Source organism: Burkholderia sp. MSMB0856 (assembly GCF_001524645.2).
GTDB classification, from domain to species: Bacteria; Pseudomonadota; Gammaproteobacteria; order Burkholderiales; family Burkholderiaceae; genus Burkholderia; species Burkholderia diffusa.
In genome coordinates this window covers 456,268-513,938 of sequence record NZ_CP013429.1, presented here as the reverse complement: position 1 = coordinate 513,938, position 57,671 = coordinate 456,268, and the positions used below count along the sequence as shown (strand labels likewise).

Annotated in this window: 44 protein-coding genes and 5 pseudogenes (2 of these 49 only partly in view); 38 read left to right on the top strand and 11 right to left on the bottom strand. The window is 60.8% G+C overall.

Annotated elements, in window-relative coordinates; translation table 11 throughout:
- The 10 genes from WS87_RS31080 to WS87_RS31035 form a co-directional block, all read left to right on the top strand.
- A protein-coding gene (locus WS87_RS31080) for a virB8 family protein (protein WP_059676217.1) crosses the window boundary here: on the top strand, positions 1-157 show its final stretch. It extends 542 nt beyond the left edge of the window; only the last 157 of its 699 coding nucleotides appear in the window; its start codon lies beyond the left edge, outside the window; it ends in the stop codon at positions 155-157.
- On the top strand, positions 154-978 hold the full coding sequence (locus WS87_RS31075) for a TrbG/VirB9 family P-type conjugative transfer protein (RefSeq protein ID WP_059815363.1): 825 nt from the start codon (positions 154-156) through the stop codon (positions 976-978). Before WS87_RS31080 ends, WS87_RS31075 begins: the two co-directional genes overlap by 4 nt.
- On the top strand, positions 971-2,206 hold the full coding sequence (gene virB10 / locus WS87_RS31070) for a type IV secretion system protein VirB10 (protein WP_059815358.1): 1,236 nt from the start codon (positions 971-973) through the stop codon (positions 2,204-2,206). Before WS87_RS31075 ends, virB10 begins: the two co-directional genes overlap by 8 nt.
- Entirely contained in the window at positions 2,203-3,321 is a 1,119-nt protein-coding gene (gene virB11, locus WS87_RS31065; RefSeq protein WP_059815354.1) for a P-type DNA transfer ATPase VirB11, read from the top strand. Before virB10 ends, virB11 begins: the two co-directional genes overlap by 4 nt.
- A gap of 8 nt (positions 3,322-3,329) precedes the next feature.
- On the top strand, positions 3,330-3,704 hold the full coding sequence (locus tag WS87_RS31060; RefSeq protein WP_059815349.1) for a hypothetical protein: 375 nt from the start codon (positions 3,330-3,332) through the stop codon (positions 3,702-3,704).
- Positions 3,701-5,416, top strand: a complete 1,716-nt coding sequence (locus tag WS87_RS31055; protein ID WP_059815346.1) for a type IV secretory system conjugative DNA transfer family protein — start codon at positions 3,701-3,703, stop codon at positions 5,414-5,416. The genes WS87_RS31060 and WS87_RS31055 overlap by 4 nt, the downstream gene beginning before the upstream one ends.
- Positions 5,413-7,269: a PriCT-2 domain-containing protein gene (locus WS87_RS31050; protein ID WP_059815344.1), complete on the top strand. Its 1,857-nt coding sequence runs from the start codon at positions 5,413-5,415 to the stop codon at positions 7,267-7,269. Before WS87_RS31055 ends, WS87_RS31050 begins: the two co-directional genes overlap by 4 nt.
- Before the next feature lie 57 nt (positions 7,270-7,326).
- Positions 7,327-8,850: an LPD7 domain-containing protein gene (locus WS87_RS31045; protein WP_082750551.1), complete on the top strand. Its 1,524-nt coding sequence runs from the start codon at positions 7,327-7,329 to the stop codon at positions 8,848-8,850.
- Between the two features lie 104 nt (positions 8,851-8,954).
- Positions 8,955-9,395: a plasmid stabilization protein gene (locus tag WS87_RS31040; protein ID WP_236873310.1), complete on the top strand. Its 441-nt coding sequence runs from the start codon at positions 8,955-8,957 to the stop codon at positions 9,393-9,395.
- A gap of 1 nt (position 9,396) precedes the next feature.
- Positions 9,397-10,407 (top strand): relaxase/mobilization nuclease domain-containing protein, encoded by a 1,011-nt coding sequence (locus WS87_RS31035; protein ID WP_082750544.1) that lies wholly within the window; start codon positions 9,397-9,399, stop codon positions 10,405-10,407.
- A 161-nt stretch (positions 10,408-10,568) separates the two neighbouring features.
- Here the strand turns inward: WS87_RS31035 and WS87_RS31030 are convergent, their stop codons facing one another.
- Positions 10,569-11,201 (bottom strand): hypothetical protein, encoded by a 633-nt coding sequence (locus tag WS87_RS31030; RefSeq protein ID WP_335671944.1) that lies wholly within the window; start codon positions 11,199-11,201, stop codon positions 10,569-10,571.
- An 860-nt stretch (positions 11,202-12,061) separates the two neighbouring features.
- Here WS87_RS31030 and WS87_RS31025 point away from each other — a divergent pair.
- On the top strand, positions 12,062-12,523 hold the full coding sequence (locus tag WS87_RS31025) for a hypothetical protein (protein WP_081070138.1): 462 nt from the start codon (positions 12,062-12,064) through the stop codon (positions 12,521-12,523).
- 10 nt (positions 12,524-12,533) lie between these two features.
- Positions 12,534-13,225 (top strand): annotated as a pseudogene (locus WS87_RS31020) (nucleotide-binding protein).
- Positions 13,226-13,390: 165 nt separating this feature from the next.
- On the opposite strand, the gene WS87_RS31010 reads toward WS87_RS31020, so the two are convergent.
- Positions 13,391-14,788: an IS30 family transposase gene (locus tag WS87_RS31010; RefSeq protein WP_082750543.1), complete on the bottom strand. Its 1,398-nt coding sequence runs from the start codon at positions 14,786-14,788 to the stop codon at positions 13,391-13,393.
- A gap of 49 nt (positions 14,789-14,837) precedes the next feature.
- Here WS87_RS31010 and WS87_RS31005 point away from each other — a divergent pair.
- Positions 14,838-15,442: pseudogene (locus WS87_RS31005) on the top strand (hypothetical protein); the annotation flags it as partial.
- On the opposite strand, the pseudogene WS87_RS31000 reads toward WS87_RS31005, so the two are convergent.
- Positions 15,437-17,657 (bottom strand): annotated as a pseudogene (locus WS87_RS31000) (ParB/RepB/Spo0J family partition protein). The pseudogenes WS87_RS31005 and WS87_RS31000 overlap by 6 nt on opposite strands.
- Positions 17,658-17,781: 124 nt before the next feature.
- Positions 17,782-18,615 (bottom strand): DUF932 domain-containing protein, encoded by an 834-nt coding sequence (locus WS87_RS30995; RefSeq protein WP_059815325.1) that lies wholly within the window; start codon positions 18,613-18,615, stop codon positions 17,782-17,784.
- Positions 18,616-19,095: 480 nt separating this feature from the next.
- On the opposite strand from WS87_RS30995, the gene WS87_RS30990 reads away from it, so the two are divergent.
- Both WS87_RS30990 and WS87_RS30985 read left to right on the top strand, forming a co-directional pair.
- Positions 19,096-20,799: an ATP-dependent nuclease gene (locus WS87_RS30990; RefSeq protein WP_059815322.1), complete on the top strand. Its 1,704-nt coding sequence runs from the start codon at positions 19,096-19,098 to the stop codon at positions 20,797-20,799.
- Positions 20,792-22,222: a UvrD-helicase domain-containing protein gene (locus tag WS87_RS30985; RefSeq protein ID WP_059815319.1), complete on the top strand. Its 1,431-nt coding sequence runs from the start codon at positions 20,792-20,794 to the stop codon at positions 22,220-22,222. Before WS87_RS30990 ends, WS87_RS30985 begins: the two co-directional genes overlap by 8 nt.
- A gap of 143 nt (positions 22,223-22,365) precedes the next feature.
- Here WS87_RS30985 and WS87_RS30980 read toward each other — a convergent pair.
- A protein-coding gene (locus WS87_RS30980) for an IS5-like element IS402 family transposase (protein WP_107938234.1) occupies positions 22,366-23,183 on the bottom strand; the annotation gives its coding sequence in 2 pieces (ribosomal slippage) (positions 22,366-22,835 and positions 22,835-23,183; 819 coding nt in all).
- A gap of 247 nt (positions 23,184-23,430) precedes the next feature.
- Here WS87_RS30980 and WS87_RS30975 point away from each other — a divergent pair.
- Positions 23,431-24,393, top strand: a pseudogene (locus tag WS87_RS30975) (UPF0182 family protein); the annotation flags it as partial.
- 12 nt (positions 24,394-24,405) lie between these two features.
- Here WS87_RS30975 and WS87_RS30970 read toward each other — a convergent pair.
- On the bottom strand, positions 24,406-25,776 hold the full coding sequence (locus WS87_RS30970; protein ID WP_059815310.1) for an MFS transporter: 1,371 nt from the start codon (positions 25,774-25,776) through the stop codon (positions 24,406-24,408).
- A 546-nt stretch (positions 25,777-26,322) separates the two neighbouring features.
- Between WS87_RS30970 and WS87_RS30965 the strand changes: the two genes are divergently transcribed.
- The 5 genes from WS87_RS30965 to WS87_RS30940 all read left to right on the top strand — a co-directional run bounded on the left by WS87_RS30965 (position 26,323) and on the right by WS87_RS30940 (position 31,505).
- On the top strand, positions 26,323-27,000 hold the full coding sequence (locus WS87_RS30965; protein ID WP_059815306.1) for a response regulator transcription factor: 678 nt from the start codon (positions 26,323-26,325) through the stop codon (positions 26,998-27,000).
- A gap of 116 nt (positions 27,001-27,116) precedes the next feature.
- Entirely contained in the window at positions 27,117-27,221 is a 105-nt protein-coding gene (locus tag WS87_RS34545; RefSeq protein ID WP_082750542.1) for a FimD/PapC N-terminal domain-containing protein, read from the top strand.
- 161 nt (positions 27,222-27,382) lie between these two features.
- Complete coding sequence (locus WS87_RS30955; protein ID WP_059815303.1) at positions 27,383-27,673, top strand: FimD/PapC N-terminal domain-containing protein; 291 nt, start codon at positions 27,383-27,385, stop codon at positions 27,671-27,673.
- Between the two features lie 143 nt (positions 27,674-27,816).
- Positions 27,817-28,479: a response regulator gene (locus WS87_RS30945; RefSeq protein ID WP_059452495.1), complete on the top strand. Its 663-nt coding sequence runs from the start codon at positions 27,817-27,819 to the stop codon at positions 28,477-28,479.
- Positions 28,480-28,520: 41 nt separating this feature from the next.
- A complete protein-coding gene (locus WS87_RS30940; RefSeq protein WP_236873309.1) occupies positions 28,521-31,505 on the top strand; it encodes a sensor histidine kinase in 2,985 nt (994 codons plus the stop codon).
- Positions 31,506-31,659: 154 nt separating this feature from the next.
- On the opposite strand, the gene WS87_RS30935 is transcribed toward WS87_RS30940, so the two are convergent.
- The 3 genes and pseudogenes from WS87_RS30935 to istA form a co-directional block, all read right to left on the bottom strand.
- Positions 31,660-33,198, bottom strand: a complete 1,539-nt coding sequence (locus WS87_RS30935) for an IS3 family transposase (RefSeq protein WP_059815295.1) — start codon at positions 33,196-33,198, stop codon at positions 31,660-31,662.
- A 104-nt stretch (positions 33,199-33,302) separates the two neighbouring features.
- Positions 33,303-33,752: pseudogene (locus WS87_RS34375) on the bottom strand (ISNCY family transposase); the annotation flags it as partial.
- A gap of 218 nt (positions 33,753-33,970) precedes the next feature.
- Complete coding sequence (gene istA, locus WS87_RS30925) at positions 33,971-35,479, bottom strand: IS21-like element ISBmu3 family transposase (RefSeq protein ID WP_059815287.1); 1,509 nt, start codon at positions 35,477-35,479, stop codon at positions 33,971-33,973.
- A gap of 48 nt (positions 35,480-35,527) precedes the next feature.
- Between istA and WS87_RS34110 the strand changes: the two genes are divergently transcribed.
- The 4 genes from WS87_RS34110 to WS87_RS30910 all read left to right on the top strand — a co-directional run bounded on the left by WS87_RS34110 (position 35,528) and on the right by WS87_RS30910 (position 38,389).
- A complete protein-coding gene (locus WS87_RS34110; RefSeq protein WP_006400880.1) occupies positions 35,528-35,665 on the top strand; it encodes a hypothetical protein in 138 nt (45 codons plus the stop codon).
- Positions 35,666-36,427: 762 nt separating this feature from the next.
- On the top strand, positions 36,428-36,706 hold the full coding sequence (locus WS87_RS30920) for an HU family DNA-binding protein (protein WP_059815284.1): 279 nt from the start codon (positions 36,428-36,430) through the stop codon (positions 36,704-36,706).
- The gene (locus tag WS87_RS30915) at positions 36,703-37,857 is read left to right on the top strand and encodes a PDDEXK nuclease domain-containing protein (RefSeq protein WP_059815280.1); all 1,155 of its coding nucleotides are present in this window, start codon (positions 36,703-36,705) and stop codon (positions 37,855-37,857) included. The genes WS87_RS30920 and WS87_RS30915 overlap by 4 nt, the downstream gene beginning before the upstream one ends.
- 103 nt (positions 37,858-37,960) lie before the next feature.
- On the top strand, positions 37,961-38,389 hold the full coding sequence (locus WS87_RS30910) for a hypothetical protein (RefSeq protein WP_082750539.1): 429 nt from the start codon (positions 37,961-37,963) through the stop codon (positions 38,387-38,389).
- A 370-nt stretch (positions 38,390-38,759) separates the two neighbouring features.
- On the opposite strand, the gene WS87_RS30905 is transcribed toward WS87_RS30910, so the two are convergent.
- Positions 38,760-39,710 (bottom strand): hypothetical protein, encoded by a 951-nt coding sequence (locus WS87_RS30905; RefSeq protein ID WP_059815277.1) that lies wholly within the window; start codon positions 39,708-39,710, stop codon positions 38,760-38,762.
- A 439-nt stretch (positions 39,711-40,149) separates the two neighbouring features.
- Positions 40,150-40,967, bottom strand: a protein-coding gene (locus tag WS87_RS30900) for an IS5 family transposase (protein WP_107938028.1) whose coding sequence is annotated in 2 segments (ribosomal slippage) — positions 40,150-40,619 and positions 40,619-40,967 — 819 coding nt in all. Because the reading frame shifts where the segments join, the coding sequence is not laid out codon by codon here.
- 774 nt (positions 40,968-41,741) lie between these two features.
- Between WS87_RS30900 and WS87_RS30895 the strand changes: the two genes are divergently transcribed.
- The 13 genes from WS87_RS30895 to tnpC all read left to right on the top strand — a co-directional run.
- On the top strand, positions 41,742-42,476 hold the full coding sequence (locus WS87_RS30895; protein WP_236873308.1) for an RNA polymerase sigma factor: 735 nt from the start codon (positions 41,742-41,744) through the stop codon (positions 42,474-42,476).
- On the top strand, positions 42,476-43,039 hold the full coding sequence (locus WS87_RS30890; protein ID WP_159085725.1) for a hypothetical protein: 564 nt from the start codon (positions 42,476-42,478) through the stop codon (positions 43,037-43,039). Before WS87_RS30895 ends, WS87_RS30890 begins: the two co-directional genes overlap by 1 nt.
- Entirely contained in the window at positions 43,040-46,414 is a 3,375-nt protein-coding gene (locus tag WS87_RS30885; protein ID WP_059544980.1) for a UvrD-helicase domain-containing protein, read from the top strand.
- 86 nt (positions 46,415-46,500) lie between these two features.
- Positions 46,501-47,256: a multiubiquitin domain-containing protein gene (locus tag WS87_RS30880; protein ID WP_059544978.1), complete on the top strand. Its 756-nt coding sequence runs from the start codon at positions 46,501-46,503 to the stop codon at positions 47,254-47,256.
- The gene (locus tag WS87_RS30875; protein WP_059820682.1) at positions 47,231-48,412 is read left to right on the top strand and encodes a ThiF family adenylyltransferase; all 1,182 of its coding nucleotides are present in this window, start codon (positions 47,231-47,233) and stop codon (positions 48,410-48,412) included. Before WS87_RS30880 ends, WS87_RS30875 begins: the two co-directional genes overlap by 26 nt.
- On the top strand, positions 48,409-48,888 hold the full coding sequence (locus WS87_RS30870; protein ID WP_059820683.1) for a DUF6527 family protein: 480 nt from the start codon (positions 48,409-48,411) through the stop codon (positions 48,886-48,888). Before WS87_RS30875 ends, WS87_RS30870 begins: the two co-directional genes overlap by 4 nt.
- An 88-nt stretch (positions 48,889-48,976) precedes the next feature.
- Positions 48,977-49,642, top strand: a complete 666-nt coding sequence (locus WS87_RS30865; RefSeq protein ID WP_059820684.1) for a GIY-YIG nuclease family protein — start codon at positions 48,977-48,979, stop codon at positions 49,640-49,642.
- Between the two features lie 171 nt (positions 49,643-49,813).
- Entirely contained in the window at positions 49,814-51,052 is a 1,239-nt protein-coding gene (locus WS87_RS30860) for a DUF6361 family protein (protein ID WP_059820685.1), read from the top strand.
- A complete protein-coding gene (locus tag WS87_RS30855) occupies positions 51,046-52,878 on the top strand; it encodes a phospholipase D family protein (RefSeq protein ID WP_059820686.1) in 1,833 nt (610 codons plus the stop codon). The genes WS87_RS30860 and WS87_RS30855 overlap by 7 nt, the downstream gene beginning before the upstream one ends.
- Complete coding sequence (locus WS87_RS30850) at positions 52,875-56,201, top strand: DEAD/DEAH box helicase (RefSeq protein ID WP_059820687.1); 3,327 nt, start codon at positions 52,875-52,877, stop codon at positions 56,199-56,201. The genes WS87_RS30855 and WS87_RS30850 overlap by 4 nt, the downstream gene beginning before the upstream one ends.
- Positions 56,202-56,498: 297 nt before the next feature.
- Positions 56,499-57,041, top strand: a complete 543-nt coding sequence (locus WS87_RS30845) for a transposase (RefSeq protein WP_059531437.1) — start codon at positions 56,499-56,501, stop codon at positions 57,039-57,041.
- Entirely contained in the window at positions 57,017-57,367 is a 351-nt protein-coding gene (tnpB, locus tag WS87_RS30840; protein ID WP_059531434.1) for an IS66 family insertion sequence element accessory protein TnpB, read from the top strand. The genes WS87_RS30845 and tnpB overlap by 25 nt, the downstream gene beginning before the upstream one ends.
- A gap of 31 nt (positions 57,368-57,398) precedes the next feature.
- Positions 57,399-57,671, top strand: the beginning of a protein-coding gene (gene tnpC / locus WS87_RS30835) for an IS66 family transposase (RefSeq protein ID WP_059820731.1). 1,293 nt of this gene lie beyond the right edge of the window; only the first 273 of its 1,566 coding nucleotides appear in the window; the start codon lies at positions 57,399-57,401; its stop codon lies off the right edge, out of view.

Here is a 57,671-nt window from a genome sequence, read left to right as displayed (position 1 = left end):
GCAGCGTTTCGTGATCACGCTGGCTTATACCTACCGACCGCCGGTGTTCACGCGCGAGAGCGTGGCGATCGCCAATCCGTTCGGCTTCAAGGTCACCGCCTATAGCCGCGATGCGGAATACACGCCGCCAGCGTCATCAGCAGGAGGCACACCATGAAAGCGCTTCCTTTGAGAGCTGTGCTGGTAAGCATGTTGTTCGCAGGTGCAGTGCAGGCTGTCAATCTCCCCGGATGGAATGAAGACTCGCGTGTCCGCCAGGTGATCTATCGAGCGGATGACGTGGTGCGCGTCGAGGCCCAGCGTGGCTTCGCGACGCACATTGCGTTGGGGCCACACGAGCATATTCAGGTGGTCGCACCCGGAGATCGGGATGGCTGGCAGGTGGTGGCGAGCAAGGGCGATCATGATGTGTACCTGAAGCCGCAGCTTGCCGCACACGACTCGAATCTCGAAATCCGCACCGATCGTCACAGCTACAGCTTCGATCTGGTCGTGCTTCCGCTCAAGTCGAAATTCGGCAATGGCCGTGTGATGTATCGCGTGACGTTCGTCTATCTTGACGAGTTGGCCAAGCAAGCACAGGGGAATTCGGATGTCGAACTGGTCGCGAAACGTCTTGCGCAGCCAGTAGTCGTGCGTAACGCACAATATTCGATGCAGGTCATGCCGAACTCCGACGATATCGCACCGACCGCGGCATGGGATGACGGACGCTTTACTTATTTGCGCATTCCGAAAAATCGACGCATGCCGGCGATTTTTCGCGTGGCAGACGACGGCACGGAGAGCGTCGTCGACAAGCACATCGACGGCGACACGATCGTCGTGCACGAGGTGGCGAAGCGTTTCGTGTTGCGGCTGGCAGGAGAGGTCGTTGGAATCTGGAACGCCGCTTACGACATGGACGGCGTACCGCCCCGTGACGGCACGACGGTCAATGGGGTGAAGCGCGTGCTGCGGAGCCATCGTGATGAATGACGATAACCCGCGCAATGCGATCGAGCCCGACGATGCCGCTGGCCCGCAGTCTGGACATGACCAGAACGAGGGGACATCAAGTATTTCCGCAGATCGCGGTATGCCGGAACTGGGGCAATACCGCGGTGCTCGTCCGCGCGCCTGGTGGCTCACGCCCGTCGGGATCGTATTGGTCGTCGGCATCGGCGCAGTGTGGACCGTGCATGGTTTCCTCGCGCGGCACGATGCCGAAGCGAAGGCGCGGCGCGATGCGATGGCGGGCACATCTTCTCAGGGACGCCTGTTCAAGGAGCTGCCCGCGTCGTCGGCTGGTGGCCCAGCTTCGGCGCCGGTACCCGCAAGCCCGATTGCCGTCCTTCCCGCGTCCACGGCGGGGGCACTCGCGCCTGCTCGTACCGTACGCGCTGCAGTACCTCGCAGCTACTACGACGCGCCGTTGCTCGAAACGGTCGGTAGACAGGGTTCAGCGGGTGGTAAGCCCGGCGTGCCTGAGTCGGATGGGGGGACGGACGCAACTTCCTCAGCTGCAGCAGGTGTCACGAGGGCCGCAGGCGCGTTCGCTCCACGGTCGGGGCAAGCTGGCGGCTCACTCGCTCAGGCGCTGACGCCGAGCGTTACACCGCGAGTTCAGGCGGGAACGCTCGGCAATCGAAGTCTGGTGCTCGCGCAAGGCGCCAAGATCGACTGCGTGGGTGACACGGCGTTCGACTCGACGGAGGCTGGCCTGTCGACCTGTACCGTGAGCAAGAACGTGTATTCCGACGATGGCAGCGTCGTGCTGATAGAACGGGGTTCGCAGATCAACAGCCAGTACCGTTCGAACCTGTCCCCGGGCCAGAAGCGGGTGTTCGTGCTGTCGGCCCGCATCAAGACGCCCTACGGCGTCACGGTCGAAATCGACTCGCCGGCGGCCGATGCGCTCGGCCGAATGGGTATTGACGGTTACGTGGACAACCACTGGCGCGAGCGCTTCGGCGCGGCGCTGCTGCTCGGCTCAGTTCAGGACGCAATCGGCTATCTGTCTACACGCGGCGGTAATACCAACGGCTCGGTGGTGTTCCAGAGCACGCAACAGCAGGGTAACGACATGGCCACGCGCGTGCTTGATAGCACGATCAATATTCCGCCGACGCTCACCCAGAACCAGGGTGCGGAGTTCACGATTGTGATTGCCCGCGATCTGGACTTCGGATCGGTGTATGCCCTGCAGCCGGAGGGGATGCGATGACGATTCGCACACACGGGCAGGATTCGTCACGTGACCCCGAACTGGTTCGACTGCCGGAGGACGCATCGGTTCGTGAACTGATGCGTCCATTTGCGCTGCTGCTCGACGATCCCGACGTGACAGAGCTGGTGATCAATCGGCCACAGCGTGCTTTGACCGAGGACTCGCTCGGCTGGCATGGCCATGATTGCGAGGATCTTGACTTTGACCGGTTGATGTCGTTCGCCGTAGCAGTGGCCACGCTGACCCACCAGGAAATATCGTCTCAGTATCCGGTCCTTTCAGCGCTGCTGCCGAATGACGCACGTATCCAGATCGTGGTGCCACCGGTCGTGCCGCAGCGAACGGTGTCGGTCACGATCCGTCGTCCGTCCTCCGACGAAAAGACGCTCGATGCGTGTCGTGACGAGGGGTTGTTCGACGAGACGGTATGGCGCCGGCCAGACAGACTCGATTCAGCGTTGTCGGCATTGCGAGCCGACGATCGCGAGCTTATCGAAACCCTGGACGCGCACGACTGGAGCGCCTTCTTCGATCACGCTGTCAGGGGCCGACTCAATATCGCTGTGGTCGGCAATACAGGGTCTGGGAAGACCAGTTTCATGAAGACCTTGTGCCGTTCGATTCCGGCCACCGAGCGGATCGTGACGATCGAGGACGTTCGCGAGTTGTTCATCCGGCATATCGAGAACTGCGTGCATTTGCAGTACAGCAAGGGTGGGCACGGACACGCACGCGTAACACCCGCAGATCTGATCGCGAGTGCAATGCGCATGCGTCCGGACCGTGTGCTGCTGGCTGAGCTACGCGGTGCCGAAGCCTACGACTTCCTGAAGCTCCTGACGACTGGGCATGCGGGTTCGATTACGAGCTATCACGCCCCCAATGCGGCCGTCGCAATCGAGCGTTTCGCGCTGATGGCGAAGGAACACCCGGAGGCTGTCGCCTGGGACGATGCCGCGCTCAAGAGGCTGCTGTTCCTGACCGTCGATGTTGTTGCGCACATGGAGTCACGCCCGATATTCAATGCGATGGGTGAACAGATCGGTAGGCGCTGGGGCATGACTGAAGTCTGGTTCGATCCGGTGCGTAAGGCGCGCACCGCATTCGTGTAGGGGCGAATATGGACCATATCGCTCCCCCTTTGCTCGAGCATACCCGGACGGCAGCCTTGACGGTGGCGGTGCTGGCTTGCCTGATGGGAGGAATCGCTGCGTCGCTCTGGCTCGCGTCGTTCTTCCTGTATGCCAGTCTGCGAATCAATCCGTTGCACGCTGGGCTGTGGGGCTGGCCCGATGCGGCGTTGGCCTGGCGAGATGGGACGATGCCGAACATCGGTCGCCAGTTGGCGGGGGCGGCGCTCCTAGGCGGGCTCCTGTCCTTTGGCGGTCCGGGATTTGCTTTGCATGCGCTATGGACGGGTGCGAGCCGACGTTGCCTCTATGGCAGCGCGCGCTTTGCGAGCGAGTCGGAGATTCGCCGGGCGGGCCTGCTATGACGACGCGATCCCACCTCAATACTCCGCCGGCTATTGTCGTGGGCGTCTGGCGTGGTCGCTACTTGCGGTTTGCGGGCCAGCAGTTCGTGCTGCTCGCGGCGCCGGCCCGCTCGGGCAAAGGCGTCGGTGTGGTGATCCCGAATTTGCTCACCTTTCCCGGTTCGGTGGTGGCGCTCGACATCAAGCAGGAAAACTATGCAGCCACAGCGGGCTTTCGCCGAGCACATGGGCAGGATGTGTACTTGTTCAACCCGTTTGCCGAGGATGGTCGGACGCATCGTTACAACCCGCTGTCGGCGATCACCAACGGCTTGTTTCGGGTGGGCGACATCCTCGCCATCGGTTATGCGTTGTATCCCGCTGGCGGCCACGACGACTTTTGGAAGGATCAAGCAAGAAATCTGTTCCTCGGCGTCGTGCTCCTGCTGTGCGAATGGCGCGACGCGCGCCGAGTCGGCAAGGGAGCGTCGATCCCCGACTTTCCCGTCACGATGGGGGAGGTGCTACGGCAATCGTCGGGCAATGGCATGCCGGTCAAGGGCTACTTGCAACGTGCGCTGGTCCGGCACCGTGGGCTGCTCTCGGGGCAATGCATCGATGCCTTGAATCGCTTCCTGTCCAACGACGACAAGGTACTGGCGAGCGTGCTGGCGACGTTCAACGCGCCACTCACGATCTGGGCCAATCCGCTCGTCGACGCGGCGACCAGTGCGAACGATTTCGATTTGCGCGACGTGCGCCGTCGTCGCATGTCGATTTATATCGGCATTACGCCCGACCATCTGTCCGAAGCGGCTTTGCTCGTCAATCTTGTGTTCTCGCAGCTCGTCAACCTGAACACGAAGCAACTACCTGAAGCCGATCCAACGCTGCAATTCCAGTGTCTTCTGCTGCTCGATGAGATGACCTCGATCGGGAAGATCCAAATCATTACACGCGCGGTCGCTTATATGGCGGGCTACAACCTGCGCTTGCTATCGATCGTCCAGTCGATCGCGCAACTCGAATCGGTGTACGGGCAGGCTGACGCTCGTACGTTCATTACGAACCATGCAATGCAGATTATCTATGCACCGCGCGAGCAGAAGGACGCGAACGACTATTCGGAAATGCTCGGTACGTTCACCGGCCAGTCGCGCAGTATGAGCCGCTCCAATGCGCTCTTTGGCCGCGGTGGCTCGAGCGAAAGCGTATCGGAACAGCGCCGACCGTTGCTGTTGCCGCAGGAACTGAAGGAACTGGGGCGTGACAAGGAAATCATCTTGCTCGAAAACACCAAGCCGATCCTGGCCGACAAGATCTGCTACTGGCGCGATCCCGAGTTTGCGTCGCGCGTCCTGACTGCGCCGTCCGTGCCGGCCCTGAACATGGCCTATTTCAGTGCGGTTGTCGAGCGCCGATTGCGCGATCTGCATCCCGCTGAGATCGATCCGGACGGTGCGGGGCTCATCAGTCTGCCGCCCGAATACCTCGAAGTATTACAGGCATGGGATCCACGTGACCTGCCGCCGAACCTAAACGACATCAGTGAGGAGGACGCCGTGGCTTACGTGGAACGGCATTTCACGCTGCTGGGCGTCCCGGCCAGCAAGGTTGTCCAGGCAAGTCGTCACCTGAGCGTGGCCGATCTGGACGTGGCTGAACTCGATTTTGTTGAGTCGGCGCGGCATGCAGCCGCGAGCGGCCCGCTCAGTATGGGAGCCCGGCAATGACGACATCTGAAGTGCATGATGCAGACCGTGCGCGTGCTGCACTTGCGGTGATTCCGGCCGACGACTACGAGACATGGGTCGATATGGCGTTCGCGCTCAAGCAGGGCTTCGGCGAACAAGGTTTTGAAATGTGGGATGCGTGGAGTCGGACGGCCGCCAACTATAACGAGCGGGCGGCTCGGACCACGTGGCGCTCGGTCAGTGCGTCGGGTGGAAAGACGCTTGCCACGTTGTTCTGGCAAGCACGCCAGCATGGCTTTGACCTGAAGCGAACGCATTATCCCGACCGCGTGACAGCCATACTCGCAGCCTCGCCCGAGGTGCTGGCGCAGCGCGCAAAGCAGGAGGAGCAGCGAGAGGCGCGTCATGCAGCAGTAGCTCGCGAGGCAGCATCAATCTGGGCGTGGGCGAGACCAGTCGGTCCGGAGCATCCCTACCTTGTGCGCAAGCATCTTGATCCGACCGTCACGCTGCGTGAGCTGGATGCGCTTGAACTGCGTGCGCTGCTTGGCTATACGCCGGCCAGCGAGGAGGAACCGCTGACGGGGCGCGTGCTGATCCTGCCAGTCTGGAACGGGCCCATCTCGACACTGGAGCTGATCGACGAGCACGGGCGGAAATCGTCGCTGGCCGGCGGTGTGAAAAAGGGTGGCTACTGGATGACGGCGCCGACGCTCGTTCTCGGACACGAATCGTCGCAGATTCTGATCGCAGAGGGCATGGCGACGGCATTGTCCGCTTCGCGTGCGACGGACTGGTTCGCAGTGGCGGCGTTGTCGAGCGGGAACCTGAGGCTGGTGGCGCAGAGCCTGCGTGAAAGATTTCCCGATGCGAACCTGATCGTGCTGGGTGAACTGGGTCGCGGTGAGACGCAGGCGCGACAGGCCGCGGCGGCAGCGCAGGCGCGCGTGGTCTGGCCGAAGTTTGCTTCTGACGCGCGCATAGACGGCAACGTGCCGAACGACTTCAGTGACATGGCAGTGTTGTCGGGTTTTGATGCCGTCGACGCATACCTGCACGCCGCGGTCCGCTTTGTTGAGAAGGCGCATGGTCAACCGGATATCTCCACCGTATCCGGTACGACAGTATTTGAGGTGGGACAGCATGAGGAGGGCGAAAAGATGGGCAACGTCAAGGAAAAGCTATTAACCGACGACGAAGGGACGCCGCGTCGCCGGTCCTCGAAGCGCAGTACGCGAAAACAGGCTGCACCAGATGTGCCGGCAACGGATGGCGCGTCCGGTTCGGCACCACCATCGACGGATTCTTCCGCTGCTGTATCGCCGGCTGTTGCCCCTCCGGTTGCCGATCCGCCGAGGTTTGCATCGTCGCGACCGCCGGTAGGCGAACCGCTGTTCGAGGTGGGCGACGTTCCGAACGAGGTCAGGGCGTTGGCTGAACACCGGTTCGGTTCGCCGCTCAGGATGGCCACGCCGCGCGAGAACGGCGGACTCTATCGCGGCGAAGTATTCAACACGGAACACTATCTGGTACAGGAGGTCGCGACGCGTAGTGTCGTGTTCCACCGCAAGGATCAGATGACATTTGTGTCCGAGCGTCTGAAATGGATGGACGAACACGCGCGGCTCAACGGGGCCGAGTTACAGGTAGGTTACGACGGCGGCCAACCGAAGGTCTATCCATGGGACCGGGCCCGCGACCTACTCGAACGCATGGTCGGTTCGCTGAAGAAATCCGCCCGCGAGCTGAATTACAGCCCCAATCTGGAGGGGATGCTCGATCAGCTGCAGGCGAGATCCTGGGCACGCATCCGGGAGGCGCGGGCCGCCGCGCTCGAAAAGTCACGAGATCAGGAGGCGTCTCGCGAAACTGGTTCGAGACCCGACCGATAAGGCTCATCAGCATAGCGCGCACGTGCAATGCCAGTGTTGAAAATGCGAGGTAGTGACATGGCACAGAGAACTTCCGCCGATGAAGCCGATCCGCTTATCAACATGATTGAGCAGGATTTGACGGGCGATAGTGTCGGTCCGGCTGCGTTGGACGAACGTCAGGAGAGGCTGAGCCAGGCCGCTAGAGAGGCAGTATCGGCTCGACGCCGACGGGACTTCGACGCTGCCCTGGCTAGATTGCGAGAGAAGGCGGCCCGCGATGATGCCACTGTCCCACAGCATGCCGAGACTCCGTCGCCGAACGGGATACCGGACGAGACGAATCGAGGCAGTGCGCCTCTCGACCAACCGCCTGAACGAGTACGCAAGCGCTACCTGCGCACCGGCAACCAGTATTTCCTGAAGGACGCGCCGTATCAGCTGGCATTTGAAGATCTGGGGCCGTATCTCGTTACCGAGCACAACCGCCCGGACGTAGTCGAGTCCATGATCGACATGGCGCATGCGAAGTCGTGGCGGCGCATTCGAGTGTCCGGGCACGAGGTATTTCGCGGCGAGGCGTGGCTGCAAGGCACGCTGCTCGGCATCGAGGTGAGCGGCTACGAGCCAAAAGCGGCTGATCTGGCGCGTCTGGCGGATGCACGGCAGGCGCGGTTGGACAATCGCATCGAGGTGGCGGCACACGTCGGGTCACCTCCTGTCGCGAACGCACCGGGACGCTTGGATGATAGACCGATGGTTTCATCTACGCCTCGCGTCGACGCAAGAATCGCCGTCAACCCATCTCCTTCATTTGCACCACGTCGTCCGTCCGCTTCTGAATCGGCTATTCCCGAGGGAAATCAGAACGCTGCAAACGACGAGATCGATGGTCCACGGCGCTACGTCGGGGAACTGCGTGAGCATGGCGGTGCGCCATATCAGCACAATCCAGCGCGTAGCGACTCGTATTACGTCATGTTTCGCGATGAGACTGGAATCGACCAGGTTGTGTGGGGTGTCGATCTCGAGCGCACGATGCGTGAAGCGAATGCGCAAATCGGCCAGCAGGTGATACTCGAGAATCTCGGCAAACGCCTCGTCACGGTTCGAGTGCCGATTTTGAATGACGAAGGACGAGTGATTGGCGAAGACGAGAAAGACGTTTACCGCAATACGTGGCAGGTGGAAGTCGTGGAGCGGGGGCGTGAAGTTTCTGTCGCGCGGCAATCAGAAAATCCGTCGGGCGAAGAAGCCCGATCTGCGGATTCACACGTTAACTCGGTTAGGGAGCCAGAGCTTCAAGGCCGTTATGACGCGCTCAATTCAGAAAATGAACGGGCACTGCAACTGGCCGTGCTGACGGCAGCTATGCGCGAGCAGGGTTTCAGCCAGCGTTCCATTGCTCGGGTACAGAAGCGTGCGGAGCGCATGCTGGTCGCGTTCCAGCGCGAGGGCATCCCGGTACCGACGCCGAAGGTGTTTGATCCGAACGCGCCATCGGACCGGAATCGTCGCAAGCATCAGACCTCCGAACGCACGCCTACCCGAGAGATCGAGCGAATGCCTGGTGAACCGTCACCGCCATCACCATCTCGCTGAGGTGAATCGTGGTCGGCCGCGAGCGTCTGTGCGTCGAACTCGGTGTACTCAGGTCAGTTTGGGACGACTGGTGTGCTCGTCGCGGTTTGACTGCAGGTGAGGGCGTGCGCCAGTTGGTTGTAACCACTGTCCGTGACGATGCGGCTGGGGAATCTGGCTCGATCTTGTTTGACTTACCTCGACCGGTCGCCGGGGAGCCGCGCACTCGTATAGAAATCCGGCTGACTATTGCAGAACGGAGAGCGGTCGAACGGCGAGCGACGGCGATGGGCCTGCACAGTAATCGATGGATCGTGTCACTGATTCGTGCGCAAATGACCGGAGAGCCGCAGTTGGGCGAACCCGAGTTGCACGCCCTCGCGGTATCAAATCAACGTCTTGCCGAGATCAGCCGGTTGTTGGGCCAACTCGCACGCGCCGACTCGGCAGAGCCGGTGGATCGGGATTTGCGGAGCGAATGGGTGGAGTTGCGCAGCCGCGTTGACGAACACTTGCGTACGACAGCTGCCATCATTCGCGCGAACCTTGATCGATGGAGCCGCTGATATGCCTTACCCGAAAATCTATATCGATGCGATGCTCGTCAACTGGGGCGACCGCCTGTTTCAGGAGCCACTACGACATGCGCGTGCAGCGCGGCTCTCACATGTGGATATTCGCAACGCCGCCGCTCTCGTGCGCGCTCGAGTCGCCCGCACGCTCGGGCGTACACCGGAGGTCATGGTCAAGATCACCAACAAGGCGGCGAGTGCGCAAGGGTTCGGAGCCGTACGTCGACATTTGCGCTATATCTCCCGTAATGGCCGGATCGAACTGGAAGATCAGAACGGCAACCGTATTGAAGGCAAGGATGCGCTGAGCGATCTCGTGACGACCTGGAAATTGGGCGGATGGGGCATCCCGGAGACCAGTTCGCGGCGTGAAACATTCAATATCCTGCTGTCGATGCCGCCCGGAACGGATCGAAAAGCCGTGCGCGATGCGGCACGTGATTTCGCGGCACTTGAGTTCGGCGACGGGCGTGCGTACGTTTTCGCCGCGCACGAAGACGAAGCGCATCCGCATGTTCATCTGAGCGTCCAGGTACGTGGCCCTAACGGGCGCCGCCTGAATCCACGGCACAAGGATCTGCAGCGATGGCGCGAGCGCTTTGCGGAGGAACTGCGGGAGTATGGAGTCGAGGCGAATGCGACGCCTCGGCGTGCGCGCGGCATAACGCAACGCTATCCGAAGCAGGCTGTCATTCATATGGTCGCACGCGGCGAAACGCCGAGGTACTGGAAACCGTTGCCGACTGATGCTCAGCGCGATGCACGATGGGCTGCCCAGGGCGGCGTATTCACCGCGTGGCGCGAGATGGCTTACGCGATGGCAAGATCGCGCGTTCGCGAGGATCGCTTGATGGCCGTTGAAATGGCGTACTTCGTGGGGGCCATGCCGGTGCAACAAGAGCGGCCAGTGGTAGCGCGCAATCCGGATAATGGACGTGAGCAGCCGACCTGGCGGGGACCGGACTTAGATCGTTTAGACGACGCGACTCGGGATGTGGAGCGTTGATGTCCGATGCGTGGCGTCTTTTGTTCAACCTGGCCGCGGTCTTCTGGAGTCGTGGAACCAAGGGATGATCCGTTGAACCTGTTCTGACGGTGATTCGACCGGTTGTGAGGATATTGCTCATGGTCAGGTGCATCGGACACTGCTGTCCTGAGGCGCTCTATTTATTCACGATCAGCGAACCATACCGGTCCGGCCTTGAATGTTGCAAAGAGCAGAAACAGCAACGCGATCGCGAGAAGCGGTACGCCGTAGAGTGCCACCGGGAAAAACAACATGAACTGCAGCACTGATCCGCAGAAGCCGTGTACCGCGCCCGTACCCCGAACGTTTTCGTAGATCAACCGGATCACTGCTGCAAGCCCTATTGCCATGAGTACGAGGCCGCTCCACGTCGGTTCATGCCGAAGCAGTGCGGCTCCCCATCCGAAATATCCCCACCACACGAGATTGATGCCGATCGCAGCGAGCCAAAAGCCACGCGCCGTGAAAAAACTGTAGCTGTACTGGCGTCGAGCGTGATGGCCGAAGAGCTGAATGCTCTTCGCAATCGCAATGATTGTGCCAAATGCGATCGCAAGTTTAAGAAATGCCACGGAATGTTCCTCCAGAGCTGGGCCCGGTGGTGCCTTGTTGTCGACATGAGGGTGCAGCGAAATGCGACGTGCTGACTGCCGCTCCTTCAAATATAGACGTCCGTTCCGTGAACGCAACAATATCGTTATCCAGAATATTGAAAATTTGCGTTCATGGTGACGACATTCAAAATTTTCGAGTGCCTGGTGCTGCGTGCTCACGCTGCAGGTGCTGGATTCGAAAGTGATGTGGTTGGTGGAAAGAGAATGTCTTGTCGCGGTGAAGTTCAATGGTGCCAAAAACCGGCGCAAGCCTATCCTGCCATTCCTTGTTTTCCGTGCATCTTTTGTGGCCCAGAGTAAACGCCGCGGGTAGAGGTTTCTGCCTTCGCGTACACTTCCGAACGAGCCTCGGAGAACCACGTGCGTTGTCCTTGCGAAGACGGTGCGACGTAGGGTTCGCATCGGAGTCAACGCATTGCGTAAAGCGATGTCTTTAGAGATGCGTAACCGCTGCGCCATGAACTGCTGACCAGTGGCGAACCGGATGTGTGGAATGTGCGTACCTCGTCGTGTTCGGTGCACGTGAAAAGTGCAAATAGTTCGCAGAGTAAATGCGCCGACCGATCCGATTCGAGGGCCGTATAAAAAGCCAAGTCTTGTGCCCGGGCTGTCAACGTATTGTGCAGAGCAGACGAAGACCTACGTGCGTCGAGATGCAGGCGACGCGCTATCGTATGAGCGTGGATTTCTCGGTTCCGCGTGGAGCACTGTGAGTAGTTCCAGCGTAGAGGGCTGGAATCCGCACGTGCACACGTGACGCGAGCGACGCCAGAATTCCGCTTCAGAGTGACGGCGTCCGGCGCCAACGGCAAACGCTACCCGGTGTTCCTTGATGCTTTGGCGAAGCGCGTCGCATGCGCACCACATACGCTAAAAAAGCGCGTTGTTCTCCTGCTTTCCCGTCAATGCCGGTGTGTTCCTGCACGAGTAAATCGTGCGGAAAACCGTATTGACGCGTGCTCAGGACGTGCGCACGATGGTGTCACAGCGATGTATAGCCGATGTTCAGGAGGGTAACGATGCCTGTTGCGAAGGTTTATACGAAGTCGCAATGGGAGGCGTTTGGTCGCGCACTCGATGCGCTGCCCGAAAAACCGGATACCGAACGTGGCGTGACGGTGCGCGATGCCATGAAGGATATGCGCGTGCGCGTGCGGACTGCGCAAGCGAAGGGCTATACGCTGGACCAGATCGCGGAGCAGGCCCAGCGGCACGGACTGGACATCACGGCTGGGACGATTCGCTACGCACTGCGCTCGACCGGGAAAGGCGGTAGCGCAGGTGGTGCTGCGCGACCGGCACCGGCTGCACGCGCGACTGATGCTGAGAAGGCATTCACGGCGCAATCGCGCGCGCAGGATGCGACGTCTCAAACAAAACATGTTCGCAAGGATGGGGGAAAGACGGAAGCCAGACCGCAATCCGCGCCGGTACAAGGTGCACTCGGATTTGCGATCCGGCCAGACACCGACGATCTGTAGAGGAGCCGAGATGGAGACGACAGTCAATCCCATCTATCTTGTGGGCGGTGGCAAGGGCGGCGTTGGCAAGAGCCTTGTTGCGCTCGCGCTGGTCGATCATCTGCAGCGGCGCGGCGTGAAACCCGTGCTGGTTGAGAACGACACGTCAAACCCCGACGTAATGAAGGCCGTGCAGGGCGAGATTGATTGCGCCGCGTTCGATCTGGACGAGGCGGACGGTTGGATCAATTTCGTGGACTACTGCGATGAGCATCGGGGGCGGTGGTGGTGGTCAGCACGGCAGCTCGTAACCAGGATGGCATCGCGCGCTACGGTGCGACCCTGTCCAGCACGCTGGGTGAGCTTGGCCGGCGGCTTGTCGTGTTCTGGGTGATCAACCGGCAGCGCGACAGTCTGGAACTGCTGCGCCAGTTCGGTGAAACCTTCCCCGACGCGATCACGCACGTGGTGCGCAATGGCCACTACGGCACACCGGACAGGTTCGTGCTGTATCAGGACTCGAAAATCCGCAAGAGTGTCGAGGCGAAGGGCAAGTCGCTCGACTTTCCGGAACTCGCGGATCGTGTGGCGGACGATCTGCGCAGTCAGCGCCTGTCGGTGCGCAAGGCGGCAGAGTCGCTGCCCATCGGGCAACGCGCGGAACTGCTGCGCTGGCGGGCGCTCTATGACGCGATGTTCGCCGGGGTGACCGGAAATGCCTGAGCGGCGGGCGCGGCGCGGACGTCCTGTTGATCCACTCGCCCGGCTCTTTTACGACGTGACCGGGGAGAAGCCGGATGACGCGAGCCTGCTGCGCATGCGCCGGGTGTCGATGGCCCTGAACCTGCGCGACAATGATGCACTCTGGTCGGTGCTGGCTGGGTGGATTCAACCGGTCGTCGCAACACTAGATTGTTGAACGGACCTGAGATACTCGTCCAGAGCTTCAGCAGGCGTTTTCCAGCCGAGTGTTTTCCGGGGCCTGGTGTTCAACGTATTAGCAACGGCTTGAATCTCTCGAGCGCTCCACCGGGACAGATCCGTGCCCTTTGGAAAGTATTGTCGTAGAAGGCCATTCGTGTTTTCGTTCGTGCCTCGTTGCCATGGGCTGTTCGGGTCGGCGAAGAAGACCTTCACACCAGACTCAATTGTGAAGCGAGCATGGTCGGACAGCTCCTTTCCCCGATCCCAAGTCAATGATCGCCACAACTGGGCAGGCATGCTCGTCACGGTTTTCTTGAGTGCATTTGCCATCGTGGCAGCCCCATAGCCGGCCAGCGCGGGACCGTTTTTCGTCCTGGGAATCAACCCGTAGCCTTCCTCGCGAGGCAGATGGATGAGCATGGTGAATCGGCTTGATCGCTCGACCAGCGTTCCGATCGCAGACCGGTTCAAGCCGATGATCAGATCGCCTTCCCAATGTCCCGGTACAGCACGGTCTTGAGCTTCCGCTGGACGTTCGGAGATCATCACGTCTTCGCTGACATGCGCCCACGCCTTGGCTTGCGCCCTGGCCCTTGGCACTCTCAGTGCTCGTCCGGTGCGCAGATAGGTCACCAGTTCGCGCTTGAGCGCACCACGCCCTTGAATGTAAAGCGCCTGATAGATGGCTTCGTGAGAGATGCGCATGGTTTCGTCATCTGGAAAGTCGACTTTTAATCGATTGGCAATCTGTTCCGGCGACCAGCCATTGACCCATTTGCGATCACTGCGTTCTGGTTTATTCCGCCCGATGAACGCCGCTTGACTAGGCCCTGCGACCTTACGTCCTTTAGCGTCGTGAACCTGGCCTTCCAGGCGCTCTTGCACATAGCGGCGCAGCCTCGGGTTTGTCGCAAGCTTTGCTGGTTTCGGTCGCCTGGCAAACAATTCCGCCTTCCACTGCGCAACTGATGCACGATAATCGAGGCGGCCACTACGAGTTGCAGCATTACGCTTGAGCTCTCGCGAGACCGTTGACGCGCTGCGGCCAATACGGCGAGCCATCTCACGTACGCCGGCGCCTTCGGCTGAGAGTAATCCTATCTCTTCACGCTCAGCAAACGATAAGTACCTGCCGGATATTGGACTTGCCATGAACAACGGCATACCGCCACGCTCGCGAAACCAGCGTGTCCCTGCCGCCTGGGACACGCCAACTGCCGCAGCAGCCTTCTCGCTTGTGATTCCGGTCGCAACCTGCTCCCAAAACTGGCGTTCAACCTCGTGCCGAAGCGATGGTCCACCTGGCGAGCGCATCGCTCCTCGCCTCGTCAACTGTTGTCTCCACTTCGATGGACGACCCATGAAACACCTCCTGGATTAAGGTGTTGCGACGACCGGTTGAATCCACCCTGTGCTCGAATACTATGCTCGGCTTTACGAGGCGATGCCGGAGCACATCCAGGAGGCAGGCAAGGGCAATCTGGACGCAGTACGGGATGAGGCACATAAGGCAACGGACGCGTTGATGGCGCAGCACCGCGACGCGCTCGCGCGCTGCAAGGCGACCATCGAACTCGCGGAACGGATGACCGTTGAACACGAGGCGAGGTATCGCGCGACGCTCGCGGCACTGAATGAAAGGCGTTGGTTGTGCAGGCGGGGCGTGCCGCTGACCGGATCGCGCGCATCGCGGGAAACAGGATGGTCGGCGCGGTAGCCGTTGCGGCGCGCGAGCACCGGCAGCAGCTCGACGCAGCGGTAGCGCTGTTTGAGCAGGAGATGAGCGAGGCAGCGGCGCGCGCCGCGAAGGTCGACCAGATGGCAACGCGACGGATGGTGAAGGCGTGCCGCGCACTGGTTGTCGGAGCGCTGATCGTGATTCTGCTCGCGGCGGCAGCGGGTGGGCTTGCAGGCCGCTACTCCAGCAGTCATATGGTGCGGGCAGAGGGTTTGCCGTCTGCCCGCACGGGTCACACGTCGTGGGCCTCACCTTTCATGAATGCGAGGGCATCATGAAGCGTGCGCGAGGCTGGCAGCGGTCGGGAAGGGCCACGGCGGCTGCGTGCCGGCTGCGGCGGGAGATCCAGTTACATCACAAGCCGTGTTGTTGATGCCACTGTGATCGCTCCCGGTCTCGGCGGCACCGTCGTCGTCCTGCGCGTCGTCGGAACCATTGCTAGTGTCTGGGCCGTGTTCGTCCTCCCCGGCGTCCCCGTTCTCGTCGTCGCGGGCTTCCCATGACGGTGTGACCGGGAGTTCCGTATCGGTGAGGATTTCCGGGAGCCACACGACCTTCGCCAGACGTAGTTCGGCTGCGGCAGCGGCGTCTGCCTTCTTCATCTTTCCGAGGTCGGCGGCAACCTTGGACGACACGGCTGCGGACACGACTTCCCCGATGCGCGCCTTGCTGACATGGTCGAAATACGTGGCGCGGGTCGGCGTCCAGTACCGGGTCATGTCGAGGGTCAGCGTGCCTGCGAGCGCGTTGATCGACTGCGGTTTTTCCTCGCCCACGATGCCATCGAGCAGGGTGCCGGTACAGAAGGCGAGCAGATCGAGCAGCGTCGTCCCTGGATCCTGCTTCACGAGCCACGGCAGCAGGTCGGCGCGTTTGCGGGCAACTGGGCGATCCATCGGGCGCGTTGTGCCTCGATAGCGTTCCATGCAGCACTGGTCGGCAGATCGTCTGCCGCGCGCAGCAGGCTGTCGTGATTGTTGTCGCCGGATAACGCCAGATAGTCATGTGCGGACGTGTGACCATAGTGCTCGGGCAGCGCTTGTGGAACGAGATGCCGCAACAGGGCGGCGAGCGCGACGAAGGGCTGCGCAACCATTTCGGCGTGGATGGCGACGGTGCGGTGCGCGGTGAGTCGCTGGCAAAGCTTCGCGCTGTGGACTGGCTTAATCTTCATTACAGGGGCATCTGCAGAGTTCGCAGCTTCCGCCTGCGGCGTGCCGGTGACAGTCGCACCCGCCGCATCGAGCGCGGCACTGTTCTCGCGTCGCACGAGACCGCGCTCGATGAGCAGTTCTCCCTGCGGATCGATGATCACGAACGAGCCTGCCTGGGCCATCTGCCGTGTATCCCACACCAGGGCGCGGCTTTCGACTGCGACGATCGCGGCGTTGACCCGTTCGATTTCGGCATCAAGGCGGTCGGCCCCTCATAGGTATTTTTATCGTCCTCGGAGAGCGCTTCCAGCTTCCTGGCCAGTTCATCCTGCTCTGCGGTAAGCGCATCCATTTCGCGCTGCTCGTCGTCCGTAAAGGGGCGCTTGATGGGGCGCAGCCTGCCGTAGCGGTTAAGCTCCAGCACGTCGCGCTCGACGCGGGTTTCCGTCCAGCCCCAACCCTCGGCGCGTACTTCTTCTGTTGCTACGTCGAGCTTCTGAGCCACGAGACGCTGCAGCAGTTCGGCATCGGTGATGTAGCCCGCGTTCCCGTCGTCACTGAAGAGGTCACGGCGTACATACCCGCCTGCGGCTTCGTAGGTGTCGAGGCCAATAAAGCGCACAAGGCGGCTGCGGCTCGCGTCGATTTCGGCCCGCGTGATGGCCTGCCGCAGATAGTTGGGCTACCGTTGCCACTCGTTCGCATCGAACCAGATGTGTTCCTGCGTTTCGTGGTCGTCCGCGAGGGCGAGTGCGGCAAGCTGGTCGAGCGTGACCGCGTCGGCCCGCAGCAGGGACAGCAGCTTTGGGGAAACGCTGGCGAGTTTCATGCGCCGTTTGACAGTGAGCGGCGAAGCGGAAAAGAGCGCAGCGATGTAGTCAACGCTTCGCCCTTCCTCGGCGAGCATCCGGTATGCGCGCAGCACGTCGAACGGATCGAGTCCTTCGCGCTCGGTATTTTCGATCAGGGAGATGGCGAGGGCTTCGCCTTCACTGACGATCCGCACGGGGACCGGGTATTCGGCGGCGATGTCTTTCTGTTCGAACAGGAGGTCGAGTGCGGCCTCGCGGCGCTGACCGGCGCATACGCCGTATTTGCGCTGCCTGCGTCTAGATCCCTTTATCTCGTGGACGACGAGATTTTGCAACAGACCCTTGGCGCGGATATTGGCGGCGAGGCCGGGAATGCCCGATAAGGGTTTCGTGCGTGCATTGAGTGGCGAGGGCCGCAGGGTGGAATACGGCACGGTCACGATGGGCTGCTCGTTGCCGAAGTGGGATTCGAGCACGGTAGCCGATTCGGCGGTGTCTTTCGTTGTGGTTTCGAATTGGGCTTGCATGACTGACTCCAGAAAGAAGAAAACAAAGTTCCGGATCGGGCACTACGGGATTCCGCCAGGACTCGACTCGTAGAGGAGTCCTGACAGAAAATAGGAAGGAGTGGCTTTCTCGCCTCTATCGGGGCTACGCCTTCATCTGACGCATAGCGTCCGCGAGCATCCAGAGGGCGCGGTTGAGCTTCACGTTCTGGTCAATGCCGGTGATGGGACGGGTGGACATCGAGCGCCCGGTGCGTGAGCGACCATGCAGCCCGCCCTTGGTGAGGTTTTCCTGAACGCGGTTAAAGACGGTCCAGAGGTCGTCGCGGCGATCCTCGAAGCGGCGCGGGGCGAGCAGCTGGCTGTCGGTGACAGGGGCCGGAGCCTCCGCGTCGGTCGGGTCGTAGCGCAGCGCGAGTGCGGAGCGGGCGAACGCGTGCTGTTCGTCGCGGTCGAGCGTGACCGAACGCATGCCTTCCTTCTGCTCGCGGATCAGGTCGAAGCCGTCGAGCACGTCGAATGCTCCGTTGATTACGTTCTGGACGATGTTGCCCTTGTGCGGGACGCGGATATCGGCGACGTTGTCGCCCGCCACCATGCCGTTCTGGCAGACGAAGCGCAACATACCCGCGAGCATCTGGTAACTGCTGGTGCCGTCGTGCGAGTTCAGCAGCACGATTTCGTTGGCTTCATCGCCCGTAATCTGGTCGGCGTGGCGAAGCCGCAGCATGTGTTTGGTGTATTCGCGGCGGTCGTCATGCCGCACGCGTGTCTGGCAAACCATGAACGGCTGGAAGCCTTCGTTGCGCAGGCCGCGCAGCACGTCGATCGTTGGAATGTAGGTGTAGCGTTCGGAGCGGCTCTCGTGCTTGCCGTCCGCGAAGATGGACGGGGCAACGCGGCGAATCTGGTCATCTGACAGGGGCGAGTCAGCGCGCAGCATCGGGGAGCCGTAACGGAAAGAAGAAGCGAGTTGCATGGCAATCTCCAGAGTCAAGGTTGAGGACCTGAACCGGGCGAAGGGATGTGACTTGCCGTTGCGGCTGAACACCTCCCGGTGGAACTCGGGATTGGCCTTGCTGCCGCCAGGTTTCCGGGTTTCCGCCCGTGCGACTTGAGGAGCCGATAACGGACAGGCGTCAAGGAAAAAGGCGAGGGAGGGGTGCGGGCAACACGGTCCCTCGCCCCTTGACGCCTGTCCGTTATCGGCTACGGTCGCGGGTCGAGGGCGGAAACCTGGGAGCCGGGTGCACGCCATGCCGCGGGTTGACCGGGCAGGGGGCGATAGTGAACCGTCTTCTGGCGAAGTAGGTCGTGACCTGCTTGTTTGCGGTGGTCAACCAATAGACGGCAAAACCGGTGATAATCGTGGTCAAGACGGAAAGAGCGCAGTTGACAACGACCGGGGGCGCGAATGGAGGAGCCGACGCGATAATGGCGCGGCACGCATGGGGATGCGATGAAGATCAGAAAACTTAAGGTCCAGAATTTTAGGGGAATCAAGCAGCTCGAATGGAAGCTTCCCGACGAGAAAACCTTCTGCCTGATAGGCAGGGGCGATTCTACGAAGACGACATTGTTGGAAGCGATTCGCTGCGCCTTCAGCCCGCAGTGGAATCATGCGTTCTACGATTCCGACTTCCATCAGTGTAATACTGACGATTCGATCCAAATTGAGGTCGTTATCGGGGACTTGTTGCCCGAGTTCTGCGCGGAGCAAAAGTACGGCGCGCATCTTCGCGGCTGGAACAAATGTGCTCTCAAGCTGAACGATGAGCCTGACGACGATGACGAGCACGTTATCAGTATTCGGCTCCTTGTCGCAAAGGATCTGGAACCAAAGTGGAAGGTTTTTACCGACCGTAATCCTGACGGCGTCGACTTCAAGGCGGCTGATCGCGCTAAGGTCGGCGCTGGCTTGATCGGCACATACAGCGAGAAACAACTGACTTGGGCTGCAGGAACGGCGCTCGCAAAGATTACTGAATCCGAAAATCTGAACGAGTCGCTCGTGGAGGCGACACGCGCAGCAAGAAGCTCGCTCGACGGCCAACGAGCACTGGTCCTGAAGAAGTTCGACGCCGCGGCGGCCAAGTCGGAGCAAGTGGCGAAGGGGCTTGGTGTTCCGGTCGGACACGAATACAAGGCACACCTTGATCTCAACGCGATCAGTATCCGAATCGGTGGGCTGACTTTGCACGACGGCGACATCCCCCTGCGGCAGTTGGGTCTCGGCTCGAAGCGCATGCTGCTGTGTGGTATTCAGCAGGAAGGCTTGGAAGACCGGCACATCACCTTGTTCGATGAGGTCGAATACGGGCTGGAGCCGCACCGGGTCGCGCGTCTGATCAAGCACATCCGCGACGACCAGAAGGGGCAGTATTTCCTCACGACACATTCTCCTACCGTGCTGCGCGAGTTAACGGTGGAGCAGTTGTATGTGTTGCGCAAGGAAGACGCTGGCGTGCGCGTGGTTGCGGCCGCAGGCAAGGCATTGGAAGGACTGAACATCCAAGGCCATATCCGCTCCAGCGCGGAAGCTTTCCTGTCCCGCAAAGTGGTCGTCTGCGAAGGAGCGACCGAAGTGGGGTTCCTGCGCGGTATGGATGATCTTTGGGTGGCTGCAGGGAAGCTACCGTTCTCGTACCAAGGGCTGGCACCAGTCGATGCGCATGGCGCGAGCAAGGTCAAGGGTCTCGCGACGGGGTTCAAGGCCCTACACTACGATGTCATGGTCCTCGCCGATGGCGACGCTCAGCACCAGTTCTCCGATAAGGATGCCGCCGAACTGAACGGGAAGGAAGTGCCGGTCGTGATGTGGGCCGATAGACTGTCGATCGAGCAACGGGCGATGGTGGACTTGCCTTGGGAACAGGTGCTGGCGAGCGTGAAGCTTGCGAAGGAGTTTGGGTTTCCAGTCTACGATCAGGTCAGGTCGAAGTTGAACGTCCAGTTCGACGAGGACATCGATAAATGGCAGGACACGGCTGAACTGCGCAAAGCGATCGGCGACGCCGCGAAATCTTCCAATTGGTTCAAGAACATCGCGTATGGAGAACAATGGGCACAGACCATTTTTCCCGCATTCGCGGATGCCGCGTTCCTGCAGAAGGAGTTCGCGACCAAGCTGGGGCAGTTCCGCGCATGGGTGGACAATGGATGACGATCTACCCAAAGTCTTGGCAGACTTTAACGGCAAGGGATATGTAATTGCCCCGGCCGGGTACGGAAAAACTCACCTGATCGCGAGGGCTGTGCAGAAGGCTGCCCGTTGCCAACTGGTGTTGACCCATACCTATGCTGGCGTGAACGCGATCAGGCGGAAGATGCAATTGCTGCGGATTCCGCCGGCGCTTTACCAGATCGACACCATCGCGAGCTGGGCGCTGCGTACCTGCCTTTACTTCCCGAAGACGTCAAAGTGGAAGAAGGACCACCCTACAGGAAAGGACTGGGGGAAACTCTACGGGGCCTGCGCCGTACTGCTGAATAGACCGTTTGTGCAACACATGATCAAGTGCTCATATGGCGGGGTCTACGTCGACGAGTATCAAGATTGCTCTGATCAGCAGCATGAGCTGGTGGAGTCCTTGGCAAAGTTGCTTCCATGCCGGCTGCTCGGCGATCCCATGCAGGCCATCTTCGACTTCGGTGAGCAGCCGATCGATTGGAACATAGCCGTCTATCCCAACTACCAATTGCTCGGGGAGCTGAAGACGCCTTGGCGGTGGAAACTGGCGGGGGCCGATGAGCTCGGGCAATGGCTGAGCCAGGCCAGGGCGCTTTTGGCGGAAGGTAAGAAAATTCCGCTCTCTGGGCAATTGCCCAATGGGGTTCGTCGTTGCTCTATCGATTTGAACGACTTTGGCAATAAAAAGCGGTTGAGCGTGTTCTACGACCACTTGAAGGACCAGGAATCTGTCATTGCCATCCACGCGGGCGACCAGAAGTCGAAAAACAAGACGCATAAGCTGGCACAAAGCATGGCCGGCAAGTTTTCCAGTCTGGAGGAGGTCGAAGGCAAGGATCTCCACCGTTTCATAAAAAAGATCGATAGCGCCAAGTCGGCGGGGGAGCGGCTCCGATCTGTGATCGATTTTTGCAAGACCTGTTGCAACGCGGTGGATGGCGTACTCACAGCGGCAACCAAGAGAGGTCAGGAGGGGAAGGCGACAAAGGCGACGAAATGCCCGGAGATTCTGAACGTGGCGAATCGTTACTTGGCGACGGAATCATTCAAGGACATGGCCATCTTGCTTGATCTTGTCCGCGGCCACCCCGAGGTTACGACCTACCGCCGTGATCTCTTTGGCCGGATGATGGGAGTGTTACGCGTGCACGAGGACAACCCAAGCCTCACGTTTACAGAGGCCGCGAAGCGATACCAGCGTGAGTTTCGCCATTCGGGCCGACCGATCCGTCACAACAAGCTAATTGGGACGACGCTGCTGGTCAAAGGCCTTGAGTACGACCATGCCATCATCCTCGAGGCGGAGTCGATGTCATGGAAACATTTGTATGTGGCGTTGACCCGTGGCGCGAAGTCAATCACCATTGTCACGACGGGTAACGATGTTCCGCGGTAGTGGTCTTTCTTCGATCGGGGAAGACTACTCGATCTCCGGTGATCGCCAAGCATCGTCGGCGTGCAACTGATGTGTACTAGCCCCGACTTGACTTGGCACTCTACGTCCGACGACCGGTATCTTCTATCTCCTTAGAGATGGTTTCATAAAGACTGGTCGGCCCGCCGAAGGGTATTCCAGCAGATCAGGCAGCAACCGAGTTTGAGGAACGCGCCGTGAATGTCTGCACGGCGCTCGAAACGAATGCGGAGACGACGGAAGTGATGCAGCCAGGCATGCGTGCGTTCAACGACCCAGCGATATTTTCCAAGGCCGCTGCCATGTTCGGTGCGGCGCTTGGCGATAACCGGCTCGATGCCGCGATCGCGCAACGCGCGTCGATGCCGCTCAGAGTCGTAACCGCGATCGGCGTAGACCACGCGCGGTCTCTGCAGTGGGTGGCCGCGCAACCCACGAATTGGCGGAATCGCATCGATCAGCGGCAGCAGCTGCGTGACATCGTGAACGTTCGCGCCGGTCAGGATCGCCGCGAGCGGCGTGCCATTGGCGTCGGTGACGATGTGGTGCTTGGAACCTGGTCGCGCGCGATCGGTGGGGTTTGGCCCAGTTTTTGGCCCGCCCCAACGGCGCGAATCGATGAGGAATCGACTGCGGCTCGCGAGAAATCGATTTGGTCTGCTGCTCGCAGCTTCGCAAGCAGCAATTCGTGCAGGCGATCCCATACGCCCGCAGCCTGCCATTCGCGTAGCCGTCGCCAGCAAGTCACGCCCGAGCCGCAGCCCATCTCGGCGGGCAGGTCGCGCCAGCGCAGTCCGGTCTTGAGAACGAACAGGATGCCGGTCAGCGCGGCGCGATTCGAAACAGGCAGGCGGCCTGGGTTCTTCTCGCGCCGCGGCTTGGGTGGCGGCAATAACGGCTCGATCAATATCCACAGTTCGTCGTCAATGATCGGCTTGGCCATCTCCTCGGTCTCGGTTGTTCCGATGCCTGAGGTTTAACAGCTCGCCGTGCAAGTTAACAGCCCCACCGGGCCTTTTTGAAACCGTCTCTTACGAACATCGGTGACAACGCGAACCGGTTCGGCACTCGCCCCTCGATCAGGATAGCCAAGCCTTATGTCAGGCTATCGGTTTTTCGGTCAAATTCTTCTATTATTTTTGAATGTTCATCTAATAGTCTTTGAGAGTGGTGATACTTAATATGTTGCCGGCGATGGCGCCAACTACATTCGCAACGCGGTCAAGGTGGTGGTCGACGCGTACAACGGCACGGTCGACTTCTACGTCAGCGATCCTTCCGATCCGCTGGTGCGGACTTACGCGCGCATCTTCCCCGGTGTGTTCAAGCCGTTCGACGCGATGCCGCAGGATCTTCAACGGCACATCCGCTACCCCGAGGATCTGTTCCTGATCCAGGCGAATCTCTACCGCGCTTATCACATGGATGCGCCGGAAGTGTTCTATAACCGCGAGGACCTCTGGCAGTTTCCTCGCGCGCTGGGCGATATCGACGGGGGCGACGCCGCGAACCGGCAGATGGCGCCGTACTACACGATCATGAGGCTGCCCGGCGACGCGCAGGCCGGCTTCGTGCTCATGCTGCCGATGGTGCCGAGCCAGCGCGAGAACATGATCGCGTGGCTGGCCGCGCGTTGCGATCCGCCCGGGTACGGCAAGCTGATCGTCTACGCGTTCCCCAAGGAGAAGCTGATCTACGGGCCATACCAGATCGAGGCGCGCATCCAGCAGAGCACGGAAATCTCGCAGCAGATCTCGCTGTGGAACCAGATGGGCTCACGCGTAATCCGCGGACATCTCGTGGTCGTTCCGATCGAGCACTCGATCCTCTACGTGTCGCCGCTCTATCCGCGCGCGGCGTCGGGCCAATTGCCCGAACTGAAACGGGTGATCGCCGCCTATGGCGATCGCGTCGTGATGGAGGAAAACCTGGGCGAGGCGCTCGCGGCGCTCTTCAAGGAGACGAGGCCGGGACCGGCGGCGGCGCCGGCGGGCGGCGCAGCGGATGTGCGCGCCCGTGACGCGCTTGCCCATTACGATCGTGCGATCGAGCGGCTGAAGGCGGGGGATTGGGCCGGCTTCGGCGCGGAACTCGATGCGCTCCGACCGTTGCTCGAAGCGCTGGGCGCCGTTCGCGCGAACAACAAGCAGTGAGGGTGACGCCGGTCAGGTCAGTGGTGGCGCGTGCCCATGATCCTCCAGACTTCGCGCGTCGTCGTATTCCCGCGAAATATCCTTGTTGGTGTAGTCTCCGAGCTTCGATGCGGCGACCAGGCTCAGCACCGCGCACGCCAGCACATACACCGCGATCGCATACCCCGAATGGTAGTAGGCAAACAGCGCCGTCGCGATCAGCGGTGCCGGACCGCCTGCAATGACCGAAGCGAGCTGATAACCCATCGACGCACCGCTATACCGCAACCGCCCGGTAAACGACTCGGCAATCAATGCCGCCTGCGGCCCATACATCATCGAATGCGGGACCAGCGACAGCACGATGGCCGCGAAGATCCATATCGGATTCCGGCTATCGACCATCGCGAAGTAGAGAAATCCGAACACGCCGACGGTGGCCGCGCCGATCATGTACATTCGCCGCCGTCCGATCAGATCCGACACGTGTCCGAACAGCGGAATGGTGAAGAATTCGACCACGGACGCCACCAGCACCGCCGTCAGCAGCAGCTCGCGCGTGGCGCCCAACGCCGTGATCCCGTAAGTGAACACGAACGCCGTAAAGATATAGAACGGCGCCTGTTCGGCCATTCGCGCAAACGCCGACAGCACGATATCCCTCGGCTGCTTGCGCAGCACTTCAAGCATCGGCGTTTTCTCGATCCGGCGCTCGGCCAGCAGTTTCGCGAAGATCGGCGTCTCGAGGATATTCAGGCGGATGTAGAGCCCGATCGCGACCAGTACGATGCTGAGGAAAAACGGAACGCGCCAGCCCCACGTGAGGAAACTGCTGCCGGAAAGCCAGCTCATGGCCAGCACGGCGAGGTTGGCGAGGAACAATCCCGCCGGCACGCCGAACTGCGGCCACGACGCGACGAAGCCGCGATGCGCATTGGTGCGCGCCCACTCCATCGACATCAGGACCGAGCCGCCCCATTCACCGCCGACGCCGACGCCCTGGATGAAGCGCAGCACCGTGAGAAAAACGGCGCCCCAGATGCCGATCGTTGCATAGGTCGGAACGAAGGCCACGGCGAACGTGGCGAGCCCCATCAGCAACAGGGTCACGATCAGCGTGGCCCTGCGTCCGATGCGGTCGCCGTAGTGGCCGAAGATCGCTGCGCCGACCGGCCGCGCGACAAAGCCGACGGCATAGATCAGGAACGCCTGCAGCGTGCCGACGAGCGGGTGGGACTGGGGGAAATACAGTTTTGCGAAGACCAGGCCGGTGACCGTGCTATAGAGGAAAAAGTCATACCATTCGATCGTGGTGCCAATCGTGCTGGCGATGACGGCGCGGCGCAACTGGCGCCGGGCTTCCTCGTCGGAGAGGGGCGTGGCCGCGGATTGCAGGGCAGCCATTTTGATATCTCCCGGAAAAGGGCGACTCAGAAAGCAACCATACGCCCGGCGATGGGTTCCGGCAAGTGCAAGTCATGAACGGATTACGGCACGTTCAATCTTTTCAATAAGAAGTCCTGATATAGCGATCGACCAACTTAAGACGCGGGCGCGCATGTCGATGAAAGCGCGGGTTCGTGAGGGAATCGTCGTAGAACGCACGGCTATCATCAATCGGATTCACGGTATCTCTTGAGCGAAGTCGGGGTGGTGCGCATGACACGGACGAAGTTCTGGACAGCGTCGCCTTCCCGGAAATCGCATCGCTTCGCCTACAAGGTGTGACAGGCAGGATGCGCACGTCGCCGCAAAGTAAAAACATGTCATCCATAGGACTTGTCTGATGTGGCGGGCCTCGGATCAGGCGTTGGTCCCATATCTCGCTTTGTAAGGATTTTATAAGATACCGATCAAGAGATTTCGCATGGCGACCTTGAGCTCGAGATGCCGGTGGGATTCCATATTTTCAATGTGTGACGACAGTTTGAGTTCAGGTCGGAATTTCAAATGAGAAAATTTGGCGTAAAAACCATCTTCGCGAACGATAGGCCGTTGACGCTTGCCGGAATGGAATATGTCGCGAGGAATACCAACGCGATCGATTTGATTGCCATATGCAGGACACCACAGAATTTGATCGAGTCGATGTCTCGCATGCATTGCGACGTCGTGGTCATCGATTTTGCGATGCGTGGCAACGGGCAAATTGAAGGACTCGCTCTGCTCGGATATCTGAGACGCACCTATCCGAAGGTCGGGATCGTCGCACTGGTCACGCATGAGAATCCCGTGATCCTCCGATCGATTCTCGATCGGGATGTCGCAAGCGTCGTCAGCAAGTTCGACGACGTCGGCCATATCGTCACCGCGATCCATTCATGCTTTGGGAGCGGCAGTTATCTGTCGCCGCTGATCAAGCGTTCGCTCGAGCTGGTCGAGTGCAGTAGTAATCAGCGTGTATCGAAGCTGTCTCCGCGTGAAATCGAGGTGATCCGATGTTACCTGTCAGGAATGACGATTACCCAGATCGCGGAATACATGAAGAAAGGCAAACAGACAATCAGCGCCCAGAAGACCAACGCGATGAAGAAGTTGGGGGTAAAGAATGACATTGAACTGGTCCGTTGCGCGACGTGTCTCGATTTGATCGACCAGGAGAGTGCGAGTCGGTTCGAAGTTCAGTGATGCCGTCGTCAAGCAAGAGGCGCTTGGCGGCTTAATGCGTGGGGACTGTCGGCCGTTGCGGGCTGGCACGCGAGCGCCAGCGGCATGCAGGTCGAATAAGCAGCGGAGGCCTCCAGATGGACTTGTCCCGGTTCGAGAATGGCAACTTCGTTCTGCCTGGACTGTACAGCGTCGATGTGTACGTCAACGAGAACCTTGCCACGAGCGTGCAGATCCGGTAACACGCGTCGGCCAGATCCACCGATGTGCATCCGTGTTTTGACGACAAACTGCTGCAGGACGTTGGCGTCGACGTGAAACGCCTAACCGCGGACGTGAACGCCCAACTCTGCGACCCGCACGCATGCATCGAGCTACCCGACGCGATTGCCGATGCCACTTCATGTTCGCGTTCGACGAACAGCGTCTGCGACTGAGCATCCCGCAAACCGCATTGCGACGCAGTCCTCGCGGGTATGTGGGCCAGGAGCGGTGCGATTCCGGCGTGACGGTCGGTATGCTGAACTACAACACGAACCTCTATACGAACCGTACCAGCGGCGGACCGCCGATCACGCAGCGGTACGTCGGCCTGAGCGCGGGTGTGAACGTGCGGAAGTGGCGGTGTGAAGCGCTTCAGCGGCACCAGCGCGCGGATCAGCTGCGCGAAATCGATCGCCAAGACGCAGACTGACGTGACGCTTGCCGCGTACCGCTATTCGACGACCGGCAATTCCAGGCCAAGCCAACTTATCGAGATATAATCCGCACGAAATGGGTTTCGAATAAGTACAACATGGCGCTAGTGCGCGCCTCATTCCAGAGCGCGGGTGCATGATGGACGAATTTTCGGTGCGAGTGATTGTCGCGGACGACCATCCGGTGTCGGGGTACGGCATCGCGCAGGGTTTGGGCAGCATGCCTACGATCGAGGTCGTCGCGGTCGTGTCGGACACGGCCGCACTGATCGACCGGCTGGACACGACCTCGTGCGACGTCCTCGTTCTCGACTACGTGATGCCGGCCGGGCAATACGGCGACGGCCAGACGCTGGTTTCATTCCTGACTCGGCGCTATCCGCAATTGCGCATCGTGACGGTGACCATGCTCAATTCCCCGGCGGTTTTTCGCGCGCTGCAGCAACTTGGCGTGCACTGCATTGCAAGCAAATCCGATGCAATCTCGCACATGGTCGCCGCCGTGCACGCGGCTTACTCGAACGGCCACTATCTGTCGCCCACGATTGCGTCGCTTCTCGCGCAGGCGGATACCGGCGTCAGCACCGCACTGTCGAAACGGGAGTCGGAGATCGTCCGGCTGTTCCGTGAAGGCTACAAGGTGACCGAAATCGCCGATCGACTGAATCGAAGCAAGAAAACCATCAGCGCGCAAAAGCTGGCCGCAATGCGCAAGCTCGGCATCACACGCGACGCCGATCTGATCAAGTATGAGGGCGAGCTCGAGCCGTCTGAAAACATCGACCTTCGGTCGAACGACTGATCCGTGCCGGCATGTACAGGTTCCGCGGATGGCTGTCCCGCTTGAATCGTCCTGCGAGCCGCAGGCAATTCGATCCGGACTGGATGCGCGCGTATCAGCGCCGGTTGCTGTACGGCGGTGGCGCGGCGCTCGGCATCTTCATACTGGTGTGCGCAGCCGCTGTCGCGCGAGGCGAGTTCGGCGACTACCAGGCTGCGTTGCGTACGCACTTCCTCACCGTGAAGTCGCAACTGCTGGTTCGCATGTCGGAAAACAGCGCGCTGCTGAAGCAACAAGTGGCGACGGTACAAGGCGGATGGAATGAGCGAGCGCGTCCGACCCGGCTGACCGAGCAGGCGTTTGTCGATCAGGATGGGTTGATGATGCACGACGCCTACGAATTGGACCGGGCATACGCGCTGAAGGCCATCATCGATTCCGCTCATCCGGCGAGCGTTTATGGGCCGCTGCTCGCATTGAGCGAGCGGGTCTTCGAGAGCAGCAGGTGGGTGAAGAGGGCGCAGCCGCTGTCGAACGCGGCCTACATGATCGGCGCCGACGGCCGTTTCGTCACGCTGTCGCTCTACGTTACGTCCCCCTCGGCATTGCCGCAGGCGCAGGCCGCACAACTGCCGTCGCTGCTGCCACAGGCGTGGCCGGATGTCGAGGCGATGGTGCGTGCCGCGGCGTCCGACCCGGAGCATGTGCCCGATGGCGTGATCTGGCTGCCGCCTCGCGCGGGTGTCATTACGGGGGAGCAGCGGGTGCGCGTTGCATCCTGGGCCTTCGATGGCCGTGACCGACCGATTGTGCTGATCGTTCAGACGATACGTCCCGAGCGCCTTTTGAACGAACTCGACGACGAATCGCGCGGTGGCGCGTTCGCGGTGGTCAATCATGCCGGGAACATCCTGCTGTCGGCGGCACGGCACGCTGATGCGGCGAACGTTGCGCACGCACTGGCCGGCGACCGTGTGAACGACATCGAACAACTGTTTCGCGACGGGCGCTTCGAGATTCGCGATGCGATTCCCGGTACCGATTGGACATTGGTCTACGTCTATTCGATACGAACCGTGATGCGCGGCGTCGCGGCTCGTATGTTGGAGATTGCCGGCGTCGCGCTATTCGGTTTGGCGTTCCTGTGGTGCGGGATCGCGCTGATCAACCGGCGCATTCTCGCGCCGTCCTACCGCAGTGCTTCGCGTCTGAAGGAAAGCGAGCAACTCAACCGCACGCTGATCCGCACGGCGCCGATCGGCCTCGCGCTGATCGGCGAAGCGAACGGCACGGTGCTGCTGAGAAACGCAGCGATGGCGCGCTACGAGACCGCCGCGGCAGGCGAACCGCTGTCGCGGCGGATCTGGCGGACGTTCGCTCAATCGCCCGATCCGCGCGCGTCGGGGCGGCGACGCGCCATCGTCGGCCGAGAGATCGCGCTCGCGGGGGCGGGCGACGGCACGGAAGACACGCATCTGCTCGTCAACATCGCACGCGTCCGATATCGCGGCGCGCAAGCGCTGCTCGCGACCGTCAACGACATCACTGCGCGCAAGCTGGCCGAGCAGTCGCTCGTCGAGGCCCGGCACGCAGCCGACCAGGCGAATCGCGCGAAGTCGGTGTTTCTTGCGACGATGAGCCACGAAATCCGCACGCCGCTCAATGCGGTGATGGGCAATCTCGAGCTAATGAAGCGCGGGCCGCTCGCCGATACGCAGCGCCGCCGGCTCGAGATTGTCGATTCGTCATCGTCCGCGCTGATGCACATCCTCAACGACGTGCTCGACCTGTCGAAGGTCGAGGCCGGGCAACTGCGGGTCGATGCCGTGCCGTTCGACTGCGCGGCGTTGTTGCGCGACGTCGTGGAGTCGTTCCGGCCGCTTGCGACGGCGAAGGGGCTGCACCTCGGTTTCGACATCGCGGCAGACATGGCGCGATACCGGGTCGGCGATCCAATCCGGATCCGCCAGGTCGTCGCGAATCTGCTCGGCAATGCAATCAAGTTTACGGAGGCGGGCAGCGTCATGCTCTTCGCGGGCGGGCACGACGACGTCGAGATACGTGTCGTCGATACGGGGATAGGCATTGCGCTGCCGGCGCAATCGACGATCTTCGAGCTGTACCAGCAGGCCGACGATTCGATCCATCGCCAGTACGGCGGCACGGGCCTGGGTCTTGCGCTATGCCGGCGGCTCGTCAATGCGATGGGGGGCGAGATCGTGGTGCGCAGCGCGCCGGGCGAGGGCAGTGCGTTTAGCGTTCGCATCCCGCTGCCGATGGCCGATGACGTGCCGGCCGGCGATCTCTACGACGATGCGGTCGGCGATTCTCCCGATGCGGTCTCGCTCGCGGGAGACGGGGACATGCCGCTGCGCGTGCTCGCCGTCGAGGATCATCCGGCGAGCCGGCTGCTGCTGGCGGACCAGTTCCGGGAGCTCGGCGCCGATGCGACGATCGTCGAAAGCGGCGGACAGGCGATGGCGGCGCTCGAGCGCGGCCGCTTCGACGTCGTGCTGACCGATCTCGGCCTGCCTGACATGGACGGCTGGACGCTTGCGGCCGCGATTTGTGAGCGCGATGTGCAAGTTCGCGTCGTTGCGATGACGGCACACGTCGGTCCGCGGGAAGAGCAGCGCTGTGCGGCTGTCGCGATTCGTGTACTGCTGTCGAAGCCCGTCTCGTTGCGTGCGCTGGCGCGGGCGCTTCGCGCGCAAGGTCGCGTCGGATTTGTGCACTCGGCGGAGGACCGCCCGGCAATGCCGAAAACCGTGATGGCCGCGATGCGCCAGGTCACGCTGGCTTCGTTCGAATCGATCGAGCGCGCGCTGGCAGGACGCGATACCGATACGGTCGTACGTGAGCTACATGCGCTGAGCGGTGGTTTCCTGTCGGTCGGGCATGGCGTGCTGGCGGAGCTGTGCGGTGGGCTGCAACAAGTCGTGCATGACGAAGGTCTCGGCGTTTTCGTTGAATTGTGGCCCGCGTTGCGCGGCGAACTGACCGACGCGCTCGATGCGCTGAGGAGCCACGACATACCGGCGCCCTGATTTCATCGCGTTTTCCCGGAGCAGGCCTGCCGAAACGCGATACCGCAGATTTCAACTTCTCCCGGATGCGGCATCTGAACTTGGGACCTACATCCATGTCAAAGCGATTCTCAAATGTCCGCCTCTGGGGGTGCGGCTAGAATCTTGGACTGGTTTATGCCGCGAGCCCGAGGCGCTCCCGGTATTCGAGCGGACTCAGTGAGCCAAGCGAGATCTTAATCCGCTTGGCGTTGTACCAGCGGATGTAAGAATCGACCGCCTCGATGAACTGCTCGATGCTTGTAGCCTGCCAGGTCCGAGGATAGAACAGTTCCGTTTTCAATCGGCCGAAGAAACCTTCGCATGCCGCATTGTCGGGCGAGCAACCTTTGCGCGACATCGAGCGAATCAGCTTCGCATCGCGCATCCGTGAGAGCCACCCTGGCCAGCGATAGTGCGCACCGCGATCGGAGCGGACCATTGGCTGGTGTTGGCTGTTGGCCACTGTCTCGATCGCTGCGTCGAGCATGGTATTCACAAGCTCGGCGTCCGGACGCGTGCTGATCGACCAACTGACAACTAGCCTATCAAAGCAGTCGATCACGGGCGATAGATACACCTTGCCGGCTGGAATCTGGAATTCCGTAATGTCGGTGAGCCACTTTTTATTCGGCGCTGCCGCCCGGAAGTCGCGATTGACGAGGTTTTCTGGCGCGGGGCCTATTTCGCCTTGATAGGAGCCGTAGCGACGCCGGCGGGCACTGCCAGCGGCCAAGCCTTCTTGCCTCATCAAACGTCGAACGACTTTCTCCGATATGAAGACCTGCTGCTTACCGAGTGCCGCGCGTATCCGGCGATAGCCGTAGCAACGGTAATTGAGTTCGAAGATGTTCGTGATGACGCGACGCACGCCAGCATACTTGTCAGCGACAAGCAATCGTGCGCGATGGTAAAAATAGGAACTGCGGGCAAGACCCAATACGGCGAGCAGTTCTGGCAGTGCATGGATTTGTCTCAGGGCATCAACCAGCGTCGTCTTCTCCCGATTGCTCAGGAGCCGCGGGTCGATGCCCAGGCCTTTTTTTAACAGTTCATTGGCCTTCTTCAGGATGTCGCGTTCAAGTTCCAGCTGCCGTATGTCGCGTCGAAGCGATTCCAGCTGCTGCTCCAGTTCTGCCGGCTCAGGGGCTGATGCCAGATTCTTATGGCGTTTCATGGATGCCGGAGCCTCTCGACCGAGTAGCTTATTTTTCCAGTTGTATAGCGTCGGCCTGCTCACGCCTATCTTTTCCGCGATCACGCGTGCACCTTCGTCTCTGGTGCACAGCTCAATGACCGCTGCCTGCCTCAACACTGGCGACGACGGCACATTCCGAGCATTGCTGACAAGACGTTTCCGAATATCGGGGCATAGCTCGTAGACCCACGCGGCCAGCACTGCGCGACACGGATACCCCAGTGCTCTCGTGGTCCCGGCAAAATTGCAGCCATGACTCAAATAATGCTCGACCGCGATCTGCTTCTGTTCGGTGGAGTAACGTGGCCTGGAGCGGCGATAGCCCGCCGGCAAATCGCCAACCTCAACGAACGCACGGTACCACCGTGCCAAGTTCTTGCGCGAAGGATATCCCAGCTCGCGAATAGTTGCCGCTGCGCTTCTGCCGTACTTGATGTAGAGCGGAACCGCTCGAACGCGGTCTTCGTATGAATACATGAACTACCTCCAAGGTAGTCCAAGATTTTGTCCGCACCCCGCTCTCGGCTAAGTTGAAATGTCCGGATTTACGGGCTTGAGGCTTGTTTCTCTTGGGTTGCAGATCACGCCGTGTCGAAGAGCTGATCCTGAACGGGCAGGGTGCTTACGCTTGCGTCACGGCCCCTTGCAGACCGACGGACAGGTTTGCGCGCGGGCTGTTGGACCTGTCTGCGTTCGGCGAGATCCACGATCACTTTCTCGACATCGGCCTGCGTGAACTCACGCTGCTTCTTTTTGTTCGGCTGAGTGGTGTTGCGATTCGTCTTGGTCGAGTCGCCTCGATGCGTTCGAGACGGTGCCTTACCGATTCGGCTGTTGTCGCGCTGCGCCTGAAGCGCTTGCGCGATCTGCAGCACGTGACTCAGACGCTTGTGTTCGACGATGGCACCTTGATCGATTTCGGCCAGCCGGTCGTACTGCCTGCACGGCAACACGCGACCCTCTGCTCGGAGTTCGATACGCTCATCCGGGTGCTCCCAAACCTCGATCGTTCGATCAATCAGTTGCCGATTTGCGGATTTCGGTGATGGTGATCAGCCGTTTCGGCGAGCGTGATCAGTTTGGAAGGTGGTGTTGCGCGGTCAATGGATTATAGCGAAGGTGAGCACGATCAGGATGCGGAGGACTGCTTGGCGTTGGTCTTTCGCATCGACTCGCCCTTCAACGGCAACATCGCGACCTCCTTGGGTCAGTGGTAATACTCGGGCCCGCGCACGTTCTCGTGATCGGGCTAATGCCATTCGGTGGGCGGAATCGGGAGCATCGGCTGTCGGTCCAGGCCGGATTCGAGGATCGACAGCACGGAGCGGCGGGTCGGTGAGCCGATCACGAGCGCCCGCTGGCAGGCGGCTTCCAGCCGTTCCTTGCCGTACTTGCGCGAGAGCGACAGCAGTCCGAGGCACGCTCGATATCCCATCTCGGGGTGAGGCCGGTTGGTCAGCAGGTGTTTGACGATCGCCTCGGCACCGGGACCGACGGACGCGCCCCAGTTCAGTAATCTCCCGGGCGTCCATTCCATGTGGGCGCGGTGCGCCGCCGGCATGTGCTCGGGCAACGTCGTATGCTTGTTCCGGAGTCGGCTGCGAGCGTGGGCGGCGACACGCTTGCCGCGATGCAGGATCTCGACGCCGTGGCGCGTCACGCGGGCGTAGACTTCTTGGCGTACGAGGCTGTGCGGGACGCTGTAATAGTGATGGTCGACTTCGACGTGGTAGTCGATGTTGACGCGGCACTTCACGAAGGTCGCGATCTCGTAGCGGCGGGCCGGCAGCGGGCGTAGCGCTGGTCGGTCGAGCCGCTCGAACCATTCGTGACGGTTGCCCTTGAGCTTTTTGAACGGACGCCGGTTCAGGTCGGCAATCAGCTTGCCGATCGCCTTGTTCAGTTCGGCCAGGCTGTAGAAGCGATGGTTGCGCAGCCGTGCGAGGATCCAGCGCTCGACGATCTGCACGCCGACCTCGACCTTCGCCTTGTCCTGCGGCTTGCGCGGACGCGCCGGCAACATGGCGGTCGCGTAGTGGTTCACGAAGTCCTGCGTGGTGTTGCCCAGCACCGGTTCGTAGCGATCCGCCTTGGCGATCAATGCCTTGGGGTTGTCGGGCACCAGCAACTCGGGAACGCCGCCGTAGAATTCCAACGCGTCGATCCGGCTGCCGATCCAGTCGGGCATGGTCTCGGAACGCGTCGCACATGCATAGGTGTAGTTCGAGGCGCCGAGAACGGCCACGAACACGTGGGCCTTGAACGCGACGCCGCCGTCGCGGCCGAGGATCGGCACGGTTTGCCCGGCGAAGTCGGCGAACAGCTTCTCGCCGGCGCGGTGTTGCTGGCGCATCGAGCGCTTCAGCGCCGCAGCCCAGTCCTTGTACCGCTGGCAGAACTGCGTATAGCGATAGGTGCGTTGGCCTGGGTGAGCCTCGACGTACTCCTCCCAGAGCAGTTGCAGCGTCACGCCCTTGCGGCGCAGGTCGCGGTGCATCGCCGCGTATTCCGGTTCGACCCGGCGGGTCGGGACCGCGGTTTCCTCCGGCAGGTCCAACCTGATCTCGAGCTCGTCGTCGGCGAGCGGTTCGACGGTAGCCCAGTCGAGGCCCGCCGCGCTCGCGCGGGCGGCGTATGCCGAGATGGCGCCGACGCTGATGCCGATCGCGCGGCTGATCTGGCGGTGCGACAGGCCGCACGCCCACTTCAGCCGCAGTACTTCCTTCAGTTTGCGCATGCTCATCCGATGTGCCGGCATCAACCTGTCCCCTAAAAAGGATCAAGGCTAACGCCCGTCGTTGATCACATGCGCAACACCACCGCCGAGCCGGAACGGCTATCCCGTTTCGGTCGCGTGATCAGCTGTTTCGGTTCGCTGATCACTCATTCCGGGAACGTGATCACCCGTTTCGGCAAGATGATCGCTCGTTTCGGAAACCGGTGATCAGCGATCACCTTCGATCGAAACGGCCGATCACCATCAATCGGAACCACTGATCACGTTCAACCGAAATCGCTGATCACGTTCCCCGAAATACGCAATAAAGGACAGTAACGGCGCGAAGATCGGGGAAAGGTCCATTTGGATGACGGACAGATCGTGCCCATACATTGTTGTGGAGCTATTATTCTAGCCTGACACAGAGGACGGGGTTGCATCAGTGCTGGGTGGCCTGAGCGGTGCCTTCTGGATATGAGCACCGGGGCGAAACTTTTGGTCGATGTCGCGACGCTGGGATTGCGCGGACTCAAGGGGAACATAGTAAGGGCTATGTTACCCTGCATTTCGGGACATCGAGCGGACGGCCCAGGCTCGTGTGGCTCACACGACTAAAGTTGAGTCGAGGCCCGGCTGCCGGTGGCGGGCAGAGGGGAGGCAGGAGACGCGGCACGAGACGATTCCGTAGTCCGCGTAGGTCGGCCGGGCAGGTTCGGCTGGAGAAACAGTCAGGTTGTGTGACACCGGAAGCCGGACCACGTAGTCAGCGCGAGTGATGACGCCCGCACCGGCCCGCTGGTTGGGTGAGCGCTGGCCGGGCGGGAGACGTTCGCGATTGCTCTGGGCGAGCGTGTCCGCGACAGGTGTAAGCCGGAGTTCATTGGCGGGCTGCCCGCCGCAGGCAGTGGTGGGGCGGAGGCCAGCGATTTGCGTTTGTGCAGCGGGATGAGGTAGGGTGCAGCTTTGACTTTGTTGCCGAGGCTGTTCATGAACAAGCAGGAACTCATTGACGCGGTCGCAGCAGGCGCGGGCGTCAGCAAAACCGACGCGAGCAAAACCGTCCAGGCGGTCCTGGACGCGATCACGGACGCGGTGAGTCGCGGCGAATCGGTACAGCTGATCGGTTTCGGCGCGTTTTCGCAGGGGCAGCGCGCTGCCCGCGCGGGACGTAATCCGACGACGGGCGCGGAGATTGCCATCCCGGCCGCGAATACTGTGAAGTTCACCGCCGGCAAGGCGTTCAAGGACGTGGTGAACGCACTGTGACGCAGCGTGATGTCGGGCAGGCCGCTTATGCGGGACTGCACCATGAAATTGCTGATGTAGTCGCGTCGGCGCGCGAAGCGACGGCTCGCACGGTGAACGCCCTGATGACGGCGACCTATTGGGAGATCGGGCGGCGAATCGTTGAGTTCGAGCAGGGCGGGGAGGGACGGGCCGCTTATGGCGAGGCGGTGATCCGCCGTTTGGGCGCCGATCTGTCAGAGCGATTCGGTCGCGGCTTCGGATGGCGCAATCTCGCACAGATGCGTGCCTTTTACTTGACGTGGCCTGCGGATCGGATTGTGCAGACACCGTCTGCACAATCCACGCCCGCCCGGATTGTCCCGACAGCGTCTGCAAAATCAACCAAGGCAGCGGTAAAGGCGTCGACGGGCGTGGCGTTTGAGCTGAATGCTATCGCTCAGGCTTTTCCGTTGCCCTGGTCCGCCTACGTTCGCCTCCTCGCGGTGAAAGCGCAAGCTGCTCGCGACTTTTACGAGGCTGAAGCGTTGCGTGAGGGCTGGTCTGTGCGGCAGCTTGACCGTCAGATCAGCAGTCAGCTCTATGAGCGGCTGGTGCTGTCACGCAACAAGGCGTCCTTGCTCGGAAAGGCGGCTGTAGCGCAACCCGGCGATCTTCTCTCGCCTGAGGAAGCGATCCGCGATCCGTTTGTCCTCGAATTTCTTGACATGAAGGACGAATATTCGGAGTCGGATCTCGAGGCGGCCTTGATCCAGCACTTGGCGGATTTCCTCCTCGAGCTCGGCGATGACTTTGCGTTCATAGGTCGGCAGCGGCGTCTACGGATCGATGACACCTGGTTTCGAGTCGATCTCGTGTTTTTTCATCGGCGCTTGCGATGCCTGCTCATTATCGATTTGAAGGTCGGGCGCTTCAGCTATGCGGACGCGGGGCAGATGCATCTCTACCTCAACTACGCGCGTGAACATTGGATGAAGTCCGGCGAAAACCCCCCGATTGGCTTGATTCTGTGTGCTGAAAAAGGCGCGGCCGAGGCGCATTATGCACTCGACAACTTACCGAACAAGATACTCGCAGCGGAGTATCAGACGGTCCTCCCGGATGAGGCCACGTTTGCGCGAGAATTGGAACGTACCAGGATCGAACTGGAGCGCCGGGGCCGCAAGGCGTGACTTCCCGTCCGAGGTTCCCAGGTGCTTAATCACGCGCGGATCGGCGAATACGATGAAGCGGCCGCCCGGTAAAATTTGATGTTGCTGGCACGGCAATCAAGCTATGCGAAAACGCTCTACCGTGCGCCGACGGCTACTGACGAAGGCGCAACTACTACCTCTTCCGGTTGACCAGGTCCGTCGTCTTTCTCTCAAACACCACCTCGCACTTGCACTGCTTTGCGGCGGTAGTGGTGATATTGAGTCGATCGCCACGCTGTCCAATATGCTCGCGCTCGCGTTCTATTTGCGTTCCGACGGCGAAGCGGAACTGTATCGCTCCGCGGACTTCGCACTCAGCCAATGCATTGCGCGGGCAGAGCGGGGTGGCAAGTGGACTTTTACAGACGCGGAACGGACTGCACTCGAAGCGTTACTTTGTGTTCATGATAAGCAACTTGCTGCGGTGCCGGTCCATCGCTATCTTGAAGCGCTGGAGCAGGTGCAGCATGTTGGCATGCCTTCCTTTAACTTGCCGATCGAATCGGACTGATGCTGAACGTTTTCTGCCTGTCGCGGCAAATTCGCCGGCGGTTGATGTGCACGGATAAATCTGCGAGTTGCCGCAGCCAATGCGTGATCCGTGTGTGGACCTTGTAGTCGACAGTTTCTACGTAGAAACTCTAGGAAGCGAGTCACGGCGTGTGTAGTTGTATCGTCAAAGGGCACCGCGAGGCTCTTTGTCGAAGTGGTTCTGTTCCATGGCGGGATCTGGCGGACTGAAGCTCGAAGTTACCAGCGGGCCGCACGGCACCGCTCGAAGTTTGTCGCTGGACGGGCTGTTGAGGACCACGACCGGCGGCAGCCGGCCAGTTTCCGACGTTCGACGTCAGCACCCAGATCGTCGACAATTTCGATCTGAGTCACCCGTAGCTATACTCGTCGATCCCGATGGGTTCTCCATGGATGCCGTGTGAAGTCAAGGTGAAAGGCTCGACCGGCGGAGCAACGACAATTTCGAGTTGAGACAAAGTCATCCCGCGAATGAACGGCGCAAACGCCACAACCCGGCTTTGGATTGCCGGAATAGGCGCAGAAAAAATCGTTGGCATACCTTTGCCCGCGTTGGACGGCGAATATGTTTGCGCGAACACCTCAGGCAGCGTGATCGCCAGGGAATATGAATTGAGATAGTTGTGTTCGACCATCGGACTTGCGGGTGCGTCAGTCATGTAGACACCGCGCCGGACGTAAGTTGTATTGATGGACCCTTCCCGCTTACCGAAGTACATCTCAAGGTAGTCCCCGATGCAGACTTCAAGCATCGCAGAATTGGCCTCAAAAATTGCCGCCATCTCCACTTCACTGAAAAGCGGAGCGGCGTCCCCGACATCTCGGTTCCTGACGTACTTTCCGGCCTCCTCTTTGTGAAAAAACGCATCGTGATTTTTTATAGACGCCTTTATGGCGAGCATTGATTCTGCTGTCTGACGTCGCTTTTTCCCGTCAATCCACTCATTGGCGATGGCATCCACGAAAATCTCAACCTTCGCTCGATCAATACCGGCCTGAATAAGCTTTTCGATGAACCAGTTGCTCCATTCAACTTGGCGGTCGCTGAAAAACTTTAACGCTCCCAGTTGCTCTTCATATGGAGCTAGTTGCTTGGTGCCAGGTGCATACAGCGCGCGCTGGACATGTGAGCCGTCACCGTGGGCAGCATCCATCAGTCTTTGAAGGACCACGGGCTCAAAGATGTTCGATTCAATGCTCGCATATTTGCTGATCGCGGTGGCATCTTCATCCAACACGTTGAGAAGCTCGTCGATTTCGTCGCGATCGATTCCGCTACTGCGTTCAGTTTCGTGGCCCACTTGCAGTTTGTCCTTGCTAATGAAAGTATCAGTCTAGCCTGACATTCCATCATCGTGTACAGAGGCCTGGCAGCACCCGTTCGTTATCGCAGCCGGTGCTCGAAACGGTGAGAATCTCTCATCGCGAGGGGCGAGTGCAATCAGCGCAAAGTGGTGTGAGACTCGGAATCCTGCCCTTTTTCGCCGCCATCCGCCGAGCCTGAGTTTAGGCCGAGCGTGATAGCGATGCGAGATGCATATGAGTGTCCGCTTCCGCTGAGATTGAGCGTCGATTGTGGGTCGCGAAGCGCCTTTCGCACTGCTCCACAACGGCCACTCGATGTCGCGCGGGGTTGTTCGCCGACATCGTCGAACGCCTGGTAACGAGATAGGCCGCGCGCAACGGGCAGGCTGCGTTGCGCGCGGTGGGGCTGCTGGCGATCGGCCCTAAGAGACGGTTTCATAAAGGCTGTTCGGCGCGCCGGAGGGTATTCCAGCAGATCAGGCAGCAACCGAGTTTGAGGAACGCGCCGTGAATGTCAGCACGGCGCTCGAAACGAATACGGAGACGACGGAAGTGATGCAGCCAGGCATGCGTGCGTTCCACGACCCAGCGATATTTGCCAAGGCCGCTGCCGTGTTCGGTACGGCGCTTGGCGATCACCGGCTCGATACCGCGATTGCGCAACGCACGTCGATGTCGCTCGGAATCGTATCCGCGATCGGCGTAGACCACACGCGGTCTGTGCAGCGGGTGGCCGCGCAAACCGCGAATCGGCGGAATCGCGTCGATCAGCGGCAGCAATTGCGTGACGTCGTTGACGTTCGCGCCGGTCAGGATCGCGGCGAGCGGCGTGCCGTTGGCGTCGGTGACGATGTGGTGCTTGGAACCGGGTCGCGCGCGATCGGTAGGGTTTGGCCCAGTTTTTGGCCTGCCCCAACGGCGCGAATCGATGATGAATCGACAGCGGCTCGAGAGAAGTCGATCTGGTCTGCTGCTCGCAGCTTCGCGAGCAGCAGCTCGTGCAAGCGGTCCCACACGCCGGCAACCTGCCAGTCGCGTAGCCGTCGCCAACATGTCACGCCCGAGCCGCAACCCATCTCGGCAGGCAGATCGCGCCAGCGCAGTCCGGTCTTGAGAACGAACAAGATGCCGGTCAGCGCGGCGCGGTTCGAAACCGGCAGGCGGCCCGGGTTCTTCTTGCGCCGTGGCTTGGATGGCGGCAGTAACGGCTCGATCAGTGTCCACAACTCGTCGTCGATGATCGGCTTGGCCATCTCCTCAGTCTCGGTTGTTTCGATGCCTGAGGTTAACAGCTCGCCGCGAAAGTTAACAGCCCCAAGGGGCCATTTTGAAACCGTCTCTAAGATCGTTTGCACAGGCGAATGGGCGCAGGTCAGCACATCTTTAGTTGAAACGGATTTTGGCGTGTCTTCATTGCGGGACAACGGGATGCGCAAATTGCCGCGTTGCAGCATGTCGATTACAACTTTAGTTGCGCGAGCCGTGGTGGCAGGGCAGGGCCTCAGCGACCCGGGCCGAATTCTCTCCGCGGTGCAGAGAGAATTGGGCCGCCCGGCAAGCTTCGTTTTTGCCGAGATTCTGGTATGACCGAACTCGTTTCCGCATCCGCATTGACCCACATCCGCCACATGATCGATTCGGCTTGGCGACTCGATCAAGGTACGCGATCATGCGTGTTGGGTGATGCTGCATCTCTATCCGGCTGGCGACATCGAATTAGCTTTTCGGGCTGCGCTGGCCCCGTCTCAACGCTTGACCATCACTGCATTCTTGGGCGACGATTTGCGGTCAAGTCTTGAATTCGGTCACTGGTACGGAATTCGACGTTGATCGCAGAACACCTTTTCTGAATGATGATCGCGTGTAGTCGAACTCTCGTAACGGTACTGAACTATCTCGAATAATGAGAAAAATCTCGACACGCTCGACGCGACTTGATGCCGAGCAGCGTTTTGTGACATGGATGAGCGATAGGGGGAGGCATGGCGCGGCCATTACGGAAGGTAACGCGAGAAGGAAACCTCTATGTGCGCCGCACTATTGTCGAGGCGGAGATCGGGGAGTTGGAAAAGCTTGAGCCGAACGAACTCGTGGCGCGCTGCCAACAGTGGCCAGAGTCTGCTCCCGGGGCTGTGAGTCCTGAGGCCCTCCTTTACTTTGTGCGAACGACCGATGCGGCGAGTCCGCATCACGAACCGTTGCTTCGTGCTTTGATGCGCAGCGTACTACACCGGCTGCCGAAACCTGACAATGTTGATGGCACAACGAGGGATCTCGCTGAACTCAGCATCCGCGATCGTGTGATGGATACGTTTGTGGATCGCCTCCTAGGCGATCAATCCGAATACGACGACAAGCTTGATTACTTCGAGATCAATTTCAATGGCGCGATGGCGAAGGATCGCTTGGACGCCGGTGCTCAGATCCGGGTCGAACAGAACCGTTCGGCAGAGTTGCTGAACGAAGATGACGAGATCACTGCTGAGGTCGAGAAGGCGGTGGAGCACTATGACCCGTTTGATCCCGATGAACTCGACAAAAAAGATTACCGGCGGCTGCTGAACGGCGCGATTGATACGTTGCCGCTTCTGCAGAAACAAATTATTGAGATGTTGCGCCGAGATATTCCCATCATGTCGAATGACCCGAGCGTTCCCACGATCAGTGAGGTGTTGGGCAAGGCGGAAAAAACTATCCGCAACCAGCGCGACCGTGCTTTCGCGACGTTGCGGCGACGCCTTGAGCGAAAGGAGGGGCTGTGATGAACCAATCGCAAGCAATGACCCGCGACGAAGTGCTCTACGCCTTTGCCGTAGAAGATGCAGGGAATAACGACGCATTGATGCGTTACCTTGCCATGTATCCGCAATACGCACACGAACTGATCGATCTATCCCGGGAGCTTTCCCGTCCTGTATCTCATGAGCCGCTGTCCGTCGCGGATACGCAGCGTGTGGATGCCGCGGTAGCCCGCTTCCGTGCCGGTGCTGGACGCCGTGAACCTGCGAGTTTCACGGCGCAAGCCTTCAATGTGGCGGCTGAACGCCTGCAACTCCCCAGACTGGTGTTGATCTCGTTTCGGGAGCGTCGGATCGATCTCGCCTCAGTGCCTGCGCGTTTCCTTGAGCGCTTGGCTGGAGCGCTGGAGAGCACGTTAGATCAACTGCGTACTTTCCTATCACAGCCCCCCCTGGTTTCTGCCGCGCGGCAGAGTAAGTCGCGCATCAAACCAGCCGCAGCGACCAAAGTGTCGTTTGAAAAAATCTTGCGTGACGCCGGCGTGGAGGCCGAGCGCGTGCAAGCGTTGATCGATCGGGGCGAATAAGTGGACGCGGTCGAGCTTGCGCGACAGCGAGCCACCGAACTGCATTTGGAAGCCGTTCGCCAGGGGCGCAATCCCGGGACGCCGTACGCCTTCGCGGTTGCCGAAGCACAATCTCGGGGACTAACGGTCGAAAAATGCGCGCCGGGCACCGATGCGCTGGATGGTGGTCGGGCGTTCTTCGATCGCGAAGCTCGGCTCATCATCCACGAGGACAGCGGGTCGCCTTTTGAGCAGGCGTTCCTCGTAGCGCATGAAATCGGTCACGTCGAGCTGGGTGACGACGAAGAGAACGAGGGTTCCTACGCGATCGACCTAGCCCGCACTAGCGAGGCGGCGCCCGTGGGGCTGGATCGAGTGGTTGACTACAGTCATCGCCAGCGCCGTGAAGTCCAAATGGACCTCTTTGCGCGCGAGTTCTTGCTGCCGCGCCCGGTAGTCAGGGAACTGCATTTGGGACAGGGAATGACGTGTAGCGCCATTGCCACCCGGCTTGGCGCACCGTTTGATGTGGTGGCGCAGCAGATGCTTGACGCATTACTGCTGCCTAGCCTGACCCTCACGCCTCCCCGTCAAACGCCGGATATCCCGATGAACGACGCGCAGCGACAAGCTGCGATGCATCGAGGAGCAGCCTACCTGCTCCAGGCCGGCCCCGGTACTGGCAAGACACGTACGCTCGTCGCGCGGGTGGAGAGCCTGCTAGACGAAGGCGTGGACCCCCGCCGTATCCTGTTGTTGACATTCTCCAATCGCGCGGCTGCCGAGATGGTCGAGAGGCTCGCGCGTACACGACCTGCTGCTGCGGCCGCGTTGTGGGTTGGTACCTTCCATCGGTTTGGTCTGGACGTGCTTCGGCGCTTTCATGACCAAGTTGAGTTGCCGTCCGATCCGCGACTCATGGATCGCACCGAGGCGGTCGAGTTGCTGGAGTCCGCATTTCCTCGGCTGGGCCTCATGCACTATCGCGATGTCTACGACCCCTCGCAAGTTATCGCTGACATGCTGAGTGCGATATCGCGCGCAAAAGACGAAGTGGTCGACGCCGCGCGGTATCGCGACCTCGCACGCTGCATGCATGACACAGCGACAAGTCCAGAGGAGATCCAGGCGGCCGAGCGTGCACTGGAGGTGGCGACGGTCTACGAAACGTACGAAGAACTGAAACGTCAGGCAGGTTGCGTGGATTTCGGGGATTTGGTTCTGCGGCCCGTGCAGTTGCTGGAGTCGAATGAAGCGCTGCGTTTGCAATTGCAGCAGACCTACGATCATGTGCTGGTTGATGAATATCAGGACGTCAACCGCTCCAGTGTTCGCTTGCTAAATGCACTCAAGCCCGATGGTACGCATCTTTGGGTTGTTGGAGACGGGAAGCAGTCTATCTATCGTTTCCGAGGTGCTTCGTCGTTCAACATTTCCCGTTTCGGTCACGAAGACTTTCCTGGTGGTGTCATCGGTTACCTGACGCAAAATTATCGTTCTGTTCGGGAGATCACTGATACCTTCTCCACGTTTGCTGCAGGTATGCGCGCTGGTGGTACGCACAGTCGGCTCGAGGCTGATCGCGCGTCATGCGGTATCTCGCCGGAATTGCGTCTTGTCGCGACAGGCGAACTCACCAGTGCGGCGTTGGCCGAGAACATCGATCAGCTGCGTCAGGCCGGCTATCAATACCGGGACCAGGCCGTGCTCTGTCGAGGCAACGACAAACTCTCAGAATTGGGGCAGGAACTAGAGCGGTTGGGGATTCCGGTACTATTTCTGGGGAGTCTTTTCGAGCGTCAGGAGGTCAAGGACCTTGTGGCCTTCCTGTCGCTACTGACCGACCGCCGCGCTATGGGGCTAGTGCGCATTGCGTGCTGGCCGGAGTTCGCGATGTCGCTTGAGGATGTGGTGCAGGCGTTTGAGCACTTGCGCACGACTGAGGCGGCGCCGGGCGACTGGACATCAGTTTTCACTCATCTCTCGCCGGCAGGGCAAACCGCGCTCGGTGCGCTCGCAACGGCTGTGGCCGGATTCGACGCATTGTCTCATCCCTGGACCGTTCTGGCCACGGTTTTACTCGATCGAACGCGTTCGGCGGCGCGCATCGCCGCGTCAAGCAGTGTGGCGGAGCAAGCCCAAGGTATTGCCGTCTGGCAGTTTATGAATTTCGTCCGTGCGCAGCCGTCTGGCCAAGGTTTGCCGATCGTGCGGCTGATGGAGCGCATTCGCCGGCTGCTTAGATTGCGTGATGATCGGGATTTGCGGCAACTCCCGGCCGCAGCGCAGGGGATCGATGCCGTCCGGCTCATGACCATTCATGGCGCCAAAGGGTTGGAATTCCCGGTGGTGCATCTGGCCGGCGCGAACCAGGACAGCATGCCGGGTGCGTATCGACCGCCCAAATGCCCGCCGCCAGAAGGGATGATTGCTGGCGCGGCGACCTCATCGGAGGGGGCGGAGCGTGACGCGCAGGCGCAGGAGCAGGAATGCCTTTTCTATGTGGCGATGTCTCGCGCGCGTGACCGGCTCTTCCTGTATGCGGCGCATGCCAAAGGAAACGGACATCGGCGACCCCTGTCCGAGTTTGTCGATCGGCTCGGCGCGCTGCAGCAGATATCGGTTACCCCCGTGCTTCGCCTGACGCCCGCGCCGGACACCGTGCCATTGCCTATTGTGTTTTCCGGGCCAGTGAGCTTTAGCGCTCAAGCTGCCGCGCTCTACGAATCCTGCCCCCGACGCTTCCTCTATACCCATTTGTTGCAGGTCGGGGGACGGCGACAGGCCACTGCCTTCATGAAGATGCATGAGGCGGTGCGTTCGGTCTGCCAGGCCGTCATCGAGACCGGCCAGACGCCCGACTGGGAGAGCCGCCTGGAAGAGGCTTTGGTGGAGCATGAGTTGCATGAACATGGCTACGCTACAGAATATCGTGCCATGGCGATGGCCATGATCCAGTTCTTCTTAGCGTCGCGCGAGGGCGCCATTGTCGAACCTATGCAAGCCTTGAGTGTGGCCTTCGGCGACCAGCAAATTGTCGTTCGCCCGGACGAGATCCTGCTCAAGGACGGAATTCGGACGCTGCGAACCGTCCGCACCGGCCATGCCCCGCGCAAGGAATCGAAAGACGTGGGCTCGGCAGCCGTGCTTTTGGCTACCCAGCGGGCATTCCCGGGCGCCACGGTCGAAGTGATCTACCTGGCTGATGGCGAGATCAGGCCGCTCAGCCTTACACCGAAGCAGTTGACCACTAGCCACGGCAAGCTCGCGGACATCTTGACCAGCATTCGAGCTGGCCAGTTTGCGGCCGAACGTTCCGAATACACCTGTCCCGGATGTCCCGCCTTCTTCGTGTGTGGCCCGACGCCGACTGGAACGCTCCACAAGACGTTCTGAAAATAATTTACCGGCGGCCTTCCGTCAGTCCGATTAAGCAACTGTAGCCAGGTGCGACCTGGCACATACCTTAAGAGGATTTGACAATGAGTACCCGTTACGACGATATCGATGACGTGGGCCAGGCGTTGCGGGAGAACCGCCCGCTGAGGGTGGCCCGCGCCTACCGGATCCACTTTGCCCTTGATGGCGTGGATTTCCGCCCTGTCATGGTGACCGATCCCGTACCGACTGGCCGCCAAATTCTGGCGGCGGCCGGGCTGGATGATCGTGACGACGTCACGTTGTGCGCCATCTTGGCTTCGGGAGACTTCGAGGACGTCTCCCTCAACGAAACGTTTGACCTGCGCGGGCAGGGCGCTGAACGCTTCATCGCGTTTCGTACGGACCGCGACTTCAAGCTCACGCTCGATGGCCGTCAAGTGATCTGGGGGCGGTCGTCGATCTCGGGTGAGGCGCTTTACGTCTTGTCGGGCATCGGTACGGATCAGGCGGTTTTCCTCGAAGTCCGCGGTGGCACGGACCGCATGATCGAGCCCGAAGACCGCATCGATCTCACCGAGCCGGGCGTGGAGCACTTCGTCACGGCGCGCCGCCCGGTGAAGGGATACGTCATCGTCGTGAACTCGCGCGAGGAGCCGGTACCGGAGAAGCGAGTCACGTTCGAGCAGGTGGTGCAGTTGGCGTTCCCCGGCTCACCGGTCGAGCCCAACGTCCGCTACTCCATGACCTATCGTCATGCGGCCTCCAAGCCGCACGCAGGTGAGCTCGCCGAAGGCGGTTCGGTCGAAGTTCAACATCACGGGACGATCTTCAATGTCACGAAAACTGTTCAGTCTTAATGCGGACCTGCGCCAGTTGCGCGAGGAGGGCTACTTCGTGCAAGCCGTGGGCGGTTTGCTGGTGATGCGCGAAGTGCCCTACGTCGATGCCCAGAAGCGGTTGCGCGCGGGAACGCTTGTGTGCCCCCTGGACTTGGCCGGGGATATGACCTGTAAGCCTTCGACTCACGTTATGCATTGGGATGGCGATTTTCCGTGCCGTGCCGATGGCACGCCGCTGCGCGAAATCGCGCACCAGTCCCAGCTCTTCAATCTGGGCCACGGTGTGACGGCCCAGCACGCCTTTTCGAGTAAGCCGGGGCCCGACGGCTATCCGAACTTCTACGAGAAGATGGCTACCTATGCGTCCATCCTCGCGGGCCCTGCGGCGGTGCTGCAACCGGGCCTCAGCCCGCGCATCTTCCGTGCGCCTGACGACACGGAGACCGACACGATGTTCAACTATATTGATACCGCCTCGGACCGCGTGGGCATCGGTAACCTGTCCGAAAAGCTGGAGGGCGAGATCATTTCGGTGATTGGCACGGGCGGCACCGGGAGCTATATAGTGGATCTCGTAGCCAAAACGCCAGTGCGCGAAATTCGCCTGTTTGATGCCGACGAGTTTCTGCAGCACAATGCCTTTCGCGCCCCAGGGGCTCCGTCGCTTGAAGAGTTGCGCGACGCGCCGAAAAAGGTCGATTACCTCAAGGGCATCTACGGCAGGATGCACCGCGGTATTGTCGCGCATCCGGTCAAGCTCGATCACACCAACGTCGAGCTGCTGAATGGCACCACCTTCGCATTTCTCTGTATGGACGCCGGGGAAGACAAACGCGTGGTGGTACAGAAGCTCGAAGCCTTTGGTGTGCCCTTCATCGATGTCGGCATGGGTCTGGAGCTGGTCGACGGTAGCCTGGGTGGGATCTTGCGCGTGACCACCAGCACGCCCGAGAAGCGCGAGCATGTTCATGCCGGACGCATCTCGTTTGTGGGGGGCGGCGAGCGCGACATCTATGCCTCGAACATTCAAGTCGCCGATCTGAACGCGTTCAACGCGGTGCTCGCCGTCATCAAGTGGAAGAAGCTCCGTGGCTTCTATCGCGATCTGGAACGCGAGCACCACTGTACGTACACCACTGATGGCAACCTATTGCTTAACGGGGATCAGGCATGACGCGCATCACCACGCTCGAGCATCGCTTCGTACGCAACGTGCCGAGGGAACTCGTCCCGGGCATCTTGTATGTGTCGATGGACTACGAGACGGTAGTGCATAGCTGTTGCTGCGGCTGCGGCGAACAGGTGGTGACGCCGTTGTCTCCGACCGACTGGAAGATGACCTACGACGGCGCATCGGTCTCCCTGTCACCCTCGATCGGCAACTGGCAACTGCCGTGCCGCTCGCATTACGTGATTCGCCAGGGCCGAGTTATCGAGGCCGGACCTTGGAGTGCGGCTCAGGTTGCGGCTGAACACCGGCGCGACCAGGCAGCCAAGGCACGCTTCTATGGGCGGCAAGACGAGCACGAGCGAGCCGAGGATGGAGACGCCGGTCGAGTGGTCTTCGAGGCTACGCCGGCGTCGCGTCGCTCTGGCAACTGGTGGTCTTCCGTCGTTGCCTGGTTCTCGGGTAGTAAGTCGGACAAGTAGTCGGCATGCGGCATCATGGTGTCTTTTACAACGGGGTTCCGGCGCGCTTGTCAGCGTGCTGGAGCATTTAGGGTGAGGAGGGCAGCCCATGGTCCCAGGGTATGTCTATGTTTTGGTCAACCCGAGTATGCCGGGCTTGATCAAGATCGGGCGAACACTACGCGACGCCCGTACGCGTGCGCGCGAACTTTCGTCCACGGGTGTGCCAACGCCGTTCCAAGTGGCCTTCGAATTGTTTGCTGAACAACATGAGGCGCTGGAAGCGAAAGTACATCTTGCGCTGACCGATTTTCGTGTCGATGCGGCGCGCGAGTTCTTTCGGTATCCGCTCGACAAAGCCATTGCATTGCTACTCGATTTGGCCGAGCCTTCCCAGAGTCCGGCAGCACAGTACGTGGCAGAAGACGTGACACAACGGCTTCGGGAAAAATATCCCGCGTACCTGCGCTCCGATATCGCTGCGGTCAGAATCGTTCAAATGCCCGGACGTGTCTGGCTGGAGATCACAACGGAGGAAGAGCGCGCCGGTTATCTTGTCGATCAGATCGTCCGGCGCACGGATCTAGCCTTCATTGCTGACACGGACGAGCCATTTTTTCGGCCGGAAGATGAAGTCCGTTTGAACTCGGAAAAGCTGGTGAGCGACTACGATACGTACTCAATCGTCATGACCACGGACCTGTTTCACGACGAGGCGTGCCGGCACATCGAGCGAGAGCATCATGCGGAGAGACGTCACCTCGCTTGCCGTTGAATGTCTGATGGCGGTGAGTCGCTTGGCCTGGTGTTGCTTTCGCGCTTCAGCTGGACGCGACTGGACAAGACTTGTCCTGAGTTTCCGATATCTTTCTGCAGGCTTGACCGAAGTAACGCGCAACTCACTTGTCCGGAGGTTCGGACGGCATGAATATTAACGGGTGACTGGATGAGTCGTATCGGATGGATCGATTTTTCTTCGACGGATCGCAAGCGCGTGCACGAAGTGCTCGCGCTGATGAAAGAACCGGGCACACTAGATGAGCTGGGCTTCGGACAACTCCGAGATGCTTACGCGGACACGCTCTTTCCCGGCTTCACTACGGTTCAGACGCGCGCACGGTATTTCCTCGCCGTGCCGAAGATCATGCTGGACTGGGCGGAGTTGCCAGACGCGAAGCGCCGCCGCCGACCGCTCGACGAATATCTGAAGATCGCGGAGAACGAATTCGCCAGGACGCTCAAGACCAACTACGATGCGGCGGATCTGGAACCTGAAGGCGTGATCGGTCACACCGTGGTGGAGCAGGGCGGTGTTGCGCGACGTCCGTCCTCGACTTACTGGAACGGCCTGCGCGTGTTTGAAATCGTACGCACGAAAAGTTCGCTCGCGGAATTCTGCCGCTACTGGCGTCGCGACGGGGATGCTCAGGAAACCGTAAGCTCCGAGGAAGGCAGCGATGACGCCGGGCAACGCTTCGAGTCCGTCGTGCGTCGGCCGCCCGGATCGCGAGGCGACTGGCCGGCCGGTCTCACCTTGAAATTGGACGAGGACGAAGCGCGTTTCCTGCGCGAGCGCTTCACTACGGCGCGTGACCTTGATGACACGGTTTGCGCCCAGTTGCTTTCCAACGACCTGACGATCAGTGCGCTGAGCGACGACCACGCCAGCTTTGCCGCGTTCAGCGCATGGGCAGCCGGACAACTTTCGCTCAGCCAGACATGCCGCAACAACATCGCGGCAGCGCAGCGCTTCAGCCTCGCAGTCGAGGGCGCGCATATCGTTTTCAACCGGCTGATTGCGGAAGGCATCGACGATGACCGACTGCACGCGGTCTGCGATGAGCTCTACGCCGATTGGCGCGTAACAGTCAAACTCGCCGGTATCTTCCATTCGGGTGCGGATCTCGAGTGGCTGAGCGTCGCCGAAGCGGGCGGCACGCGTGTGAAGCGGCGGACCATCGGATTCCTCGAACGATGGAACGTGCTGAATCAGGCTGACGCGCCGAAGCAGGCCGATCTCGATGCCCTTGTCCGTACTCAGGCCGTCGACAACAAGCCCGCGCGCTCGTTGTTGATCAAACTGCCGCGCGAGCGTGCCGACTGGTACGGCATGAGTGCGCTCGACTACCGATGGCAGACCGTGCGGCGCATGTTGAACGATATCGTCGAGGTGTTGCCTTGCTGACGCTCGAAAACGATCGTCTCGACTACGGCGGTCAATTGCGCGCGCCGCCGGGCTATGCGTTGCACTCAGCTATCGCAACCACCTTCTCGCTCGATCTCGAAACGCTCGCCGCCGCTTCGCTCGCGCTCACGCTGGATCAGACGCTGGAAGAAGAGGAGGAAGGCGAACTGTCGGCTGAGCGTGTGGCGTTGCTGGAATCCATCGATCAGCTTCAGAAGCGCCTGATGGTGTTTTATCAGCGCGGCAACATCAAGGTGCCGGGCAAATTCAATCGCCTCTTTACGTTGCTCGAGCCGCTGCTCGTGCCGGTCGTGGCGCTCGAAGGCGCAAACGGTGCGTTCGCGTCGTTCCATCCTAAGGTGTGGCTGCTGCGCTTCAGCGCGCTGGATGAGGATGGTGCGGATCGCTGGCGCTTGCTGGTGTTGTCGCGCAACCTCACGTTCGATCGTAGCTGGGATCTCGCCGTGTCGATCGACGGCGAAACGGCACGAAACGGCAACGGCGATCCGCGTCTCCTCGCGTTTCTGCGCTCGCTGGCGCAGGACGCTCGCCACATTCCGGAGATCAAAGTCTGGTGCGATGCCCTCGGACACGTCGCCTGGACGGCGCCCGATCAGTTCGACCCGGCGTTCGAGGTGCTGCCGGGCTTTCACGGCGACGAGAAGACCGCTGGCGTACCGCTGGATCTGCCGGACAAGTTCGACGATCTGCTGGTCGTGTCACCTTTCCTCGATGCCGATGGACAAAGCATGCTCGCCGAACTGGCCAGCCGCACGCGCGATGACGCGAGACGCACGCTCATCAGCCGGGGTGACACGCTCGACAAGATTGGCAGAGACGCGCTGGAAAACTGGGATTGCCTGTCGCTGTCGGAGCGCGTGGTCGACGGCGAGGAACGGCTCGAAAGCCGCGCGCCAGCGCAACAGAATCTTCACGCCAAGCTCATCGTCGCGAAGCACGGCGCGCAGGCCATCTGGCATGTTGGTTCGGCCAATATGACGAACGCCGCGTTCGGGCAGCCGGGCAAACTGGCGCCGCCCCGCAATCGCGAACTGATGCTGCGACTGACGGGCAGGAACCGCAAGATCGGTCCCGACGCCTTGCTAGAAGCATGGAAGACGTCTAACGTGTTCCATAAGCACGAGTTTCGCGAGGCTGGGCCGGCCAGCCGCGAGGAAGACAGCGCGATGCGCCGCGCCGTGCATGCACTCAGCTCCGCCGGGTGGCTGCTCCACGTGAAGGAAGATCGGAGCGAGCCGGGCCGGTTCGATCTGCGGCTCGACATGCAGCCGGACGGCGCGGCCGTACGATTGCCGGCGGGCTATGAGGCCACCGTGCGCCTGCTGTGCCGCGACGATCCGCGCGCGCTCGGCGCTCCGATGACGTGGACCGGCGTCAGCCTGACGGACATTAGCGCATTCCTGCCGGTCGAGATCGTGTCGCCGAAGGGCGTGCGCAAGCGATTCGTCGTGCAGGCGGCGTTGTCGGTCGACTTGCTCGAGCGGCGCAAGGGTGCGCTGTTCCGGGATATCGTCGGCGATGGCCGAAAGCTCCTGCGTTACCTCGAATTGATTCTGCACCTGGATCCGTCGCGCACCGACTGGTCGCGCGCCGACGGCAACGGGCAGGGCGCAGACGTGTTCGGGCTCGACGGCAAGGGCGCGCTCTACGAGCAACTCCTGCGGGCGGCCTCGCGCGCGCCGCGCCGGATGGGCCGTGCCATCGATATTTACCGGCGCATTCGCGCCGAGGTCGAGACTTTGCCGGAAGGGCTGGACGCGCTCTTCGACAGTTTTGTCGCCTACCATCGGGAACGAAACGCATGATGCATGAAGCGCAACAGCGCATCCAGGACGCGCTCGGTGACTTGAGGGACTTTCAGCGCGCAACAGTCACGCAGGCGTGCATGCGTCTCGATGGCCCGAACGGACTGCACGGCCGGCTGCTGGTCGGCGATGAAGTTGGACTTGGCAAGACGCTGGTGGCGCGCGGGGTCGTGGCTTCGCTTTTGAGCCGCCGCCTGGAAGACAATCGTGCGGCGCAACCGCTCAGAGTGGTCTATATCTGCTCGAATCAGGCGCTCGCGCACGAGAACGCGGGCAAGCTCGCAGTGTTCAGCGGCAGTGAACAGGAGCAGTGGGTCAGTTCGCTGAAATTCGGCCGTCTCGCGGAACTCGGTCTCAAGCAGAACGACCCGGAACCCGGCACGCTGATGGAATCGTGCTCGCTCACGCCAGCGACTTCGTTTTCGCTGAGCCGGGGAGGCGGGAATGCGCTGGAGCGCTACATTCTCTGGCTCGCCGTGAAGAGCGCACGCCAGATTAATGACACTGAGCAACTGGAAGAATTCTTTCGCAACGGCGTGAAGGGCGCATGGGAGTACGCCGCGTGTTATTGCGATAACCGGGAGCTTGAGCCTCAGGCGCTCGCCGAGTTCATCGGGCGCCTCAAGGAGCGGCCGAAGCTCGATGCGTCCGCGCGAACTGCAGCGAAAGCGTTGCAACTGAATCTGCATTCGTGGGCCACGCTGATCCAGGGCCTATCCGAAGCGGCGGCGGAAGATGTCAGGGCGATCAAACACGGCACGCATCTGACGACCTGCGTGCGCGGCGGCATCCGGCAGATGTTCGTCGAAGCCTGCGCGCGCAATCTGAAGGCGGATATCTTCATCCTGGATGAATTCCAGCGGTTTTCGGCACTGCTGCACGCCGGCTCCGTTACGGCGGATGCGGCTGCCGGCGAGGACGCCGTTTCGGAGGAGCAGATCATCGCGCGGCGGGTGCTCCATGAAGGCACCGGCTATGCAACGCTTCTGTTGTCGGCGACGCCGTTCAAGGCGCTGACGCATCTGGACGAAGATCAGGAAGACCAGGCGCACGAGAAGCAACTCAACGAGTTGCTCGGCTACCTGTGCCGGGACAATAAGGACGTGCTCGGTCGTTACGCAAAGGCGCGCGATGCCCTGCTGCGGCAATTGCTGACGCTGCCGTCAGCACCGCTCGTGCCGGGCACGCTCAGCACGGCCGAGCGCGACCGCGTCGAGGATGCGCTACGTCCTTATATCTGCCGTTCTGAGCGGGGCGCAATCGAGCCGGACATCGAGAAGATCTTCGTGACAGTACGGGCGCACGAACTGGATGCACGCCCGCAAACGGCGGAGATCGATGGATTCGTCGCGCTCGACCGGCTCGCCCAGGCGCTCAAGTCGGTTAGCCGTGGTCACGCCGTGAGCGATGTCATGCAGTTCCACAAGGCCGCGCCCTGGAGCATGTCTTTCCTGAGCGGCTATCAGCTTCGTGAGACGCTGCGCCTGCATGCCAGAGAGACGCCCGTCAAGGAGGCGCTGAAGGAAGCCGGCGCGGGCTGGATTCCGTACCAGCGCTTCCGGAACTACAGTCTGGATCTGACGCGCGAGGCGCCGAGCGGACGCTTCGCGCAAGTGTTGCGTGCGGCCGCGCCAGAGGGCGCAGAACGCTTGCTCTGGGTGCCGCCGAGCCTGTCCAACTATGCAGGCTGCGGCCCCTTCAAGGACAAGGAAGGCTTCAGCAAGACATTGCTGTTTTCCTCGCTTGTACTGGCTCCGCGTGCGCTGAGCAGCTACGTTTCGTACGAGTGCGAACGGCGTTTGCTGGCCAGGGGGCGCAGGCGTCACGATTATCTCGACAACCGCGACGCGTACAAAGGCACCTTGCTGTTCGACGGATCGAAGATCGGCCCGGCGTGGGGGCTGATTTATCCGTCCGCGCGTCTGGCGGCCGTGCCGGTATGTCATCCCGGCGCCTCGCTCGATGAAGTCAGGCAGCGCGTGCGTGACGAACTGACGGCGGATTTCCGCCTGCTGTGCGAGCGATACGGGCACGGCGCGCAGCGTTACAGCGCGCGCTGGTACGCGCTCGCGCCGTTCCTGCTCGACATGATTCGCGATGGGGACAACGACACGCAGGCAAGCGTGACGCGCTGGGCGCGCGCATTCGAGCGATTTTCGGCGGCCAGTCAGGCGCGTAAGGCTCACGTGCCGCGCGTTCTGGAGCTCCTTGCCCGCGCCGGTGGCGGACTTGGTGAGCCGCCTGACGACCTGCTCGGCTGGCTCGTGGATCTTGCCATCGCCGGGCCGGCGGTGTGTATGCGGCGCACGCTCTGGACGGTCTGGGAGACCGGCGCGGCCGACGAGTCCGACGACAAACTGCTAGCGCACGCGACGGACTGCGCATCGTCGTTCATCGACAAGATGAACCGTATGGAATCGCAGCGTGTGCTCCGAGCCGTGCTGCCGGGCGCCAAGCCCTGGGTAGCCGTCTCATCGTACGCTGCGATGGGCAATTTGCAGGCCGTGTTCGACGAGTTCCTGCATCTGCTCAAATCGGTTTATCGCGGCATGGACGAGTCGGTCGGGGCGTTTCACGTGGCCATTGCGCCGGGTGCGGTGTCGCTCACGGCGCAGACCGCACTGCCGCCGCTGAAAGGCCAGGTGAAACGGCACGACGTGACGTTCCACTGCCACTATGCCGTGCCGTTCGGTAATCAAAGCAGCACAGAGGAAGAGGGCATCAAGCGGATCACCAACGTGCGTGCATCGTTCAATTCGCCGTTCTGGCCGTTCATGCTCAATTCGACGTCCATCGGTCAGGAAGGACTTGATTTTCACTGGTATTGCCGGCGCGTCGTGCATTGGAGCCTGCCTACCAATCCGATCGATCTCGAGCAACGTGAAGGGCGCATCAACCGCTATAAATCGCTGGTGGTTCGCCAGCGTGTCGCGCAGGCTTATGGCAACGCGTTGACTATCCCTGTGGCGTCGCAGTCACTCGACGTATGGACGCGCCTTTTCGATTTGGCAAGCAAGGATGGGCGCCGCACGGATCTCGTGCCGTACTGGTACGTCCCGCGTGGCTACGCGTGCCTAGAACGGATCGTACCGGTGGCACCGTTCAGCAGCGAAATTGACCGGCTTGATGAGATTCTGCGGATTCTCTCTCTTTATCGATTGTCGTTCGGCCAGCCGAGACAGCAGGAACTCATCGAGAACCTGCTTAGGCGGAATTACGAGGACGCCGATCTGCGAGAGATCCGCAGAGCGCTTCTAGTCGATCTAGCGCCGATCAACCATGTTCTCAAAGCGGCATGCAAAGACTGCGCAGACGCGGCTTGAGGAAACGCCCCGGAAGTTGCCATCCGGCCGTTGCAACGCCGCTCCGCCTATTCTTCTGTCACCACTCGCCTTCAAAGGTCATCCGCCCGCCGCTCCTAGAAACCGGACTCGTCGTGGGCAGCGATTTCCATCACTGTCTGAACGCCACTTCGGGTCGTTCAGAGACGTTCGCGTCGTGCCAGAACCGCCATTCGCGGTCGCGTGCCAATCCTGACGTCGGGATGAACGCGACAGCGAGATAGTCTTTCTGTAAGCCGTCAATAAACGACGCCCTACCAATGGTAGGCAGAAGGTCAGATGCTAAGTGTCCGCGTGGACACATGCACTCAGACCGTGATGACAGAGAAACAGGACCTTCGAAGCAGACTGGTGGTTGGCCGCAGACGGGATGGCCGGCGGGAATTTGATGAAGATGCCGTGCGGGAGCTGGTCGAGTTTTGCCTGAGGCCGGGGGTATCGATCGCCCGGGCGGCCATGGACCATGACGTTAATCCGAACCAGTTGCGTCGCTGGATCTCGCGCCATCAGCAGCATACGCTGCAAACCCCGACGAGGCCGGACCCGCTGGTGATCGACGGCGTATCGATCGACATTCCGGGCACTGCACATCGGGTTCCAATGAGTGAAGCGCGAGCATTCGTTCCTGTCGTCACGACTGCGTCGACTGTGCCTGCCGCTTCCCCAGTATTGCCACCAGCCCCGTCGTTGATGGCGCTCTCGTTACATGTGCGCTTGTCCAATGGTGTCGAATTCGATCTCGGCGAGGCGAGTGTCGATGAGCTGGCCACGGTGATCCAGATGCTCGGGAGGCTGCCGTGTTCCGGTTCGACGAAGGGCTGAAGGTCTACCTGCATCGCGATCCCGTCGACTTCCGCATGGGCATCAACGGGCTGTCGATCCTGGTCGAACAGGCGATGCGCCTGAACTCAATGACCTCGGCGCTGTTCGTCTTCGGCAACCGCCGTCGTGATCGAGTCAAGATCCTCGGCTGGGGCGGCAACGGCTTCTGGTTGCTGCTCAAGCGACTCGAAGCCGACCGCTTCGTCTGGCCGAACGGCGGCGACACGATCACGCTCAGCACTGAGCAGTTGCACTGGCTGCTCGACGGCATCGACCTGGCCGTGATCCAGAAGCATCCCCAGCGATATTACGCGCGGATGAGCTGAACACTACGCAGATGGCATGGTCTAATCGGCCATGCCGAATAGCCCCGTCATGTTGAGCGCGGAGGAATACGAAGCGCTGATTGCCGCGAGCGCCGAACGCGACGCGCTGCGCGGTGAGCTTCGACTCGTGACGGCCCAGCGCGATCTGGCCGAAGAGAAGCTGCGGGCCTACAAGCACGAACTGTTCGGTGCCTCTAGCGAGGCGCGCCATGCCGACCAACTCGGCCTGTTCAACGAAGCTGAAGCATTGGCCACCACTACCGATGCGCCCGCGCGCGAGGACGCGCCCGGCACGTCTGTCGCC

Bases quoted from the DNA above. Each gene is read 5' to 3' on its own strand.
- WS87_RS30990 (WP_059815322.1), top strand. From the start codon at position 19,096: ATGAAGATCAGAAAACTTAAGGTCCAGAATTTTAGGGGAATCAAGCAG.
- WS87_RS30860 (WP_059820685.1), top strand. From the start codon at position 49,814: ATGAGTCGTATCGGATGGATCGATTTTTCTTCGACGGATCGCAAGCGC.
- WS87_RS31060 (WP_059815349.1), top strand. From the start codon at position 3,330: ATGGACCATATCGCTCCCCCTTTGCTCGAGCATACCCGGACGGCAGCC.
- WS87_RS30890 (WP_159085725.1), top strand. From the start codon at position 42,476: ATGAACCAATCGCAAGCAATGACCCGCGACGAAGTGCTCTACGCCTTT.
- WS87_RS31055 (WP_059815346.1), top strand. From the start codon at position 3,701: ATGACGACGCGATCCCACCTCAATACTCCGCCGGCTATTGTCGTGGGC.
- WS87_RS34545 (WP_082750542.1), top strand. From the start codon at position 27,117: ATGGACTTGTCCCGGTTCGAGAATGGCAACTTCGTTCTGCCTGGACTG.
- WS87_RS30880 (WP_059544978.1), top strand. From the start codon at position 46,501: ATGAGTACCCGTTACGACGATATCGATGACGTGGGCCAGGCGTTGCGG.
- WS87_RS30865 (WP_059820684.1), top strand. From the start codon at position 48,977: ATGGTCCCAGGGTATGTCTATGTTTTGGTCAACCCGAGTATGCCGGGC.
- virB10 (WP_059815358.1), top strand. From the start codon at position 971: ATGAATGACGATAACCCGCGCAATGCGATCGAGCCCGACGATGCCGCT.
- WS87_RS30920 (WP_059815284.1), top strand. From the start codon at position 36,428: ATGAACAAGCAGGAACTCATTGACGCGGTCGCAGCAGGCGCGGGCGTC.
- WS87_RS31075 (WP_059815363.1), top strand. From the start codon at position 154: ATGAAAGCGCTTCCTTTGAGAGCTGTGCTGGTAAGCATGTTGTTCGCA.
- WS87_RS30850 (WP_059820687.1), top strand. From the start codon at position 52,875: ATGATGCATGAAGCGCAACAGCGCATCCAGGACGCGCTCGGTGACTTG.
- WS87_RS31025 (WP_081070138.1), top strand. From the start codon at position 12,062: ATGCCTGTTGCGAAGGTTTATACGAAGTCGCAATGGGAGGCGTTTGGT.
- WS87_RS30985 (WP_059815319.1), top strand. From the start codon at position 20,792: ATGGATGACGATCTACCCAAAGTCTTGGCAGACTTTAACGGCAAGGGA.
- WS87_RS30955 (WP_059815303.1), top strand. From the start codon at position 27,383: ATGTTCGCGTTCGACGAACAGCGTCTGCGACTGAGCATCCCGCAAACC.
- istA (WP_059815287.1), bottom strand. From the start codon at position 35,479: ATGCCGGCACATCGGATGAGCATGCGCAAACTGAAGGAAGTACTGCGG.
- WS87_RS30995 (WP_059815325.1), bottom strand. From the start codon at position 18,615: ATGCAACTCGCTTCTTCTTTCCGTTACGGCTCCCCGATGCTGCGCGCT.
- WS87_RS30875 (WP_059820682.1), top strand. From the start codon at position 47,231: ATGTCACGAAAACTGTTCAGTCTTAATGCGGACCTGCGCCAGTTGCGC.
- WS87_RS30935 (WP_059815295.1), bottom strand. From the start codon at position 33,198: ATGTATTCATACGAAGACCGCGTTCGAGCGGTTCCGCTCTACATCAAG.
- WS87_RS31010 (WP_082750543.1), bottom strand. From the start codon at position 14,788: ATGGGTCGTCCATCGAAGTGGAGACAACAGTTGACGAGGCGAGGAGCG.
- WS87_RS30945 (WP_059452495.1), top strand. From the start codon at position 27,817: ATGGACGAATTTTCGGTGCGAGTGATTGTCGCGGACGACCATCCGGTG.
- WS87_RS31035 (WP_082750544.1), top strand. From the start codon at position 9,397: ATGCCTTACCCGAAAATCTATATCGATGCGATGCTCGTCAACTGGGGC.
- virB11 (WP_059815354.1), top strand. From the start codon at position 2,203: ATGACGATTCGCACACACGGGCAGGATTCGTCACGTGACCCCGAACTG.
- WS87_RS30845 (WP_059531437.1), top strand. From the start codon at position 56,499: ATGCTAAGTGTCCGCGTGGACACATGCACTCAGACCGTGATGACAGAG.
- WS87_RS31045 (WP_082750551.1), top strand. From the start codon at position 7,327: ATGGCACAGAGAACTTCCGCCGATGAAGCCGATCCGCTTATCAACATG.
- WS87_RS30965 (WP_059815306.1), top strand. From the start codon at position 26,323: ATGAGAAAATTTGGCGTAAAAACCATCTTCGCGAACGATAGGCCGTTG.
- WS87_RS31050 (WP_059815344.1), top strand. From the start codon at position 5,413: ATGACGACATCTGAAGTGCATGATGCAGACCGTGCGCGTGCTGCACTT.
- WS87_RS30970 (WP_059815310.1), bottom strand. From the start codon at position 25,776: ATGGCTGCCCTGCAATCCGCGGCCACGCCCCTCTCCGACGAGGAAGCC.
- WS87_RS30870 (WP_059820683.1), top strand. From the start codon at position 48,409: ATGACGCGCATCACCACGCTCGAGCATCGCTTCGTACGCAACGTGCCG.
- WS87_RS34110 (WP_006400880.1), top strand. From the start codon at position 35,528: ATGCGCAACACCACCGCCGAGCCGGAACGGCTATCCCGTTTCGGTCGC.
- WS87_RS30910 (WP_082750539.1), top strand. From the start codon at position 37,961: ATGCGAAAACGCTCTACCGTGCGCCGACGGCTACTGACGAAGGCGCAA.